48 protein-coding genes (2 of these 48 cut by a window edge) are annotated in these 57,671 nt (G+C 65.8%); 19 read left to right on the top strand and 29 right to left on the bottom strand.

The window, feature by feature from the left end; translation table 11 throughout:
• Both ACOQPH_RS03970 and ACOQPH_RS03965 read right to left on the bottom strand, forming a co-directional pair.
• Window positions 1–2,156 carry the 5' portion of a N,N-dimethylformamidase beta subunit family domain-containing protein gene (locus tag ACOQPH_RS03970; protein ID WP_420623440.1) on the bottom strand. Its footprint begins 121 nt before the window's first position, so 2,156 of the gene's 2,277 nt are visible here — the first part of the coding sequence; it begins with the start codon at window positions 2,154–2,156; its stop codon lies off the left edge, out of view.
• A gap of 45 nt (window positions 2,157–2,201) precedes the next feature.
• Window positions 2,202–2,609, bottom strand: a complete 408-nt coding sequence (locus tag ACOQPH_RS03965) for a rhodanese-like domain-containing protein (protein ID WP_420623439.1) — start codon at window positions 2,607–2,609, stop codon at window positions 2,202–2,204.
• A 165-nt stretch (window positions 2,610–2,774) separates the two neighbouring features.
• On the opposite strand from ACOQPH_RS03965, the gene ACOQPH_RS03960 reads away from it, so the two are divergent.
• Window positions 2,775–5,072 carry a hydantoinase/oxoprolinase N-terminal domain-containing protein gene (locus ACOQPH_RS03960; RefSeq protein ID WP_420623438.1) on the top strand — a complete coding sequence of 766 codons (2,298 nt, stop codon included), beginning with the start codon at window positions 2,775–2,777 and terminating at the stop codon, window positions 5,070–5,072.
• Here ACOQPH_RS03960 and ACOQPH_RS03955 read toward each other — a convergent pair.
• A complete protein-coding gene (locus ACOQPH_RS03955) occupies window positions 5,066–6,586 on the bottom strand; it encodes an amidase (protein WP_420623437.1) in 1,521 nt (506 codons plus the stop codon). The two genes, ACOQPH_RS03960 and ACOQPH_RS03955, sit on opposite strands and share 7 nt — an antisense overlap.
• A gap of 67 nt (window positions 6,587–6,653) precedes the next feature.
• Between ACOQPH_RS03955 and ACOQPH_RS03950 the strand changes: the two genes are divergently transcribed.
• The 8 genes from ACOQPH_RS03950 to ACOQPH_RS03915 all read left to right on the top strand — a co-directional run bounded on the left by ACOQPH_RS03950 (window position 6,654) and on the right by ACOQPH_RS03915 (window position 15,176).
• A complete protein-coding gene (locus ACOQPH_RS03950; protein ID WP_420623436.1) occupies window positions 6,654–8,279 on the top strand; it encodes a flavin-containing monooxygenase in 1,626 nt (541 codons plus the stop codon).
• Window positions 8,280–8,306: 27 nt separating this feature from the next.
• Window positions 8,307–9,458, top strand: a complete 1,152-nt coding sequence (locus ACOQPH_RS03945; RefSeq protein WP_420623435.1) for an acyl-CoA dehydrogenase family protein — start codon at window positions 8,307–8,309, stop codon at window positions 9,456–9,458.
• Between the two features lie 29 nt (window positions 9,459–9,487).
• Entirely contained in the window at window positions 9,488–10,609 is a 1,122-nt protein-coding gene (locus ACOQPH_RS03940; protein WP_420623434.1) for an acyl-CoA dehydrogenase family protein, read from the top strand.
• Window positions 10,610–10,612: 3 nt separating this feature from the next.
• Window positions 10,613–10,840: a type II toxin-antitoxin system HicB family antitoxin gene (locus ACOQPH_RS03935; protein ID WP_420623433.1), complete on the top strand. Its 228-nt coding sequence runs from the start codon at window positions 10,613–10,615 to the stop codon at window positions 10,838–10,840.
• Window positions 10,841–10,924: 84 nt separating this feature from the next.
• On the top strand, window positions 10,925–12,154 hold the full coding sequence (locus ACOQPH_RS03930; protein ID WP_420623432.1) for an ATP-binding protein: 1,230 nt from the start codon (window positions 10,925–10,927) through the stop codon (window positions 12,152–12,154).
• A 140-nt stretch (window positions 12,155–12,294) separates the two neighbouring features.
• Window positions 12,295–13,125, top strand: a complete 831-nt coding sequence (locus ACOQPH_RS03925) for an enoyl-CoA hydratase-related protein (RefSeq protein WP_420623431.1) — start codon at window positions 12,295–12,297, stop codon at window positions 13,123–13,125.
• The gene (locus tag ACOQPH_RS03920; RefSeq protein ID WP_420623430.1) at window positions 13,125–14,345 is read left to right on the top strand and encodes an acyl-CoA dehydrogenase family protein; all 1,221 of its coding nucleotides are present in this window, start codon (window positions 13,125–13,127) and stop codon (window positions 14,343–14,345) included. The genes ACOQPH_RS03925 and ACOQPH_RS03920 overlap by 1 nt, the downstream gene beginning before the upstream one ends.
• Before the next feature lie 12 nt (window positions 14,346–14,357).
• The gene (locus ACOQPH_RS03915; protein ID WP_420623429.1) at window positions 14,358–15,176 is read left to right on the top strand and encodes an acyl-CoA thioesterase; all 819 of its coding nucleotides are present in this window, start codon (window positions 14,358–14,360) and stop codon (window positions 15,174–15,176) included.
• A 137-nt stretch (window positions 15,177–15,313) separates the two neighbouring features.
• On the opposite strand, the gene ACOQPH_RS03910 is transcribed toward ACOQPH_RS03915, so the two are convergent.
• Complete coding sequence (locus ACOQPH_RS03910) at window positions 15,314–15,751, bottom strand: ArsI/CadI family heavy metal resistance metalloenzyme (RefSeq protein ID WP_420623428.1); 438 nt, start codon at window positions 15,749–15,751, stop codon at window positions 15,314–15,316.
• A 144-nt stretch (window positions 15,752–15,895) separates the two neighbouring features.
• Here ACOQPH_RS03910 and ACOQPH_RS03905 point away from each other — a divergent pair, with 144 nt between their 5' ends.
• The 3 genes from ACOQPH_RS03905 (at window position 15,896) to ACOQPH_RS03895 (ending at window position 19,242) form a co-directional block, all read left to right on the top strand.
• On the top strand, window positions 15,896–16,675 hold the full coding sequence (locus ACOQPH_RS03905) for a 2-keto-4-pentenoate hydratase (RefSeq protein ID WP_420623427.1): 780 nt from the start codon (window positions 15,896–15,898) through the stop codon (window positions 16,673–16,675).
• A complete protein-coding gene (locus tag ACOQPH_RS03900) occupies window positions 16,672–17,697 on the top strand; it encodes a D-2-hydroxyacid dehydrogenase (RefSeq protein ID WP_420623426.1) in 1,026 nt (341 codons plus the stop codon). Before ACOQPH_RS03905 ends, ACOQPH_RS03900 begins: the two co-directional genes overlap by 4 nt.
• A gap of 210 nt (window positions 17,698–17,907) precedes the next feature.
• A complete protein-coding gene (locus tag ACOQPH_RS03895; protein ID WP_420623425.1) occupies window positions 17,908–19,242 on the top strand; it encodes a bifunctional o-acetylhomoserine/o-acetylserine sulfhydrylase in 1,335 nt (444 codons plus the stop codon).
• A 45-nt stretch (window positions 19,243–19,287) separates the two neighbouring features.
• Here ACOQPH_RS03895 and ACOQPH_RS03890 read toward each other — a convergent pair whose 3' ends face one another.
• Window positions 19,288–20,496 (bottom strand): CaiB/BaiF CoA transferase family protein, encoded by a 1,209-nt coding sequence (locus ACOQPH_RS03890; protein WP_420623424.1) that lies wholly within the window; start codon window positions 20,494–20,496, stop codon window positions 19,288–19,290.
• Window positions 20,497–20,500: 4 nt separating this feature from the next.
• The gene (locus ACOQPH_RS03885; protein ID WP_420623423.1) at window positions 20,501–22,216 is read right to left on the bottom strand and encodes an N-acyl-D-amino-acid deacylase family protein; all 1,716 of its coding nucleotides are present in this window, start codon (window positions 22,214–22,216) and stop codon (window positions 20,501–20,503) included.
• Between the two features lie 198 nt (window positions 22,217–22,414).
• On the opposite strand from ACOQPH_RS03885, the gene ACOQPH_RS03880 reads away from it, so the two are divergent.
• Window positions 22,415–22,753: a type II toxin-antitoxin system Phd/YefM family antitoxin gene (locus ACOQPH_RS03880; RefSeq protein WP_420623422.1), complete on the top strand. Its 339-nt coding sequence runs from the start codon at window positions 22,415–22,417 to the stop codon at window positions 22,751–22,753.
• The gene (locus ACOQPH_RS03875) at window positions 22,753–23,199 is read left to right on the top strand and encodes a type II toxin-antitoxin system VapC family toxin (protein ID WP_420623421.1); all 447 of its coding nucleotides are present in this window, start codon (window positions 22,753–22,755) and stop codon (window positions 23,197–23,199) included. Before ACOQPH_RS03880 ends, ACOQPH_RS03875 begins: the two co-directional genes overlap by 1 nt.
• On the opposite strand, the gene ACOQPH_RS03870 is transcribed toward ACOQPH_RS03875, so the two are convergent.
• Both ACOQPH_RS03870 and ACOQPH_RS03865 read right to left on the bottom strand, forming a co-directional pair.
• Complete coding sequence (locus ACOQPH_RS03870) at window positions 23,096–24,127, bottom strand: glycosyltransferase family 2 protein (RefSeq protein WP_420623420.1); 1,032 nt, start codon at window positions 24,125–24,127, stop codon at window positions 23,096–23,098. The two genes, ACOQPH_RS03875 and ACOQPH_RS03870, sit on opposite strands and share 104 nt — an antisense overlap.
• Window positions 24,124–25,512, bottom strand: a complete 1,389-nt coding sequence (locus ACOQPH_RS03865; RefSeq protein ID WP_420623419.1) for a sugar transferase — start codon at window positions 25,510–25,512, stop codon at window positions 24,124–24,126. The genes ACOQPH_RS03870 and ACOQPH_RS03865 overlap by 4 nt, the downstream gene beginning before the upstream one ends.
• Window positions 25,513–25,758: 246 nt before the next feature.
• On the opposite strand from ACOQPH_RS03865, the gene ACOQPH_RS03860 reads away from it, so the two are divergent.
• On the top strand, window positions 25,759–27,351 hold the full coding sequence (locus tag ACOQPH_RS03860) for a hypothetical protein (RefSeq protein ID WP_420623418.1): 1,593 nt from the start codon (window positions 25,759–25,761) through the stop codon (window positions 27,349–27,351).
• Entirely contained in the window at window positions 27,348–30,839 is a 3,492-nt protein-coding gene (locus tag ACOQPH_RS03855; RefSeq protein WP_420623417.1) for a glycosyltransferase family 2 protein, read from the top strand. The genes ACOQPH_RS03860 and ACOQPH_RS03855 overlap by 4 nt, the downstream gene beginning before the upstream one ends.
• Before the next feature lie 11 nt (window positions 30,840–30,850).
• Here the strand turns inward: ACOQPH_RS03855 and galE are convergent, their stop codons facing one another.
• Window positions 30,851–31,858, bottom strand: a complete 1,008-nt coding sequence (gene galE, locus ACOQPH_RS03850; RefSeq protein ID WP_420623416.1) for a UDP-glucose 4-epimerase GalE — start codon at window positions 31,856–31,858, stop codon at window positions 30,851–30,853.
• A gap of 559 nt (window positions 31,859–32,417) precedes the next feature.
• On the opposite strand from galE, the gene ACOQPH_RS03845 reads away from it, so the two are divergent.
• Window positions 32,418–33,344 carry a DUF3048 domain-containing protein gene (locus tag ACOQPH_RS03845; RefSeq protein ID WP_420623415.1) on the top strand — a complete coding sequence of 309 codons (927 nt, stop codon included), beginning with the start codon at window positions 32,418–32,420 and terminating at the stop codon, window positions 33,342–33,344.
• 50 nt (window positions 33,345–33,394) lie between these two features.
• On the opposite strand, the gene rsfS is transcribed toward ACOQPH_RS03845, so the two are convergent.
• Together rsfS and ACOQPH_RS03835 are read right to left on the bottom strand one after the other, a co-directional pair.
• Entirely contained in the window at window positions 33,395–33,814 is a 420-nt protein-coding gene (rsfS, locus tag ACOQPH_RS03840; RefSeq protein ID WP_420623414.1) for a ribosome silencing factor, read from the bottom strand.
• Between the two features lie 2 nt (window positions 33,815–33,816).
• Window positions 33,817–34,410, bottom strand: a complete 594-nt coding sequence (locus ACOQPH_RS03835; RefSeq protein ID WP_420623413.1) for a nicotinate-nicotinamide nucleotide adenylyltransferase — start codon at window positions 34,408–34,410, stop codon at window positions 33,817–33,819.
• A 356-nt stretch (window positions 34,411–34,766) separates the two neighbouring features.
• On the opposite strand from ACOQPH_RS03835, the gene ACOQPH_RS03830 reads away from it, so the two are divergent.
• Both ACOQPH_RS03830 and ACOQPH_RS03825 read left to right on the top strand, forming a co-directional pair.
• Complete coding sequence (locus ACOQPH_RS03830; RefSeq protein ID WP_420623412.1) at window positions 34,767–35,633, top strand: sigma-70 family RNA polymerase sigma factor; 867 nt, start codon at window positions 34,767–34,769, stop codon at window positions 35,631–35,633.
• On the top strand, window positions 35,611–37,029 hold the full coding sequence (locus tag ACOQPH_RS03825; RefSeq protein WP_420623411.1) for a class II 3-deoxy-7-phosphoheptulonate synthase: 1,419 nt from the start codon (window positions 35,611–35,613) through the stop codon (window positions 37,027–37,029). The genes ACOQPH_RS03830 and ACOQPH_RS03825 overlap by 23 nt, the downstream gene beginning before the upstream one ends.
• Before the next feature lie 60 nt (window positions 37,030–37,089).
• On the opposite strand, the gene ACOQPH_RS03820 is transcribed toward ACOQPH_RS03825, so the two are convergent.
• The 18 genes from ACOQPH_RS03820 to clpX form a co-directional block, all read right to left on the bottom strand.
• A complete protein-coding gene (locus ACOQPH_RS03820) occupies window positions 37,090–38,526 on the bottom strand; it encodes a vWA domain-containing protein (RefSeq protein WP_420623410.1) in 1,437 nt (478 codons plus the stop codon).
• A gap of 33 nt (window positions 38,527–38,559) precedes the next feature.
• The gene (locus ACOQPH_RS03815) at window positions 38,560–39,441 is read right to left on the bottom strand and encodes an AAA family ATPase (RefSeq protein ID WP_420623409.1); all 882 of its coding nucleotides are present in this window, start codon (window positions 39,439–39,441) and stop codon (window positions 38,560–38,562) included.
• Between the two features lie 76 nt (window positions 39,442–39,517).
• A complete protein-coding gene (locus ACOQPH_RS03810) occupies window positions 39,518–40,771 on the bottom strand; it encodes a glutamate-5-semialdehyde dehydrogenase (protein ID WP_420624301.1) in 1,254 nt (417 codons plus the stop codon).
• A gap of 145 nt (window positions 40,772–40,916) precedes the next feature.
• Window positions 40,917–42,011 carry a glutamate 5-kinase gene (proB, locus tag ACOQPH_RS03805; protein WP_420623408.1) on the bottom strand — a complete coding sequence of 365 codons (1,095 nt, stop codon included), beginning with the start codon at window positions 42,009–42,011 and terminating at the stop codon, window positions 40,917–40,919.
• A gap of 61 nt (window positions 42,012–42,072) precedes the next feature.
• A complete protein-coding gene (gene obgE, locus ACOQPH_RS03800) occupies window positions 42,073–43,332 on the bottom strand; it encodes a GTPase ObgE (RefSeq protein WP_420623407.1) in 1,260 nt (419 codons plus the stop codon).
• Window positions 43,333–43,419: 87 nt separating this feature from the next.
• Window positions 43,420–43,671, bottom strand: coding sequence for a 50S ribosomal protein L27 (rpmA, locus tag ACOQPH_RS03795; RefSeq protein WP_420623406.1), 252 nt, complete (start codon window positions 43,669–43,671; stop codon window positions 43,420–43,422).
• Window positions 43,672–43,674: 3 nt separating this feature from the next.
• Entirely contained in the window at window positions 43,675–43,986 is a 312-nt protein-coding gene (gene rplU / locus ACOQPH_RS03790; RefSeq protein ID WP_420623405.1) for a 50S ribosomal protein L21, read from the bottom strand.
• Between the two features lie 58 nt (window positions 43,987–44,044).
• Entirely contained in the window at window positions 44,045–45,964 is a 1,920-nt protein-coding gene (locus tag ACOQPH_RS03785; protein ID WP_420623404.1) for an Rne/Rng family ribonuclease, read from the bottom strand.
• Window positions 45,957–46,748: a TIGR03936 family radical SAM-associated protein gene (locus ACOQPH_RS03780; RefSeq protein WP_420623403.1), complete on the bottom strand. Its 792-nt coding sequence runs from the start codon at window positions 46,746–46,748 to the stop codon at window positions 45,957–45,959. The genes ACOQPH_RS03785 and ACOQPH_RS03780 overlap by 8 nt, the downstream gene beginning before the upstream one ends.
• Before the next feature lie 67 nt (window positions 46,749–46,815).
• On the bottom strand, window positions 46,816–48,864 hold the full coding sequence (locus ACOQPH_RS03775; protein WP_420623402.1) for a radical SAM protein: 2,049 nt from the start codon (window positions 48,862–48,864) through the stop codon (window positions 46,816–46,818).
• A gap of 70 nt (window positions 48,865–48,934) precedes the next feature.
• Complete coding sequence (rodA, locus tag ACOQPH_RS03770; protein ID WP_420623401.1) at window positions 48,935–50,104, bottom strand: rod shape-determining protein RodA; 1,170 nt, start codon at window positions 50,102–50,104, stop codon at window positions 48,935–48,937.
• Window positions 50,101–52,278 (bottom strand): penicillin-binding protein 2, encoded by a 2,178-nt coding sequence (mrdA, locus tag ACOQPH_RS03765; protein ID WP_420623400.1) that lies wholly within the window; start codon window positions 52,276–52,278, stop codon window positions 50,101–50,103. Before mrdA ends, rodA begins: the two co-directional genes overlap by 4 nt.
• The gene (locus tag ACOQPH_RS03760; protein WP_420623399.1) at window positions 52,271–52,804 is read right to left on the bottom strand and encodes a hypothetical protein; all 534 of its coding nucleotides are present in this window, start codon (window positions 52,802–52,804) and stop codon (window positions 52,271–52,273) included. The genes mrdA and ACOQPH_RS03760 overlap by 8 nt, the downstream gene beginning before the upstream one ends.
• 16 nt (window positions 52,805–52,820) lie before the next feature.
• Entirely contained in the window at window positions 52,821–53,690 is an 870-nt protein-coding gene (gene mreC, locus ACOQPH_RS03755) for a rod shape-determining protein MreC (RefSeq protein WP_420623398.1), read from the bottom strand.
• 53 nt (window positions 53,691–53,743) lie between these two features.
• On the bottom strand, window positions 53,744–54,760 hold the full coding sequence (locus tag ACOQPH_RS03750; RefSeq protein ID WP_419554843.1) for a rod shape-determining protein: 1,017 nt from the start codon (window positions 54,758–54,760) through the stop codon (window positions 53,744–53,746).
• A gap of 41 nt (window positions 54,761–54,801) precedes the next feature.
• Complete coding sequence (ndk, locus tag ACOQPH_RS03745) at window positions 54,802–55,248, bottom strand: nucleoside-diphosphate kinase (protein WP_420623397.1); 447 nt, start codon at window positions 55,246–55,248, stop codon at window positions 54,802–54,804.
• 63 nt (window positions 55,249–55,311) lie between these two features.
• The gene (locus ACOQPH_RS03740) at window positions 55,312–56,736 is read right to left on the bottom strand and encodes a bifunctional folylpolyglutamate synthase/dihydrofolate synthase (protein WP_420623396.1); all 1,425 of its coding nucleotides are present in this window, start codon (window positions 56,734–56,736) and stop codon (window positions 55,312–55,314) included.
• Window positions 56,733–57,671, bottom strand: partial view of an ATP-dependent Clp protease ATP-binding subunit ClpX gene (gene clpX, locus ACOQPH_RS03735; protein ID WP_420623395.1) — the 3' portion only. 327 nt of this gene lie beyond the right edge of the window; 939 of the gene's 1,266 nt are visible here — the last part of the coding sequence; the start codon falls outside the window, past its right edge — the gene reads right to left on this strand; its stop codon occupies window positions 56,733–56,735. The genes ACOQPH_RS03740 and clpX overlap by 4 nt, the downstream gene beginning before the upstream one ends.

Here is a 57,671-nt window from a genome sequence, read left to right as displayed (position 1 = left end):
GAACCCACAGAGAACACCGCCCCGCCATTGGGCGTCTCGTAGAACACCATGTCCGCGCGCACATATGGATCGGGCGTGGGAAAGAACACCGAGCCTTCGAACTCTTCTTTGGTCCGCAGCATGTCGGGCCCGAACGTGGTTGCCGAAGCCAGCACCACAGCATGGTCGGGCGATCCGAGGCGGAGGTCGTAGCGGTCGACCTCCTGGCCGGCAGCGCCACCGCCGAGTCCTGACGTGCCGATGCGCTCGCCGGGCACCCCTTCGAGGATCCACACAGCTCGGGAGCTGTCGGCGTGGGGATCTCGGACAAAATAGGTGGCCTTCTCGAAGCCTTGGGCGGCGAACCCGATGCCGCAGATTTCGTTCGGCGCCCGGCCTTGCCGACGCCACAGCCCGCCGTACTCACCACCCCAGGCGTGGTAGCTCTCCCCCGGCCCGGTCTGCCAATTCCGCACCCCGTCCTCTGCCCGGCGTAGCTCGATGGCACCCGGCCAGTCGTCACTGAATGCCACCCGCCAATAGAAGCCATTGCCGCCGAGGTACATGAGCCGGCCGCCTTCGCGCTGCCAGTCCGCGAGCGCGTCCAGCATGGGGGTCGACCAGTACTCGGGGTGGCTGCCGGTGACGAGCACTCGGTACGGCACGATGGCTGCGAGACCTTCGAAGTGCAGATCCTCGTCGGTGACGATGTCGTGACCGACTTCAAGATGTTCGAGGAAGGCGTTGATGTCGGTGTCGGGCGTGAAGTTCCAGCCGTCGGCCCCTGGGCGGAGATTCAGCACCGGCCGCCGGCGCGAGTTGAACATCACGCCGCTTCGATCAGGGTGCTTCTCGTAGTGGCTGCGTCCCAGTTCGGGATGGTCGCGGATGTACGCATGCTCAGGCCGCAGGCGTGTCTTGGTCGGGATGAAATCGGCGCCCTCGAACAGCATCCGGTGGTTGGCGTAGGCCATGTAGGTGGCCGTGGGCATGAGCAGTGCCACATCGGCGGTCGGGGCGCCTGCGGCGGGCCGGACGAAGAACGGCACCCGGTCCTCTCCGGCGGCACCGCTCACTCGGAATGCGTAGATGCCGCTCGGCAGATCGTCGGGCAACGCTGCGGTGACCGTGGTCTCCCACCCGGCGTCGTACAGGTCATCGTGGTGGAAATGGATTGCGTCGAAATGCGCCGGGTTGTCGATCCAGCGGTGTGCCGAGCCGTCCCATGCCGGTCCCGTGATGGCCCGCGTCGGCAGCTGGTGCAGCACGACTGGCCCACAGTTCGGGTTGCTCGCGGGAACTCGACGCCCTGCCATGTCGGAGGCCAGATCCCACGATGCCGAGAAATCACCGGACCGCAGGTTCGGCCGTGCGATGCGGCCGTCGAACCGTTCGCCTCCGGGGCCCGCGCCCAGCCACAATTCGACCGGAGCCAGTACACCTGCGCCGACTGGCGCCCCCGGCGTGGCTGAGACTCGGACCGCGTGCCGAACACGGTCGTCGCCCCCCGAAGCGTCGAGTTCGGCTTCCAGTTCCACAAACGTCATGTCACTCAGCCGGCTTGCCTCGACGGCATCGCTCCCTGGCGATTCGGAGCGCGCCGTGACCAGGGCCGCGCTTAGCGTTCCAGTCTCGACATCGAGCTCGACATCGAGCAGGTACCACCGGTTGCAGGTCAACGGAAGCTCGTCAACCGTCACTCGCGTCTCGGTGCCAGCCGCCGAGGTCGATGCGACGGCGCGCCCGTCCACGAGGTCGAGCCGCAATGCCTCGAACTCCGATGAGTCCCTCGGCGCGTCAGACGAGCGCGCGGTCAGCGTCACGATGCGCGCCGGCCGATCGAGCAGGGTTGGCATCACCCAGACCCGTAGTCCAAGGCGCTTCGCGCTCGGCACCCCATCCACAGATGCGACCCCATGCGAGCCAGGGGTGAGCGGCTGCTCGTCGAGCTCAACCGGCCAGTTGTCGATCGCATCGACGGGACGTTCTTCAAAACCTGGGCCGTAGCGGGTCGGATCACCACAGACGATCCTGGTGACATCGACCACAGCAGGGCCTGGCCGGTGAGTCGATGCCAACAGGTGGATGCTCTCGCCGGCGCGCAATGTCCATGGTTCGCAATAGCCGACGATCTGCTTGGACGGACCGGCGGCGTCGGACGCGGTGGACTCAGTCACAGCGACGCGCTGAGACTGTTCGTCGGGCTCAGACGGGTGCCGAGATCAGCGCTGCGACCTGAACGTGTCGTAGTCGGTCACCGGCATGCCGTCGGCACGCCAGCCGCCGAAGCCGGTCATCACATGGCTGACCCGGGGAACGCCCATGTCGCCCATCGTGTCAGCGGACAGGGCCGAGCGGGCGCCTCCGGCGCAGCACAGGATGAACTCGCGATCCTCGGTGAAGACCTCTTTGGTGTAGGGCGAATCGGGCGAGACCCAGAACTCGAGCATGCCTCGGGGCGTGTGCATCGAGCCCGGAATGGCGCCATCACGCTGCAGTTCGCGCACGTCACGGATGTCCACGATCAGCGCTCCCTGCTCGGTGACCCGTCGGTGCGCCTCCTCCGGCGAGATGTTGTCGATACGGGTCTTGGCCTCCGCGACCATCTCGTTGACTGACTTGACGCCCATCGGTTCCTCCTTGCGGCGCTGCATTCGGGTTCAGCCGGCGGCCATCGTTGCACCGCAGCGAAAGCAACGGGCGCCGTGCATGCAGTCTCACCGACGCGGGCGCCCGAGTCCACTCGACCGGGCGGTCAGCACTCCCGAAGGGTTCGCGCTGGCACACTTGCGGCGGTGACAGAGCCGCTCCGAACGCCGCCAGGCCGCTTCTGTATGGGCGTTGACACCGGCGGCACGTTTACCGACGCGGTCGTCTATGACCACAACACGGATCGGGTGGTCGCGGCAGCCAAGACGCCGACCAGCCATGAGGACTTGTACGGCTGCGTCGTGGCGGCGATGACGAATGTGCTCGCCAGCAGCCACGTCAGCGCAAGCGACATCGGACTTGTGGCGGTCTCGACGACGCTGGCGACCAACGCATTGGTCGAGGGCGCTGGACGACCTGCCGGCCTGGTGGCCATCGGGTTCGAGCCCGAAGCGCTGACTCGCGTCGGACTGCGCCCCGGCACTGCAACCGGCACGAGCGAGGATCTGAATTCACGAGCAGACACCTCTCCCGCCGAGGGCGGGCGCGATCGGCCGACCAGCGACCTCGCGACAGCTCCAGTCGTGATCGTGGGAGGCGGGCACAGCGCCCACGGTGACGAGCGCGACCCGCTCGACCTCGGCGAGCTCACACGAGCCATCGACCGAATCGACGCTTCTGTCGAGGCATATGCCGTCGCAGCTCAGTTCAGCGTCCGCAATGCCGCACACGAACTCTCCGCACGGGACGCGATCCGCGAACGCACTGGCAAACCTGTGACCTGCAGTCACGAGCTGTCGCCGCGGCTGGGCGGTCCGCGACGAGCGGTCACGACCCTCCTCAACGCGCAACTCATCTCGGTGACTGCCCGCTTCACCGAAGCAATCCGTGCCGCCATGGGATCACTCGGGCTCGACGCACGGCTGATGATCGTTCGGGGCGATGGCTCGCTCGTCTCGGCCGAGTTCGTGGCACAGCGGCCGATCGAGACGGTGTTGTCGGGGCCTGCGGCCAGCGTGATCGGTGCCCGCCACCTCGCCGCATCGTCTGCGACGGATGCAGATGCACTCGACGCGGGCTGCCTTGTCGTCGACATCGGCGGCACGACGACTGACATCGCAGCGATCCGCAACGGCGCGGTCGTCCCTGCTGACGGCGGCACTGCAACGGTCGGCGGTCACGCCACGATGGTCACGGCACTCCCGACGATGACCGTGGGCCTTGGCGGCGACAGCGAGATCAGCATTCCTCCCGACGGAGTCCTCGGCGAACTGGCCGTTGGTCCTCGCAGAGTGGTGCCGCTGTGTGTGGCAGCGCGACGGCACCCCGACGCGGTGCTGCCGATACTGCAACGTCAGCTTGAGTCCAAACGTCCCCTTGCAGAGTTCGGGGAGGTGCTGTTGCGGGCCGCGATCCCTGCGTCGACTGAGCACCTCGACGGTCTCGAGAACGAGGTGCTGCAGCTCGTCGATAGCGCCGGCGGCGCGCTGCCCTTGGAGAACCTGAAACGGTCGGCCCGCTGGCGCAGTGCCGTGGGAAGGCTTGAGCGCCGCGGCATGGTGCGACGCGCTGCATTGACGCCGACTGACGCCTGCGTCGTTCTCGGGTTGGTCGATGCCGAATCGGTGGGCGATGCGGCCGCGGCCCACGCAGGAGCAGAGCTGTTCAGCCGCCAGCGCGACCGCTACGGCGTCAACGTCGGTACCGGCGCCGCCGACCTGTCCCGCCGCGTGATGCGCTCCGCGCTGCGAGGCGCCGCTGAAGCGCTGCTCAGCGTCGCGCTCGGTGCGGACGGCATTGCCCCTGGCGAAACCAGGCGACCGCTTGCGCAAGCAGCTCTCGACCGCCGGCATCGCGACCTCGGGCGAACTACCGCCAGCGAAACCGGCAGCACTCACGGTGATCGCTCAGCCAACCCGCTGTGGGGCTTGCTCGAGCCCAGCGAGCAGCCGGGCGTGCCGGTCGCAGGCGATGTGGCATCGATTCCGGCTGATCCAACACCGCTCGCCCACCTCGGCGCAGGTGTCGCATCGCCAATCGTTGCCATCGGAGCCCCCGCCCCCACCTATGCCCCGCTTGTTGCGGCACTGCTCGGCACCACTGCTGTGGTTCCAGCGCATGCCGAAGTGGCCAATGCAGTCGGTGCAGCTGTGGCCCGGGTCCGCATCACGAAACAGATCACCGTGACCGCGCCCCGTCGCGGCAGCTACCGGGCACATTGGGGCGACGATCCGCCGGTGTGGCACAACCTCGACGAAGCCCGCGAGTGGGCGACGACCCAAGCAACCGAAGCCGCCCAAGCCGAAGCCGCCGCAGCCGGCGCCCACAACGCCGAGGTCACCGTCAACTGGACCACCCGCACGGCCCCCAGCAACGGTCGTGAGCTGTTCGTCGAAGCCACCCTCACGGTCACCGCCGCCGGTCGCCCCGGCAGTAACTATTGAGCCAGCGAAGAAGCGTGCACCAGCCGTCCCTCGGTTCGGCAAGCGGTCTGCACCGTGCCAAGCCAATCCACATCGGGTACCGGCCGAGCGGTAACCGGATCGTCGGCGAACACGGCTTCGATCGCCGCGGCCATCCCGAGCAACTGCCGGTCGCTGTAGCTCGGACCCACAAGCTGCAGTCCGAACGGCGTGCCCTGGCCGTCGAGTCCGCAGGGCAAGGCTGTGGTGGGATGGCCGACCACGGTGAGCGCCGCCGACAGTCCCAGCCATGCCATGTAGTTGCGAACAGGTCGCCCGTCGATCTCAGCGGGATACAGCTGGTGCCAGTCAAAAGGCGGCACGCTCACGCCGGGGCAGATCAGCACGTCAAGGGTGTCGAACAACGCGTCAGTGGCCCGGTACAGCTCTACCTGCCGCCTCCGCGCCTTTGCGATGTCCAGCACCGTCGTACGCAAGGCTTCGTCGTAAGTGGCGCGGATGTTGGGGTTGAAGCCGCCGTCGGGCCCGGCGGCGTCGGGATCGAAACGGTGGATGCTGCGGTGGTAGTTGGTGGCGAAGATGTCCGACCGGAGCTGCCAGTCCACTTCGAGCGCATCGCTGAGGTCGAGGGCGGCCTCTGACACCGAGCCGACGATGCCGCTCAGCCGCTCGACACGGTCGGCGAACACGGAACGGACAGCCTGAGAGACCAGCAGGCCACCCAAGTCGGCGCTGACGCCCACACGCAGCGATGCCACATCGACCACAGAGAGGTCTGCGAACTCCCCAGCGTTCAACGGGAACGCCATGGGATCACGGCGTGCCGCACGGTCGCGGCCCGCCACCACCGACAGCAACAACGCCACATCAGCGACGGTGCGGGCCATCGGACCCTGCACGCTGTAGTTGGTACGCCCAATCGTGCGCTCGTCGTGTGCAACCGTGCCAGGCGTGGAGCGATGAGCGGCCACACCGCAGTACGAGGCCGGGATGCGCAGGCTGCCGCCATGGTCAGATCCGGTAGCCAACGGCGCCATCCCGCACGACAGCGCGACAGCGGAACCGCCCGAGCTGCCCCCACAGGTCCGTGAGGGATCGAACGGATTGCCGGTGGCGCCGAAGAGCCGGTTCACGGTGTTCGCGCCGATGCTGAGCTCAGGCGTGTTCGTCTTGCCGATGATGACGGCGTCGGCGGCCCGGACCCGCGCCACGATGCCGTCGTCGGCGATTGGCACATTGTCTGCGAAAGGCACAGCGCCAAAGGTCGTGGTCAAACCTGCGGTGGCCTGGATGTCCTTGATCGCCACCGGCAGGCCCGCCAGCGGCCCCAATTCGTCGCCGCGGGCGCGGGCGTCGTCGATTGCACGAGCCGTTGCTCGCGCTGCGTCGTCATCGCGGTTGACGAGCGCATTCACCGCCTCGTTGGTCGCATCGGCCCGTGCAAGACACGACTCCAGCAGTTCGACGGCCGACAGCTCGGCGGTTGCCATCAACTGCCGTGCCTGGGTCGCGGTGAGATCGCAGGGTTCACCCATCCCCCGGAGCGTGCCACAGCGGCCCGCCGCCGGCTGCTCTCAGCTGCCCTCGGTAGTCTGACCGGCCATGAGCAGCGGGGACGGGGCCAGCTCGAACGGCCACAGGTCGTACGTCAACGAAGTGGTTGTCGTGGGTGCCGGGTTCGCCGGCATGTACATGCTCCACAAGCTGCGCGGGCTCGGTTTCGACACCGTCGTGCTCGAACGGGCCGACGGCGTGGGCGGCACGTGGTACTGGAACCGCTACCCCGGCGCTCGCTGCGACGTCGAGTCAATGCAGTACTCGTACTCGTTCGACCCCGAGCTTGAACAGGACTGGGAGTGGACCGAGCGCTACTCGTCCCAGCCGGAGATCCTGCGCTACGCCAACCATGTCGCGGACCGCTACGACCTACGCCGCGACATCCGCTTCGAGACCACCGTCGAACGCGTCGACTGGGACGACAAGGCCCGCCACTGGAGGCTGCAGACCGACCGCGGCGAGTACCGGACGCGTTTCGTGGTCATGGCGACCGGCTGTCTTTCGACGGCGAACACGCCCCGATTTGATGGGATCGATTCGTTCGAGGGCGACACGTATCACACGGGCCGCTGGCCGCATGAGGGCGTGGACTTAGCAGGCAAGTCGGTTGCAGTGATCGGCACGGGCTCGTCCGCAGTGCAGGCGATCCCGGTGATCGCACAGGAGTGCGAGGAGCTGACGGTGTTCCAGCGAACGCCGAATTACTCCATCCCAGCTCGCAACGAGCCGCTTGACCCCGAAGAACAAGGCCAGTGGAAGGCGAACTACTCCGATCTGCGCGCCAAGGCGCTCAAGGAGATGCCGGCCTTCCTCACCCGCCTACCCCGCTCGGATGATCTCGCCAAAGACGCAGATCCTGACGAGTTCGTCGAACGGCTTGAGCGCCACTGGGAGGTGGGCGGCTTCACGTTCTATGGGGCCTACGGCGACACCGCACTCGATCCCGAATCGAACCAGCGCATCGCTGAATTCGTGCGCGCCAAGATCGCCGACGCCGTCCACGATCCCGAAGTCGCGGCGAAGCTCACTCCGCACAACACCATCGCCTGCAAGCGACCGTGCCTGGACACGAGCTACTTCGAGACCTACAACCTGCCCCAAGTACGTCTAGTAGACGTATCGGAGTCGCCGATCGAGCGCATCTCCCCCGCCGGCATTGTCGTCGACGGACAGGAGTACGCCGCCGACGCCATCGTGTTCGCGACCGGCTTCGACGCCATGACCGGGACACTGCTGCGCATGAACGTCACTGGGCGCGGCGGCATCCGGCTGGCCGAACATTGGGATGCCGGTCCTCGCACCTACCTCGGGCTCGGCGTGGCCGGCTTTCCGAACCTGTTCACCGTGTCGGGTCCGGGCAGCCCCTCGGTGCTGACCAACATGATCGCGTCGATCGAACAGCACGTGAACTGGATTGCGGAATGCCTCGGCCACCTGCGCGAGTACGGCATCAAGACCATCGAGGCGCAGCCGGAAGCCGAGGCGAAATGGGTCGACCACGTCAACGCTGTCGCCGACATGACGCTGTACCCGACGTGTAACTCGTGGTATCTGGGATCCAATATCCCGGGCAAGAAACGGGTGTTCATGCCCCTCGTCGGCTTCCCGCCCTACGTTGAGATCTGCGATGCTGCGGCGGCCGACGGTTACCAGGGCTTCGCCTTGGCCTAGACGGCCGTCCACCACACAAGGCTCCAGATGCGATTCACTCCGACGGAACTGACCGGCCCCGAACTCAGCCTCCAGGCTGAGGTGCGCGAGTTCCTGGCAGCCGAACTGCCGCCGGGCTCCCACGAACCCTGCCTGGGAATGGCTGCGGACCACGACCGCGAGTTCTCGGCCAAGATGGCCGCCCGGGGCTGGGTGGGCATGGCGTTGCCGTCACGCTGGGGCGGCTCGGACCGCACCGCCGTGCAGCGCTTCATCGTGGTGGAGGAGATGCTGCGGTGGGGCGCGCCGGTGGGGCATCACTGGGTGGGCGACCGCCAGACCGGCAACGTGATCCTGAAGTTCGGCACCGACGAGCAGCGTGAGCGATTCCTGCCGCCGATCTGCCGGGGAGAGCTGGGCTTCTCCATCGGCATGAGCGAGCCTGACAGCGGCTCGGATCTGGCGTCGGTGTCGACCCGGGCCGAGCGCGCCGACGACGGCTGGATCGTGAACGGCACGAAGATCTGGACGTCCAATGCGCACATGAACGACTGGTTCATCTGCCTGTTGCGGACCTCACCGATGGAGGACGGCAACAAGCACGCTGGGCTTTCGCAGTTCCTGATCGACCTGCGCTCGCCGGGCCTCGAGATCAGCCCGATCCCATTCCTCGACGGGAGTCACCACTTCAACGAGGTCACCTTCCACGACGTGTATGTGCCCGACATCAATGTCGTCGGCGATCCCGGAATGGGCTGGCATCAGAACACCACCGAGATGGCCTACGAGCGCGGCGGCCCCGACCGCTGGCTGTCGCCGTTCTCGACGGTGGAGCAGCTGCTGCGCGAAACGGCAGGCACGCCGATGGAAGACACGGTGTCGGATCTGTTCGGTGAGCTGGCGGCCCGCTGGTGGAGCATCCGGAACCTGTCGCTGTCGGTGGCGCGGCTGATCGACGAGGGCGAGGCCCCGTCGGTGGAGTCCGCGCTGGTGAAGGAGATGGGCACGCGCTACGAGCAGGAGGTCGTCGAGAAGCTCGTGCAGCTCATCGACGAGGAGTACTCGCCCGAATCGGAGTCGCTGTTCGAGCGAATGCTGGCTCAATGCGTAGTGACCTTCCCCGGCAACACGATTCGGGGCGGCACGATCGAAATCCTGCGCTCAGTCGCCTCCAAGGGCCTCCAAGGGCTGCCGACATGACGGCAGCCCGATCGACACAGCCTGCCGGCATGACGGCGCGTGCTCCAGGTGAGCCGGTCGTGGTCGACGAGTTGGTCACCGAGACCGCACACCGGCTCTTCAACGAACTGTGCACACATGAGGCAGTACAGGCTGCCGAGGACAGCGGCGGCGCACCCGACATCTGGGAGGCATTCCGCGAGACCGGCTTCGACCTCATCGCGGTCCCCGAAGAGTCAGGCGGGTCGGGTGGCACGCTCGCTGAGGCCATGGAGGTGCTGCGTCTGGTCGGCTACCACTCGGCGCCGATTCCAGCCGCTGAGAACGGCATCCTCGGAGGCTGGCTGCTGGCCGAGGCCGGCCTCGAGCGCCCCGACGGTCTGGTCACGGTCGTCCCGCCTCGGCCAGCCGAGGGTGGCTGGTCGGGCGGTGGCGCGTGCTCGGTGAATCTCAACGGCGACGGCACTGCAGTGCTGACCGGCGAAGCCCATCGGGTGCCGTGGGCGCGCAGCGCAGAGGTGATCGTCTGCGTCTGTGCCTGCGATGGGCAGGCAACCGTGGTCGCGGTGCCGGCATCGGAGTGCGAGATCACGCCGCTGCCGAACATGGCCGGCGAGCCCCGCGACACGGTGCGCTTCGATGGTGTGACCGCACGAGCGGCACCTGCGCCCGACGGCGCCGACGCTGGGGCGTTGGCGCAACGCGGCGCCTTGTCCCGGGTGGCACTGATGGCCGGCGCTATCGAGAAGATGTGTCAGCTCACCGTCAGCTACACCAACGAGCGAGTCCAATTCGGTCGCCCCGTGGCGCGATTCCAGGCCGTGCAGCAGCACCTGGTCTGGGCCGCGCAAGATGCAGCGCTGGTCCGCATGGCCGCCGAAGTGGCTGCCCGGGAGGCCACCCGCGGTGACGCGCCGTTCGAGATCGCCGCAGCGAAGCTCGTCGCCAACCAGGCGGCTGCTCGGGCGACGAAGGCCTGCCACCAGGCCCACGGCGCCATGGGCATGACCCAGGAGTACCCACTGCACCACTTCAGCCGCCGCCTGTGGAGCTGGCGCAAGGAATACGGCTCCGACGCCCACTGGTCGGCCGTGCTCGGCAACATGGCCACCAGCATCGGCGCCGACGGCCTCTACCCCCTCATCACCTCCGGCACCGCAGCCCTCTCCTGAAGCATGAATGAGACGCCGCAAGTCCCTGGGATCATCTTTCAGGTCAGCGAAGATGACGTTGACGGCGGGTACTCGGCCAGCGCCCTCGACTTCGGCATCCACACCCAAGCAGAATCCGTCGAGGAATTGTGCGTCAACGTTTGCGAAGCCGTCGAGTGCTACTTCGGCGAAGCAACCGCACACCCTCGCATCATCGGGCCGCCGGAGACGTTAACCTGCTCCGATCTGTGAAATTTAGGGAACTGATGACGCGGAATATCGGGAATGAGTAGCGCGAAATAGCGGGAATCGAGACTTGCGGCCTAGACTGGTGCCATGAGCCAGTACGTGCTCAGGACAGCGGATGCCCTCATCACCGACTATCTGGCCGAGCTGCCTGCGGTGCTGGTCATCGGACCACGCGCTTGTGGCAAGACGACGACGGCGCGTCGCTACGCCCGCACCGTCGTGCGCTTGGACTCTGACGAGGCCGCCGCATTCCGTGCGAACCCAGACGCTGCGCTGCGGGAGCGAGACGAGCCGGTGCTGCTCGATGAGTGGCAGATGGTGCCCGACGTGCTCGGTGCTGTGAAGCGTGCCGTGGACACCGATCGCCGCCCTGGTCGGTTCCTCATCACCGGCTCGTTTCGCTCCGATCGCGACGATCGTTTCTGGCCGGGAACAGGCCGTGTGGTCGTGCTGCGTATGTACCCGCTGAGCGTGGCCGAGCAGCGGCAACAAACACAGAGCACCTTCATCGACCGGGTGGTAGCGGGCGAGCCACTGTCAGCAGGTGACCGAGCGCCGATGGACCTGCGGGATTATGTGGAGCTTGCGGTGTGTGGTGGCTTTCCCGAGCCGGCTCTCGAGCTTGGCCCCCGCACCGGGCGTGCGTGGCTCGAGAGCTACGCCGACCAGATTGCTTTGCGTGACGCCCGCATCTACAGCGAAGCGCCTGACGCAGCCCGCCTGCAGCGGTACCTGCAGGCGTATGCGGAGAATTCGGCAGGAACACCGAGCCACAAGACGCTGTACGACGCAGCGGGCATCAGCCGCAAGACCGCTGTTGCCTACGACCGGCTGCTAGCCGACCTGATGGTGACCGACGATCTGTCGGCGTGGTCAACGAATCGCTTGAAGCGCATGAGCCGGGCGCCGAAGCGCTACGTGATCGACTCAGGGCTCCTTGCCGGCATCCTGCGCGTAGGCATCGACGATGTGCTCGCGTCCGGCGACCTGATCGGCCGCTTCATCGACACTTTCGTTGTCGCTCAGCTGCGTGCAGAAGCTGCTGCCTCGACCACGCGCTACCGCCTGATGCATCTGCGCAGCGGCGACGGGCGCCGCGAAGTCGACATGGTGGCAGAGCTCGGAGGCGGCCGAATCATTGGCGTCGAGATCAAGTCGGCCGCGGCGGTGAGCCGTTCCGACGCCCGGCACCTCCAATGGCTGCGCGACTCGATGGACGAGCGCTTCGTCGCGGGCATCGTGTTCCACACCGGGCGCGACACCTTCGACCTCGCCGACCGCATCACCGCAGTGCCGATCTCAGCCCTGTGGGCCTGAGATTCCAAGCTGCCGACGCTGACGACTTGACGACCCTTCGGGAATCTGCGCAAGGCGACGTCCCACGACGGCTGGCATGGCAGTGATGGAGCATCCGGTGACCTGAGCGCTCCGCGGGCGGCGCATCTACGCTCGCCGTCATGAACGGACTTGACACCGCTGACAGCGCATTCGACGAATTCGGCCAGTACGGGGACATCTCGGTCAAGCTGAGCGACGACCACGTGGCGGTCGTGGAGATCCACCGGCCACCGCACAACTTCTTCGATCTGGAGCTGATCGACGGGTTGGTCGCCGCCTTCGGTGACCTCGACGCAGAGGACGGTTGCCGAGCCAGCGTGCTGTGCGCCGAGGGCAAGAACTTTTGCGCTGGCGCCCAATTCGGTTCCGGGGGGCGCGGAGGCGAGATCACAGCAACGAACGCTGACGGCAGCCCGCGGCACCTCTACGACGCTGCCTTCGACCTCTTCTCGAAGCGCAAGCCAGTGGTCGGGGCCGTCCAGGGCGCTGCAGTCGGCGGCGGACTCGGCGTGGCGTGCTTCCCGGACTTCCGCGTCGCCGCGCCCGAGGCCCGCTTCACTGCCAACTTCGCCCGGCTGGGCTTCCATCACGGATTCGGGCTGACCGTCACCTTGCCAATGCTGGTCGGCCACCAGCGAGCAATGGAGCTGCTCTACACGGGCAGGCGAGTCAAGGGTGACGAAGCTGTCGAGATCGGTCTGGCGGACAAGCTGGTGCCGCTGGAGGGACTGCGCTCGGCTGCGTACGACTTGGCCTGCGAGATCGCAGGGTCTGCTCCGCTAGCCGTCGAGTCCATCCGGAACACGATGCGGGGCCACCTGGCGGACGCCATCAAGGCTGCGACCGACAACGAGAAGGCCGAGCAGGATCGGCTGCGGACCACCAACGACTGGCGCGAGGGCGTCAGCGCCATGAACGAGCGCCGCACGCCGAACTTCACCCGCAGCTGATGGCGAATCCCTCGTCGAAGCCAGCCAGCGCTCTGGTCGCCGACGACATTCGAGCGGCACTCGACGGCCTGCTTGAACGCCGCACCGACCAGACTCGGCCGACCTCGATGGGGGCAGGCAGCGACGACCTCGACAACGGTCGGGCCTACCTGGCCGCAACCGTGGAGGGCGGCTGGCACGTACCGACCTGGCCGGCCATCCACGGCGGCCGGGATGTGTCCCCGGCCGAGAACCAGCTCATCGGCTCCGTACTGCGCGAGTACGTGGTGCCCGACCTGTACCCGTTCGCAATCGGGCTCGGCATGGTTGGCCCCGCCCTGCTGGCGCACGGGACCGCCGAGCAGCAGGATCGCTGGCTGCGACCGATCGCGTCAGGAGCCGAAATCTGGTGCCAGATGTTTTCCGAGCCCGAAGCTGGCTCGGACCTCGCCAACGTGGCCCTGAGCGCTGAGCGAGACGGCGATGTGTGGCGTCTGGGCGGCCAGAAGACGTGGACCAGCCGTGCGATGTGGGCCGAATGGGGAATCTGCTTGGCCCGCACCGACCCCGCACAGCCCAAGCACAAGGGCCTGACGATGTTCGTGGTGGCCATGGACGCGCCCGGAGTCGAGGTACGGCCGCTGCGCCAGATGAACAATGACGCGCACTTCAGCGAGGTGTTCGTGAACGACGCTGTCGTGGCTGACGAGTGGCGCGTCGGCGATGTGGGCGAAGGCTGGCGGGTTGCCATGACGATCCTGGGGCACGAACGGGCCGGAGCCGGCAGCAGGGGAGGCGGTGACGGTGCGAAGCGGGGAACCCGTGTCCCGCCGTGGATCGCCGACCTCGTCAAACTTGAGGCGTTGGGCGGCGATGTCCGGCGAGCCGAGGCAGTTTCCGTCTACGCCGCAGACATGGCGTCGCGCTGGACGGTGCAGCGGGCGGCCGACGAGGCTCGGTCAGGCGGCAGTCCCGGGCCGGCCGGCAGCGGCGCGAAGCTGCGAACGGTTTCGTCGTACAAGCGACGCGCCTATCTGGCGAATCGCGCCGCTGGCGCTGCGGGCATGCTCGAAGACGGTCACGGCTACATCGAGACGGTGACGGCACCGTCGATGTCGATCCGGGGCGGCACCGACGAGATCCAACGCAACATCCTGGGCGAGCGGGTGCTCGGCTTGCCGGGCGAGCCGCGCCTCGACCGCGATGTGCCATGGCGCGATTCCCGAAAGGGAATGCTGTAGACACGCGCTTGCATGGGCACTCTTCCCACCACCTACGGCGAGGTGATGTTCCTCGAAGAACACGGTCCCGATACCTACGTCGGGGTGAGTCCGGAGTACATGTGGGGCCGCATCTATGGCGGCCAGGTCATTGCTCAAGGCCTGTGGGCGGCATTCCAGACGGTAGACGAGACGTTCGTGCCGCATTCGGTCCACGCGTACTTCATCCGCGGCGGCACGCTCGACGAGCCGGTCCGCTACGAAGTCGACCGGCTACGCAACGGGCGATCGTTTTGCACACGTGCCGTCGTCGCCCGGCAAAGCGGTGGCGCAATCCTGAACCTGTCGTGCTCGTTCCACGTTGCCGAGCAGGATGCCCAAGTACAGACGGCGCGAATCCCGCTAGCACCCGATCCGGAGGATTGCCGCAACACCGACGAGGAACGGTGGCCCTGGATCATGGAGCGCCGACCGCTGGTCAGCTATCCCGGGGCCGGCCAATCGATGGGCTGGGTACGCATCGTCGACCCCATCAACGACGATCCCCGCCTGCACATCTGCGGCCTGGCGTTCACGTCCGACGCGATCCAGTTCAACGCCGCTCGATCGCTGCACCCGTTGCAGGTGACCCGCGAGCGGTACCAGGAGACGTTCATGGGTGCATCGCTGGACCACGCCATGTGGTTCCACCGCCCCATGCGGGCCGACGAATGGCATCTGTACCAATTCGACTGCCACGGCCTCACGGGCGCCCGCGGGATGACGGTCGGGAACCTCTTCTCCCCCGATGGCCGCCACATCGCGACCATCGCCCAGGAAGTGCTCTTGCGCGAGCGCCGTCCGCAGTCCTAGCAGGAGCGCGGATAGGCAATCCCTCGGTTGTCGAACCTGCTGTTTTCCGCTCTCGTTCGCTGCGCTCACGGGCCGCTCGGGCCACGGCTTCGCTGCCTATCGGCTCAGCCTCCCCGCAGGAGCAGCCGGAGTTGAACTCAGCTGGGGCAGCGGCAGGGGGCAGCGCCTGAACTGGAAGCGACCGGGTTGGCAACCACCACGTTGTCGCGGACCTCGTTGTCGCCGGTTTTGACGTACCACTCCCATTCGACACCGGCCGGATCGGTGACCCAGGTCTCGACCTTGTCGGCGTAGCAGCACATGGTCTCGTCGACGCCGGTCGTCTCTAGGCCGGCCGTGGTGAGGCGCCGTTGCGCTGCAAACACCTCATCGTCCGACGTGGTCTCGACGCCGAGATGGTTGATCGTGCCGCCGTCGCCCGGCGACTCGAACAGCACCAGCTTCAGCGGCGGTTCGTCGATAGCGAAGTTGGCGTACCCGTCGCGCCGCTTCGCAGGTTCCGCGCCGAACAAGCGCGAGTAGAAGTCGACTGCTTCGTCGATGTCGTCCACGTTGAGCGCCAGTTGCAATCTCATGGGTTCACACTACGGCGAGCGCCATGCATCGCGAAGGACGATCCCGGACATCTGTAGGTGCGTGCCAAGACCGGGCAGCGGAACCTGATCTCCCGCTCGTGTTCGCTGTACTCACGAGCCGCCCGGCCTCTAAGGTGCGCCGCTGTGACCCCGCCAAGGCAGCTCAACCCCGGACAGCTCGCCGCAGCCGACGCGCTCTCGGGCTTCTACGCGAACGGCGGTGACGTGCCGACTGGGGTATTTGCCGATCTGGGCTTCGAGGACGGGCTTGGGATCCAGTGCGAGATGCAGCGACGAGCGGTCGCGAATGGCGCTACGCAAGCAGGCTGGAAGGTGGGTCTCACGTCGGATCGCGCACGCACTGCCGTAGGTATCGATGACCGCCCATTTGGGCACGTCAATCGCGTGCTCGAATCGCCAGGCTCGATCCCGTCGGCAGAGATCAACAAGGTGAGCATCGAGCCCGAGATGTGTTTCGTGATCGGCGAGCGCATCGCCGGTGACAATGTCGATCCGGCCTCGGTGCCCGCCCGCATCTCACAGGCCTGCGCCGGCTACGAGGTGAACGAAGCGCGGGTCGCCGTCGGCGGGAACCTGGCCATGCTCGTCGCCGACAACCTGACGAACTGGGCCATCGTGCAGGGTTCCGGCGTGGCCGCCCCGGCCGCCGTAGATCTCGACCGCTGCGTGGTGACGGTCTCGTGCGATGGCGAAGAGCGCTTCAGCTGCACGGCCGCGGACGAGGTCGACAACCCCTACCTGTCGATCGCCCGGCTCGCCGCCACACTGCACCGGCACGGCATGGCCCTCGAGGCGGGTCAGAGCGTCATCACCGGTGCCTACGCCCGCTTCCGGGTTGAATCTGGTCAGACCTGGACGGCTCACTACAGCGGCATCGGAGCCGTGGAGGCGACCATCTCATGAGTTCTGCAATACCCGGACCGACGATTCTGGAAGTGCCCGACGGGCCGCTCAACGTGCTCGTCACCAAGACGCTGACGCTGCCCGACGTCAGCGAAGCTGACGAAGCCGCAATCCGTGCCGCGGCCGGGCCAGGTGCCGTGGTGAACATCGCGGACCGGCCACGAGACGGCGTTCCCTTGGCGGCAGACGCACAGGTGATCCTCGGCATCGTGCCCGAGTGGCTGTTCGATGCAGCGCCGAACCTGCGCTGGATCCATGCAACGGCATCAGGCGTCGATATGTTCATGTACCCGACGTTCCTCGCCAGTGACGTCGTGCTCACTGGCGAGAAGGGCTTGGTCGGCAGCCACCTCGCAGACCACGCTTTCGGCCTGCTGCTGGCGCTGGTCAGGCGCATCGCAACGGCCACCAAACTCGGTCCCGAGGGATGGGACAACGACCACCGAGAGCGGATGCGCTACAGCGAACTCGAGCTCGAGGGCCTGACCATGGGCATTCTGGGGTTCGGCGGCACTGGCAGGCACCTCGCCCGCCGAGCCGTGGCGTTCGGCATGAAGGTGCAGGTGATGGACCTGTACCCGGTTTCGCCCAGCGACGGCGTGGACAGCGTCGGCGGCCCCGAAGCGCTCGCCGACATCGTCGCCACCAGTGACGTGCTGGCAGTGGGCTTGCCCCTCACCGACGCGACCCGGGCGATGTTCGACGACGAGATGTTCGCACTGATGCCCGATGGGGCGATCCTGCTCAACGTGACCCGCGGCGAGATCATCGACGGACCGGCGCTGGAACGTGCGCTGGCCGAGGGCCGCATCGGCGGGGCGGCTCTCGATGTCGCACCCACCGAGCCGTTGCCCGCCGACAGCCCGCTGTGGGGCTTCGACAACTGTGTCATGACACCCCATACCGCTGGAGCGAGCCAACACCGCGCACGGCGCAACCTGAAGCGGTTCTGCCGCAATCTGGTGGCATTGCGGGAAGGTCGCCCGCTGGAGGGCGTCGTCGACAAGCAGACGGGGTTCTGAGCCGGCGCACTCATTGCACAGCCGTCCTGCTCGCTGTGCATCGAACGACGGCTCAGACCACCCAAGAACCTGGCACCAATATTTCGACACCGATCTGTCATGCAAAATCCGACTGGACAGGTCGGGATTCACCGGTACAGTGCTGCCGCTCGGCACCGAGGCCGAGAAAGGCATGGCCCGCCTCATGGGGCGTAAGAAATGGAGGTCGCCATGAGCGACTCAATCGAAACCCAGAACGAGCTATGGGGTTTCGAAACCCGAATGATTCACGCGGGCCAAGCGCCTGACAGCGCCACCAACGCCCGCGCCGTACCGATCTACCAGACCACCTCGTACACCTTCGAGAGCTCCGAGCACGCCCAAAAGCTGTTCGGGCTGGCCGAGATCGGGAACATCTACACGCGGATCATGAACCCCACCCAGCACGTGCTGGAGGAGCGGGTGAGTGCGCTTGAGGGCGGAATCCGCACGGCAGTCGGCTTGCCCGGCGCGCTGGCAGTGTCCTCCGGCCAGGCCGCGGAGACGCTGGCGATCCTCAACCTGGCAGAGTCGGGCGATCACATCGTGGCCAGCCCGTCGCTGTATGGGGGCACGTACAACCTGTTGCACTACACGCTGCCCAAGATGGGCATCGAGACCACGTTCGTGGACGATCCTGACGATCTCGACTCGTGGCGTGCTGCGGTGCGTGACAACACGCGGGCCTTCTACGGCGAGACCATCGGCAACCCGAAGAACGACATATTGGACTTCGAAGGCGTGTCCGAGGTTGCCCATTCGGTCGGCGTTCCGCTGGTCGTCGACAACACGGTGCCCTCGCCGTACCTGTGCCAGCCACTGGCACATGGAGCGGACATCGTGGTGCATTCGGCCACGAAGTTCATCGGCGGGCACGGCACGTCGATCGGCGGGCTGATCGTCGACGGCGGCACGTTCGACTTCGGGGCCTCGGGACGGCACGCGATGTTCACCGAGCCCGATCCCAGCTACCACGGTCTGGCCTACTGGCCGGCACTCGGTGCAGGTTCGTTCATCCTGAAGGCACGTGTGCAGCTGCTCCGTGACATCGGCGCCGCTGTCTCGCCCATGAACGCTTTCCTGTTCCTGCAGGGGATCGAGACATTGTCGCTGCGCATGGAGCGGCATGTCGCGAACGCCGAGGCGGTCGCCCAGTACCTCGAGTCCCATCCGCGGGTCGAGTGGGTCCTCTACGCCGGACTGCCCTCCAGCCCCTACAACGACCGGGCACGCAAGTACCTGCCGAGGGGGGCCGGCTCAGTGCTGGCATTCGGGATCGAAGGCGGCACCAAGGCCGGCCAGAAGTTCGTGGAGAGCCTGCGGCTGCACAGCCACGTCGCCAACATCGGCGACGTGCGCAGCCTGGCGATCCATCCGGCCAGCACGACGCACAGCCAGCTGACGCCCGAAGAGCAGTCCAACACCGGCGTCGAGCCGAACCTCGTTCGACTCTCGGTCGGCATCGAGACCATCGATGACATCATCGCCGACCTCGACACCGGCTTCGAAGCTGCCGCCGGCATCTGAGGGCGGGAACATACCGCGGTCGGCGCTCACTGCCGACCGACGGGACTAACGAACGGCGCCAGCCTCTCTCAGGGCTGCGATCTCATCGGATCCCAGACCGAACTGGGCCAGGATCTCATCCGTGTGCTCGCCCTTGATCGGGCTATGTCGGCGAATATCGCCAGGCACGCCGTCAATCTGGGTGGCATTGCGCACGATGCGAATGTCGCCAGCAGTTGGGTGATGCACCGCCGCGGCCATGCCGAGGTGCTGAACCTGCGGGTCTGCGAATGCCTCGGCAACGGTGTTGACGCGCCCGCACGGGATGCCCACGGCGTTCAGCCGCTCGACCCACTCGTCGCACGTGACCGCGGCGAGCCGCTCGCCGATGATGGCGTTCAGCTCGGTGCGGTTGGCCGAGCGTGACTTGGTCGACGAGAAGCGTTCGTCGTCGGGCAGATCCGGTCGGCCGATCTCCGCGCAGAACGCCTGCCACAGGCGGCCTCCGGGGGCGGCGATATTGATATGCCCGTCGGCTGCGGAGTAGGTCCCCATCGGGATCATTGTGGGATGGTCGTTGCCAGCCTGTGGCGGGTCCTCCCCCGCCACGGTCCAGCGAGCGGCTTGGAAGTCGAGCATGCCAATCATCGACTCGAGCAACGATGTGTGCACCCAGCGGCCGAGGCCGGTCCGGGATCGTTCGATCAGCGCCACCAGCACGCCGATGGCCAGTTGCAACCCGGCGGTCACGTCGCTGATTGCCACACCGGCTCGCACTGGGCCGTGCCCCGGCAAGCCAGTGACCGCCATCATCCCGCCGAGGCCCTGAGCAATCTGGTCGACGCCGCCGCGCGTTGCGTAGGGGCCCTCTTGGCCGAAACCGGAGATCGAGCCCATGACGAGTGCCGGGTTCAGTGAGTGCAAGGTCTCCCAATCGAAACCCAGCCGGTACTTGACCGTCGGTCGCAAGTTCTCGATCAGCACATCAGCAGATTGCACGAATCGGTGCAGCAGGTCGCGGCCTGACGGGTGCTTGAGATCGATTACCACAGACCGTTTGTTGCGATGAATATTGAGATGGTCGGGCGAATGCTCGCGGCTCTCCTCGAAACTGCTGCCAGGTGCGTCGACCCGGATCACGTCGGCGCCCCAGTCCGCGAGCTGACGCACGGCGGTGGGACCTGCCCGAGCAATGGTCAGGTCGAGCACGACGAAGCCGACAAGCGGGAGGGACTGCTCGCCGGCCGCAGGGCCAGGTGCTGATGCCTGGCTCACAGCCTCAACTGTTCGCAGGGTCTGCTTGGGCACCACGCACGAGCCGGCCGGGACGGGCACCGGTGAACTCGCCGTCGGTCGACACCTCGGCTCCTGCCACGAACGTGTGCCGGTACCCCGTCGACCGCTGGATCAGGCGCTTGCCGCCGCTCGGCAGGTCGTACACCAGATGGGGCCGTTCCAAAACGAGCGCGTCGAAGTCGACGATATTGAGATCGGCGCGGCACCCCGACGCCAGCAAGCCGCGGTCGGCCAGCCCATAAGCCAGCGCGTTGGCCCGGGTCTGCTTGTGCACCAGGTACTCCAAGGGCAGCCCCTCGCCACGGGTGCGATCCCGAGCCCAGTGGGTCAGCAGGTACGTGGGATAGGACGCGTCGCAGATCGTGCCGACATGCGCTCCCGCATCGCCGATCCCGCAGATCGTGTAGGGGTCCGCCAGCATCTCGCGGATCACTTCGAGGCTTCCGCCGGTGTAGTTCTCGAAGGGGTACAGCAATAGGGCGTCGCCGTCGCCGTCGGACAACAGATCCAGAGCCAGCTCCCATGGACTCATGCCAAGATGCGCCGCGCGGGCGGCTACCGAAGCACGTGGGTCAGGTTCATAGTCGGGCACCTCGCCGAGCTCGAAGGCGCGTGTGAGGGCGTAATCCATCCACTTGCTGAATCCGTCGACCGGCCGCTCCGAGACGAGCGCGCGCCGCAGGGCCTCGTTGTTGCGCATGCGAGCTGCTCGCTCGGGCGTCGGCAGGTGGGCAATCTCTCGATAGGCCGGGTGGTTTCCGAAGGGATTCACCGACACATCCAGTCCGAGCAGCACGCTGATCGGCCGGCAGCCCACCTGTCCGTTGGCGGCGATGCCGTCGGCGTTGGCAGCATGGATGTCCGCCAGCGTCTCGCGCCACAACTCGGGCGAATTGTCCACCTGCAACAACAGGACCGACAGCGGGCGTCCCGAGAGCTCCGCCGCAGCCCGCAGCGTCGCGAACTCGCCGGGTCCGAAGTCGGAGTTCACCTGCAGCACCCCAGCATCCGCGTGTCGCATCGCACGGGCGACGGCCGCCAGTTCGGGATCGCCCGCCGATAGCGACGGCGTCAGGCGACCGTCTGCAGCCTTGTGCTTGGTGGTGCGGCTGGTGGTGAAACCGAGCGCTCCCGCCTCCAAGGCCTCGGTGACGAGCGTGGTGATCCGGTCCAGCTCATCAGCGGTCGGCACTTCGGCATGGTCGGCACCTCGATCTCCCATCACGAAGAACCGCAGCGCCCCATGCGGCAGCTGGCTGCCGATGTCCATGACCCGAGGTGTCCCTTCGAGAGCGTCGAGGTACTCCGGATAGCTGGTCCAGCAGAAGTCGATGCCGTCGGCGAGGACGGTTCCAGGAATGTCCTCGACACCTTCCATCAGGTTGATGAGGTAGTCCTCGGTGCCCGGCCGGACCGGGGCAAACCCGACGCCACAATTTCCAAAGATCGCTGTGGTCACACCGTGCCATGACGACGGCGTCATCTCTGGATCCCAGGTGGCCTGGCCGTCGTAGTGCGTGTGAATGTCCACCCAGCCCGGGAGCACCAGTTGCCCGTCGGCATCGATCTCGCGTTGACCCCGGGCGGCCACCTCGCCCACCTCGACGATCGTGCCCCCGTCGATGGCCACGTCCGCCGTTCGCGGTGGGCCGCCGCTCCCGTCCACCACAGTCCCGTTACGGATCACGACCTCAGCCATGGGAGTGAGCGTAGTGAGCGACGCGCGTTCGGAACTGAAGCCACCCTCCGGTGGGTCGATCAGATCCAGGCTTTGATGGACGCGATCAACCGCCAGATTGATGCAACCACATGTGACCGAGAAAAATGACCAGTAACTGACTAGTCAACTCGCTAGCATGCATCCAGACGCGATGGGAGCCGGACGAGGAGCAGACTCGTGGCATCAGATCCAGCGCCTCCGGTCTCGGAGGAACACCACCCGGGCACGGTCAGTCCCCTGCGGACGATCGCCGCCGCGGACTTTAAGGCCAGGTGCCTGAAGATCCTCGACGATGTACGCGACTCGGGAGATCACATCACCATCACTAAGCACGGTCATCCGGTAGCGAAGCTCGTTCCTGTCCAGCCCGTCGGGCGGAGAACATCGATTATCGGGGCGTGCAAAGGGTCGATCGCCTATGACCCCGATGAGACCTTCGAGGGATCCACAATCGCCGAGATGGACGCCTGGCAGGCGAATCTCGACGACTCACACGCAATGGTCACCGAGGGCTGATGCTCCTGCTCGACACGAACGCGTTCTTGTGGGCACTCAAGGACGATCATCGACTCAGCAGTACGACGCGCAGGCTCATTGACGAGGCATGGGCGATCGAAGCCGTCGCGGTCTCAATGGTGACGTTCTGGGAAGTCGCCCTGCTCGTCGATCGGCAGCGCCTCACGTTGTCCGCTGCGCCAGAAGCGTGGCGCCAAGAACGAATAGCCGAGGGCCTCATTGAGCTACCTCTCCATGGCGAAGAGGCACTCCGAGCGGTCCGGCTCGGCAACGAGGGTTTCCATCGAGATCCTGCCGACCGCTTTATCGTCGCCACTGCGCTCGTGGGTGGCCACACACTCGTCACGTCCGATCAGCAGATTCTCTCGTGGCCAGGTTCTCTTCCGCGGATCGATTCCCGCGGTGAAAGCCCACGAGAAACCCCGCTCCCCAGGACAGGTGCATGACGGCGAACGCTGCGGCCCCGCGAAGGCGATCTGCGAGCGCGGGAAGGCGGGGGCCAAGGCGTGCTGCGGCCAGCGCACAGGCGCTCAGGTATGCGCCGGGCAGAATCCCCCCACGCAAACGTCCCCGCACCAGTTCGAGCGCTGAGAGCACGAGGCCGACTACGAGCGCCGGCGCCGCAAGCTGCCGCGGCTGCGTCGAGCGCGGGTGGCGACCGATCACCACGCGCTTCCAGATGCCGTAGTCGTAGTACTGGCGTGCCAGTCCCGCCCAGCTGGTTCGGGGCTGGTAATCCACGACCAGGCTGGGGTCGAGCCACACCACATGCCCCTGTTCGCGCAGGCGCCAGTTCAGCTCGTAGTCCTGGTTTCGTTCCAACGACTCATCGAAACCGCCCACGGACCCAAGCACGGCAGGGTCGAACACACCCAGGTACACGGTGTCGGCTGGCCCCTCGTGACTGCCGTGCCGGAATGCGGCCGGGCCCCCTCCGAACCGCGAGGACACGGTTGCCGCGATGACCCGACTCAAACCACGCTGCCCGACCGGCCGCTGCACACCGCCGACATTCGCTGCGCCGGTGCGCGCCAAGGTCACAACCGCCCGCTCCACGTAGTCAGGGGGCAGCCTGGCCTGGGCGTCAACCCGCACGATGACGTCGCCGGCAGCAGCGCCGATCGCGAGGTTGAGACCCGACGACGTCGTGCCAGCACGGTTCTCGACAATCTGCAGCGGCCACTTGCAACTGGCCTCTGAGGCAACACGATCGGTCCCGTCACTGCTCGGCGCCACGGCCACGATGACTTCCAGCGGCCCGCCAAAGGTCTGCGCGCTCACCGCATCGAGACACTCGGGCAGATCGGACGCACAGTTGCGCGCCGGAATCACCACAGAGACGTGCCGCCCGTTGTCCGTCTGTGCGCCGCTCACCGGGCGTTGCGGCGAGCCATGACGACGAGGCTCTTCGCCATGATCTCCCAGTCGAGTACCGGCGACCAGTTGACGACGTACTGCAGGTCGTGACCGAGCTTGTAGCCCGGATCGGTTTGGTAATGGCCCTGCGTCTGTGCGAGCCCCGTGATACCGGGCGGCACATCGTGACGTCGGCCGTAACCGGCAATCTCGCGTTCCAGCCGGGCAACGAATTGGGGCCGCTCGGGTCGGGGCCCCACCAGCGACATCGTGCCGACCAGCACGTTCCACAGCTGCGGCAGCTCGTCGAGCCGGGTGCGGCGCAACCAACCCATACCTCTCATGACCCGTGGGTCGTTCGAGGTAGCGAGCACAGGCCCATTGCTCTCCGCGTCACGCGTCATAGTGCGGAACTTGAGCAGTACGAACGGCGCTCCTCCACGGCCCACTCGCTCCTGCCGATACAGCACACCTCGACCACCACCGATTCTCACGTACAAGGCGACTGCTGCGGTGAGCGGCAGAGTGAATGGGGCGAGGAGCAGCAGGTACGCGAGATCGAGCAGTCGCTTGAAGCGCAGGCGGCACATCGGCAATGCATGCTCCCGCAGCGCCACAAACGGCATGCCCCCGATCTGTCGGCTGCGCTGTAGTCCCAGCAGCGTGTCAGCTGGTGTGATGCGGCGAAAGACACTGATGTTGCGCAGTTCCAGTTCATCGAGCGGCGCGGGATAGATGGCGTCGAGAGGCTGTCCGGACAACAGCAGCAGTTCGGTGGCAAGCAGGCGATCTGCTTCGGGGAGGATCAGGGTGGGGTCGGTCAGGCTGCCGACGACCACGGCGTCGGCCTCAGCGTCGGCAAGATGCTCGCGAGCTGAGTCGATATCGGCCGGGGTGCCCATCAGCAGCATCCGAGGCTTGCCGGTGCGCAGCTGACGGACGCGCCGGGCCCCCCAGCGATTGAACGAGATCAGCACGGCACCGGCTACCGCCAACACCACCAGGTTTCCCCGTGGCATGAGGTAGCGACCCGTCAACAAGGTGACCGTGGCGTCGCCGCCCACCGCCATGAACGTCAGCAGCATGGCTCGCGGAAGCCAGGGCCGATGCCCGAGCCGTTGCTCGAACTCGTACAGACCGCCGAAGTAGTAGACGGTCATGTGCAGGGCGGTGGCGACGGCAAAGCCGATCAGGTAGTGGGTCCGCGGATAGGTCGGCCAGTCCAGGCCGAATCGCACAACGGTGATGGCCACCATCAGGCCGAACAGCGTCACCGCATCGACGACGTAGAGGAACCGGAATCCCTGACGGCTCGATCGATGCCATTCCGGCGGGGCAGCCAGCGTCATCTCGTGTGCATGATTGGCCGCGACGCGTGGCTGGGTGCGGGACTGGACCTTCACGCGAAACAACCCATCGCTCGCTCTACCGTCGTGCACCCTGTCGGCCGGCGAAGGTGCAGTCCGCAAACTATCGCTCCCGCCGACTTCAACAGTCTCGGAAATGGGGCCGATGGGCATACGCCTCCCGTTGGCCAATGCGACAGCAAGGCTACGCTGCGCTCCCTCGACCGCTCGCGGTGCGTCACAGTCTGCGGTCCTCTCGGTCGCGTTCTCCTGGCCCAACCAATGCGGATGGAGAGGCCAACGATGACGACATCCCAACGGCGCGTGACACGCCTTCTCTCTGGTTGGACTGTGGTGGCCGTCATCTGCGTCGGGGTGTTCGCTGTGTGGGCGCCCGATCTCGATCTGCCGCTCGGCAACAGCGACGATGGTCGCATCTTCGGCCGTGCAGGACTCCAAGCACGGAACTACTGGGAGTTGGGACCGGTGGAGTCCCGGTTCGGCGCGGTGATGGATCCATACATCCGCGCCGAATTCGAAATCCCACCTCGCACGGATCCGCCCCCCGCCTCAGTCACCTATGCGCATCACCCACCGCTGCGACTGTTCATCACGATCGCCTCCATCGGAGTCTTCGGCGACAATCTTCCAGCCCTGCGTATCACCGACTTCCTGATAGGCGCAGCGACGGTCGCTCTCATGGCCGCTTTGCTGCGCGTGGTCGGAATGAGTTGGGGACCGACGTTGCTCGCGGTGTTGGTCATGTCGAGCACGGGATTTTTCTACGTCTTTGCACGTCACGGCATCAGCTTCTCGCTGCTCTTGGCCCTGACCGCCACGGTCGCGAAATTGCGTCAGATCGAGCGACCGCCGCGGTGGGCGTTAGCCGGAGCCGCCGCGCTCGCGGCGTTCACTGCGTTGCACTCGTGGATTGCCATCGCCTCGCTCGGCCTTCTGGTGCCTTGGCTGTTTATCGGAACCATCCAGCGACGGCGACAGGGCGAGAACCCAGGCTCGACCCCACCTCGCAGCCTCGGTCAGTTGGCGCGCCTCGGTTGGTCGCCCTCACTTGTCGCTATCTTCGCCGGCGCGGTCGCAGGTGGGTTGCTGACGGCAGCGTGGTTGCTCAACGCCACCGACATCTCCGAACTCAGCGAACGGATCGCGTTCCGCACCGGAACCGATGTCTCGACAGCGATCGAGCAGAGAAACTTCAGCTTCGGGGAGTTCCTGTCACGCCAGTGGCGTTTCGCGAGCCACGAACTCATGACCTCGTGGTGGCTGAGGCTGCTGTTGCTACCAGCGCTCGTGGCTGCGTTCGTCGACCGTCGCACCCGTGGCCCGGCGCTCGTCACCCTTGCTGTCGCAGCTTCGCTGACATTTGTCTTCCAGCAGGGCGCTTGGATCCATCGTCTCTGGAATTTCCCTTGGCTTGCTCCGACTGTCATCGGAGTGGCTGCGCTTGCCGACTGGGTCCGGCGTGCCCTGAAGGGCCCAGCCGCAAAGCTGCGCTGGCCGCTCGGCCTTGCCGCTGCAGTGGTCCCGGCGATCACCCTGGCCTTCGTCGTAACAGGACCGACAAGGGACTTCTACCTGACCGGTCCGGCCGACGCCGGAGCGGTTCTGGAGCGAGCTACGGCGACTGCGCCTGAAGTCGCTGAGGCGCAACTCATTTGGATCACGTCGGGCCTGTCGACAGCCCGGTGGGCCTCCTACTATCTTGATTTGCCCGTGTGGTCGCTGGATGAGAGCAAGCTCGACGACGTCGTCGCATCGGACTTAGTGCTCCTCCGCAATGACCGCATTCCCGAATTCATACCTGAGGCTGCACTAGCTAATGCGCTGGCGATTGGCGAGTCCTACACGCTGATCACTGCTGAGGAGTTGGTCGAATGAGCCAGCCCACACCTCCTGCCGATATCCGGGGCAACGACTGGCGTTCGCTTCCCGCGGCTCCAGCGGAGCACTTCGTGCCAGAGCGCTCGGTCAGCGTTGTGATTACCTACTTCGAGGCACCCGAGGCTCTCGAACTGACTCTTGCTGCCCTCGAGAGGCAGACGTACCCGCGTGACCTCTTCGAGGTAGTAGTCGTCGACGACGGTTCACGAGTATCGCTGGAGACACCGTCACATTGCCCGTTCAAAATCCGAGTCGTGCACCAAGAGGATCTGGGTTTCGGCCTCGCACGGGCCCGGAACACCGGCGTCAGAGCCGCTTCCAACGACATCATCGCGTTCTTGGACTGCGACATGATGCCCGAAGCCGGCTGGCTGGCTGAGCACGCCCGCTGGCATCACGCCGCAAGCGACGTCCTGACGCTCGGTTTTCGGGCCCATGTCGACGTTGCAGGCATCGACGCAGACGCCGTCAGGAATCGAATCGGGTCGCTGTCCGACCTGTTCGAAGGCCGCGCAGTCGACAGACCGGAATGGATCGAGTTCCACATGGTGCGTACCAATGAGCTCACCTCCGACGCCGACGATCTTTTTCGTGTCGTAACTGGTGGGAATCTTGGTGTTTCCCGATCATTCTTCGAACTTGTGGGCGGCTACGACGAATCGTTCACCCAGTGGGGTTGCGAGGACACTGAATTCGGATACCGAGCCTTTACACGCGGCGGCGTACTCGTCCCGGCGCGCAGCGCGATGTGCTGGCATCAAGGGCCGGGGGCGGCGCCGAGCAGCAACGAGAAGGCCAGCCTCGAGCTCCAACGGGCCAAGATCTCTCAGCTCATCGCGCACCACGGCTTCAGGCAGGCGAAGCCGGGCCGAAGCTTCTCGGTGCCGCAGTACGTGGTGACCGTGACTCCCGGCAGCGCTGATCCCGAGACACTGCTCGACACGGTCGAGCGCATTCTGGGCAGCACCCTGCACGACCTTGTTGTCTGGATCAACGAGTCTCCGCACAGCCGCGCCGGCAACGACCCGGAGTATGAGCGCCTCCGGCGGCTCCTTGGCGGAGATGCGCGCGTGCAGTTCGGGCCTGATGGCGCGGCAGCCGAGGAACTGCCGGCAGCGGCGTTCCATATCACGGTGCCTGCAGGCGCAGAATTGGCCAAGGACGACCTGGCGCGGCTGAGTCGAACGCTCAAATCAACCGCGCAGACCTCGCTGGACTTGGCGGATGGCAACAGGATCTCGCTCACTCGAGCTCGCCTTGTGCATCGGGTCGTGCGCACGGGAAAGCCGCTGGAGCACGTTGTGGCGGATGCCTCGTGCGAGGCACCGAAGAATCAACCGAAGAGCCAGCCGCCTCCGCCTGAGGGTGCCGAGCGGCCTGCGCGACCAGCGCGGAAGTCTGTGCCGACGCTGCCTCGACGGGAAGAGCGGAAGGCAGCAAAGGCGGCAGATTCCGCTGCGCGGGCTGATCGTCGCCGGACACATGCCGTGAGGCAGGCCGCACGGCCTCCCGCTGCTGAACGAATCCAGAAGATTCGCGACATGTCCCGACGCTTCTCGCGGCAAGCGGCCCAGATTCGGAGTCGTGAAGAAGCGACACACTTCGTCCGCGCCGTCGGAGCCTGGGTCGGGGCGGCACTTGCGTGGCGATTGCGTTGGATCGCCTGGAAGCACCGGCGAGCCGCACGATGGCTGATGTGGAAGACCCTGCGCGCCCAAAGCTGGGCCAAGCGCGCCTCCAGACGAACCATGTGGAAGACCCTGCGCGCCCAAAGCTGGGCCAAGCGCGCCTCCAGACGAACCATGTGGAAGACCCTGCGCGCCCAAAGCTGGGCCAAGCGCGCCTCCAGACGAACCATGTGGAAGACCCTGCGCGCCCAAAGCTGGGCCAAGCGCGCCTCCAGACGAACCATGTGGAAGACCCTGCGCGCCCAAAGCTGGGCCAAGCGCGCCTCCAGACGAACCATGTGGAAGACCCTGCGCGCCCAAAGCTGGGCCAAGCGCGCCTCCAGACGAACCATGTGGAAGACCCGCCGGGCCCACAGGTGGACACGCCAATCCCTTGGTCCGTCAACCTTGGGAATCCAACCAGCGACCTATCGCCTCGGACCCCATCTTGTGGCGCGCGGAACAACGGCGAGCGAGATCTTCGAGGCTTCGAGTCGGGTCGATGACGAACTTGGACACGCGACACGGGCCGTACTGATCGACGACACCTCTGGCGCGCCTTTCGAGACTGACGGCGCTTCAGTTCGCATCATCAAGGTTGCCGACCTCGATCCCACTGCACGGGTGCCCGCTTTCGACGCCGAGCAGGTGAATCCTAAGAATTGGTCTTTGGAGTGCCGTCGTATGCCGGCGGCCCTTGGTCCTGTTGCGCTCCTGCCCGAAGAATTGGAAATCCGCAAGACGACAAATCCGGACAAGATCTTGGCCTGCCGCCGATTTCACCATGTGGTCGACATCGGGCTTTATCACGAGAGCACTCCACGGCGAGCCGCGTCGCTTGCCGCGCTCGCTGCAAGCGGCGTCGTAGTTCACGTCATCGACGAGGATCCGAATCTCCGAACACTGCTCGGGCCCGATCTCTACACGTTGATGAGGGACCCCAAGATCCCAATGTCAAGCGAACAGGAGAGGGAATCGCTCAGTGTGGCCATGCGACGCGAGGCGTTGCGGAACCATTCGCTTCGAGTTCGAGCCCGCCAAGTGTTCGCTGTCGCTGACCTCGAGGCACCCGCGCCGCCTCTGGTCTCAGTTCTGCTGGCGACCTGCCGTCCAGCGCTGGTCGAATCTGCCATCAAGAGTGTGGCGATACAGAGTTACCCACACATCGAATTGGTGTTGGCCCTGCATGGCGATGGCTTCGACCATGCTGAGATTGATGGCCTTCAACGGCGACTGCCCATCGCCAGCAAGGTCGTTCCAGTGCCCGCTTCCGCACCGCTCGGCGCCGTGCTGAATGCGGCCGTAGAGGCTTCGTCGGGCACCTTGCTCACCAAATTCGACGACGATGACTTCTACGGTTCCGAACATGTGTGGGATCTCGTGCTCGCCCACGAATACTCACGGGCATGCCTCGTCGGGAAGGCGGCCGAGTACGTCTATCTGGAACGCAGCAACCGCACGATCCACCGCTTTCGAGGCGGCGCCGAACGGCTTAGCTCCGAACTCAGCTTGGCCGGCGGCGCGATGATCATCTCCCGTAACGACCTCGACTCCATCCTTGGCTGGCAGGAAATCCCGTCTGGGGTCGACAAGGCCTTGATCGAAGATGTCGTTGCCAGCGGACGTCGCCTCTACCGCACTCATGGCAAGGGCTATGTGTTGGTGCGGCACGGCGATGCGCACACGTGGGGAGTCAACGACGCGTACTTCGAAGAACAAGCCCATGAAGTCCGCGAAGGGTGCGACCTCGCCTTCGCCGGGTTCTTCCCTGAGCCGCGTGACCCACTGCTGGCCGGAGACGAATCGCCGCGAGACTGACCTCGCGCCCCTTACGACAGCCCTTGCGCGTGTCTGCAGAGGAATCGCCAATGGTCCGCCAGCATGAGCCTGAGGTCCCGCTGGGCACTCCATCCGAGCTCTGCGGCAGCTCGACTGCAGTCCGCCCAAGACTCTGCAAGATCGCCGGGCCGGCGCGCCACAACGTCGAACGGAATCTCCCGCTGAGTGATCTCCGACGCCGCCCGAACGACCTCGTTTACCGACGTACCGACGCCAGTTCCGAGGTTGAACACCCGGCTGCTGTGGTTACCGAGGTCGGCATTGAGGGCGGCGACATGGCCCTCGGCGAGGTCCATGACGTGCACATAGTCGCGGATGGGAGTGCCATCGGGGGTGTCGTAGTCGTCGCCGTAGATCTCCAGTCTGGAACGTGTGCCCAGAGCTACTTGCATGACGACTGGCACCAGGTTTTGTGCTTCGCCGAGCGGATTCTCACCAATAAGCCCGGAGGGATGTGCCCCGACAGGATTGAAGTACCGCAGGAGCACTGTCCGCACTTGCGAGACGGCTGCGGCGTCAGCGAGGATGCGCTCGCAGATGAGTTTCGTGGCGCCGTAAGGACTCTCGGGAACCACCGGCATTTCTTCGGTGATGGGCAATTCCTCAGCTGAGCCGTACACAACTGCGGAGGAGCTGAATACGAAGCGTGAAACTCCACGCTCTGTCGCCAGCTCAATGAGCGTCAGTGTCGAGTCGAGGTTCTTCCTGTAATACCGCAGCGGTTCCGAAACCGACTCGGGAACGCTCTTCAGTGCCGCGAAGTGAATGATGGAATCGATGTCATAGGCATCAAAGATCCGCCGAACCGTCAAGCGATCAGCGGCATCTCCATCGACGAATTCGAGCCGCCTCCCGGTCAACCTGCGGAGCGCCACTACGACACCGCGTTGGGCATTCGAGAAGTCGTCGAGAATCACCGCGTCCCTGCCAGCGGCGTGCAGCGCTGCGACGGTATGGCTGCCTACGTAGCCGGCGCCGCCGGTCACCAGTGTCGTCATCGGGCGACGATGTCGATCGCATGGCGTGACGCCCGAACAGTTTGTACGGACAACGACGGTTTCCTCGGGCTGGATCGCATCATGGAGGCGTTCGTACGCGTCGTCGACATCGTCGTCACGCCCGCGCTTCGAACTCGCATTCTACTGGGGCGGCCGGAGCTAGCCCAGCGAGGCTATACCTCTCGCCCTCGGTAGCGGGGCCCTCGGTAGCGGTTTCTGGATGGTTCACATGACACCGAGCGCACAATGCCACCCGGTATTGTGTGCGACTGGCTAGGTGACCGCGGTGGCTCGGCTGCACATGTCAAGGAGCAGGACTTTGGAGCGTCTCCGCGAACTATTCGCCGAACGCCCTATGGGCGCGGCTCGGCGGTGCCACCCGGCAGGAGTTTGGCTGCCTTGGATGCTGCCGCTGCTCATCCTCACTGCATGCCAGAGCGTGACTGTTCCCGCGACAATTGCCACCGAACCTGCGACATCGCAACCACCAGCCACGGTCCAGACCCAGTCCACCGTTGTTGTTGCGTCCAGCCCGGTTCCGACAACTACGACGACGTCCGTGGTTCCCACTCAATCCGAGGCCACCACGACCACAAGTCCCCTCTACACCGCCCCGTTCACCGGATTGCCGACGGCGAACGAGATCGTGCGGCCGGCCGCCGTCGTGAAGATCGACAACCACCCCCGTGCCCTGCCTCAGTGGGGCATCAACCAAGCCGATGTCGTCTATGAGGAAATCGTCGAAGCTCGCCTCACGCGGTTCGCGGCGATCTTTCATTCCAACGATGCTGATCTGGTTGGCCCCGTTCGGTCGGCTCGCACGGGTGATTTCGCTCTGCTGTCGAATCTCAACCGACCCATCTTCGTGAACTCGGGCGCCAATGCGTACACCTCGCGAGCACTTCGGAGCGTCGACGCTGTCAATATCACTGACGGCGGATCGCTTGCCAGGGGAGTCTTCGAGCGCTCTCCTGCCAAGAGGGCACCGCACAATCTGATTACCGACACGGCCCGGATTTACGCTGCGGGCACCGCCGAGGGCAGGACGCCACCGACGTACCTCCGCTTCCGCGCCGAAGGTGACGCGCTGCAGCGAGCCACCGCGGTCAGCGGCGTCGATGTCGACTTCGGGCAGATCGAAGCGTCGTACCGATGGGACACAGCGCTGGGAGGATGGGCTCGCACCCAGAATGGCAAGGAGCACACGGACTTCGACGGCGTGTGGGTCGCGCCTGAGAACGTCATCGTGCAATTCGTGCGGTATCGCCAGAGCCCGGCGAATCCGGCGACACCTGAGCCCGTGCTGACCGGCACCGGCGAGGCGTGGATATTCAGCGATGGCCAGGTGGTGCAGGGCACTTGGGAGCGGCTGTCCGAGCTCGACGTCACGGTGTTCCGTTCCGACAACGCCCTCATCGTGGCGCTCACACCCGGACGCACCTGGATCGCGCTTGCCCGAGCGGGCTCCGCCGAAATGGTTCCCTGATCTGCGTTCTCTGATCGGCCTGATCGCAGCTACGACGCGGTGCCAGCGGCTCAGGCGAAGTCGTGACGAGGCACATGCGACCACAGTCGCTCAAGGTCGTAGTACTCCCGGGTCGGTTCGTGAAAAACGTGTGCCACGAACTCGCCAAAATCGAGCAGGACCCACTGGGCCTCGTCCAGCCCCTCAGTACGGATCGGACCTTCGCCACCAGCGGCCTTGACGTGTTGTTCCATCAGCTCGGCTATGCGCCGCACCCGGCGCACATTGGGCGCGCTCGCAATGACGAACCAATCGGTGATGGCCAGCACGTCACCCACATCGAGCACCACGATGCGCTCGGTCGACATCTCGGACGCTCCATCCACGGCAGCCCGGACAAGCGGCGGGACAGTCGGGGCGGCGCTGCTTGGGACCGGCCCGACGGCGTGGACCCCAGTAGAAGCCGGGGACGCCTGCGGAACCGATGCCACGTTCACGGAGAATAGAGGCTGTGCCGGGTGATGTAACTCATTACGGCGGGCGGCACGAGCCGGGTGACCTCGGGCGTCGCCTCCGATCGAGTGCGATGGACGAGCAGATCGCGCACCAATGTGGCCGACGCCTCGACGGGATCCATGAACACCGTCTCGGTGCGCCAGCCCTCGACATGAGCGGGTGGCTCGCTCCGCGGCTGCACCACCGCGAGCCTCACGCGCTCAGATAGCTCCGAGACTCGGTGCCAGGTCGGCAAGCCGCTCGCAGCGGCGGGGCCCACGATGAGCACGGTCTCAATACCGAGACGCTCGAGCGCGATCACGGTGTCGATCGTGTAGGTCGGGCCGCCGCGCTCAATCTCGAGCGCACTCACCTCGATGCCGGCGAGACCGCCGAAGGCCAGCTGCGCCATGGCCAATCGGTGGTTCGCCGACGTCACCGAGCGCTCAGCGGACTTCTGCCACGGATTGTTCGCTACCACCACATGCACGATGTCGGTGCCCAACTGGTCCCGTGCGCAGATCGCGGCGGCGACGTGTCCGACATGGGGCGGGTCGAAGGTGCCCCCGAAGATCCCTTGTCGCGGCGGCACCGCCGCAGTGTAGAGTCACGCTCCACATCACATAGGTTGCGTGCACCGAGGCACCGTTGCGTCATTGAGCAGGCCTCGCGTGTCGCTTGTTGCGCGCGCTGTGCGCCATGTGTTACGTTTGAACGTCCGCCCATAGCAGAGTTCTGCACGGCCCGGGTTCTCGGGCCTCGCATCGCATGCGGGCGTACAACCAAGAACGGCGCCGCCACCGCGGCGGTGTCATGCCTGAGTCCGGGCTGAGTTGGCCTGCCGAGGGCAAAACATACCCGGTGCCCCCCACCGGGTCGCATGCACTAGGCGGCATGCAAATCGAAGACGAAGAAACCGGCTGCCCCCTGCCGGTTGGAGCGTGTGTCATGGATTCAGTTGGCCAGTACCTGAACGAGATCGGTGCGGTTGCACTTCTCACTGCAGAGGACGAGCGCATGCTCTCCCAGCAAATCGAAGCGGGACGAGATGCGCGGACGCGCCTTGACAGCGACGAGGAACTGTCCGTGGCCGAGCGGCGCGACCTGCGCAAGGCCGTGCAGACCGCCGCTGCCGCGCGTGACCGATTCATCCGGGCGAACCTTCGCTTGGTCGTGTCCATCGCGCGCCGCTATCCGCTGCCTCCGACGCTGGAACTGCTCGACCTGATCCAGGAGGGCAACCTCGGCCTCGAGCACGCAGTCGAGAAGTTCGACTGGCGGCGTGGCTTCAAGTTCTCCACCTACGCGACGTTCTGGATCCGCCAGTCGATTGGACGGGCGCTCGATCAGAAGGGCAGCCTCATCCGGCTGCCGTCCGATCGTTCCGCCACACTGCGAGCTGCGCTGCGCCACAACGGAGGCGACAGCGACTCACTCGACGACGAGAACGCGTGGCTGCAGCGGATCAGCACACCGACGTCGCTCGACAAGACGGTCGGCGACGACGGCGACAGCGCGCTCATCGACCTCATCGGCGACGATGCGCCAGGACCCGAGCACTTCGCCATCGAATCGGATCGCCGCGGCATGGTGATGTCCATGCTCGGCCGGCTGGACAAGCGCGCCCGCTATGCGGTGGCCCGCCGCAACGGGATCATCGACGGTGAGCAGCGCAGCTACCGCGAGATCGGCGAGGAGCTCGGCGTAACTGCCGAAGCGGCACGCCGTCTCGTCAAGCGCGCCGTCGATGAGCTGCAGAGCCTCGCCGCTGACGGCGAGTTTGTAGACATCGATGCCGACGCCGACGCTGTCTGACGACGCAGTCTCACCTTCCGGCGCGCCTAGCCCCGACGGATCGCCTGAGCACGCACCGGGGTGGCATTCCGGCTCGTGGACCGGGCGGCCGGCAGGCCAGCAGCCCGAGTGGCCTGATCCTGCAGCGCTCTCCGAATCACTGGCCGAGCTGAGGCGCCGGCCTCCGCTGGTATTCGCCGGCGAGGCAAGGCGACTCACCGAGCATCTTGCACGGGTGAGCACGGGCAACGCTTTTGTGCTGCAGGCCGGCGATTGTGCGGAGTCCTTCGAGCTCTCGACTGCTGACCAGATTCGCGACCGTCTCAAGGTCATCTTGCAGATGGCCGTCGTGATGCAGTACTCCGCTGGCTTGCCGATCGTGAAGGTGGGTCGGATCGCTGGTCAGTTCGCCAAGCCGCGCAGCAAGCCCACCGAGACCCGCGACGGCGTCACACTGCCGATTTTCCGGGGCCACATCGTCAACGACATCGCGTTCGACTCCCAGTCCCGGACGCCGGATCCTTCGCGCTTGCTGCAGGCGTACAACACCTCTGCGGCAACCCTCAACTTGCTGCGTGCATTCACCCGGGGCGGCTACGCCGACCTGCGACAGGTGCACACGTGGAACCAGGAATTCGTGGCATCGAGTCCAGCGGGTCAACGCTACGAAACACTGGCCAACGGCATCGATGCCGCGTTGCGATTCATGAACGCGTGCGGTCTGGACACCGATGACAGCGCCATGAGGCAAGTGGAGCTGTACACCAGCCACGAGGCGCTGCTGCTCGGGTACGAAGAGGCACTGACCCGCACTGACAGCATCACCGGCGACTGGTACGACTGCTCGGCGCACATGCTGTGGATCGGCGAGCGCACCCGGGAACCCGACGGTGCCCATGTCGAGTTCCTGCGGGGCGTGCACAATCCGATCGGGACGAAGCTGGGACCGACCGCGACACCCGACGAAGCGCTCGCGCTGTGCGAGGCGCTGAACCCGAAACAGATACCAGGGCGGCTCACACTGATCAGCCGCGTGGGCGCCGGCAACGTCTCGGCGTCCTTCGGGCCGATCCTGCGGGCGGTCACACAGGCTGGGCACCCGGTGGTGTGGCAGTGCGATCCGATGCACGGCAACACCTACACAACCGATGAAGGGGTCAAGACCCGCCACTTCGACGCAATCTTGGCCGAGATTCAGGAGTACTTCGCAGTCCACGCCGCGGTAGGGACGTGGCCGGGCGGTGTGCACCTGGAGATCACCGGAGACGCAGTCACCGAGTGCATCGGCGGCGGCGACGACCTCGCCAAGCACCAGCTGGGCGACCGCTACGAGACGATGTGCGACCCCCGACTGAACGCTCGCCAATCACTCGACCTGGCCTTCATCGCAGCCGAGTTGCTCGCCGAAGTGATCTAACACGCCGCCCTCGCGCACAGCGGAGGCTGGCGAGGCCGAGTTGTCCTAGGCCAAGTTGTCCTAGGCCAAGTTGTCGACGAAGCCTTCAAGCTGGCGCAGGTTGCGGCACTCGAAGACGCCGTCGGTGTAGGTCGAGTACTCAGTGATGACCGAGTCCCCCGTGTCCCAATACGAGCGCGGCTCGGGATTCAGCCAGAACACCGAACGTGCCCGTTTCTGGCACTCCTTCAGCACCCACGCGTTCGTCGAGTGGTAGTTGTTGCGGGCGTCGCCCAGGAACACCATCGTGGACTTCGCGTTGACGTCCTTGCCGAAGTTCTCCCAGAACACGCCGAAGGCATGGCCGTAATCGGAATGGCCGTCGACCCATACGACATCGGCCTCGGTGTTCACCCGGTGCACCGCGTTGGTGATGTCTTCCTCGTTCCGGAACATGTGGGTGACCTCGTCGATGCCGTCGATGAAGACGAACGAGCGCACCTTGGAGAACTGGTTCTGCAGCGCATACACCAGATGCAGGGTGAAGCGGGCGAACGCCGCGACGGAGCCCGAGATGTCGGCAACCACGATGAGTTCAGGCTTGTTCGGACGTGGATGACGGAAGCGGGGCTCCGCAGGCACGCCGCCATAGCTAAGTGAACGTCGCACAGTGGCCCGAAAGTCGAGCGGACCACGGCGCTTGTGCTTGCGCTTGCGCGCCAGGCGCGCTGCCAGCTTGCGCGTAAGCGGTTGGATGGCTTTGCGGATGCTCGCCATCTCCTCACGGCTTGCGTGCATGAAGTCGACATCTTCGGGCAGTGGCTTGCGCAGGGTCTTGGCCATCGCTTCGACGCCCCTGTCGGCAACGAGGCGGCGCCGGATCTCGGCTTCGATCTCCCGCTTCAGCTGCTCAATACGGTTCTCGAATTCCTCGCGTTCGAGCCGTTCCGCCAGCGGGGTCATCTCGCCCTCATATCGCTGGGAGGATTCCTCGATCAGCCTGTCGAGCATCCCGTCGAGGTCGAGGTTGCGCAGCGTGCGGTACAGGTAGTAGGTGCCGCCGACGGGCCGGCCCGGCTCCATACCCGCGAACTGCGTCACTGCCGCTCGGGCCATGGCCGCCATCATCGCCTCGTCGGCGTTCAGCAGCGCCCGGAAGAGCATCTCGGCGATCTCCTCGGGGGACATGTCCTGCCCACCCCCGCGGCCACCCATGCCCTGCATCTGCTGGGACATCCACTCTTCGAGATTGTCCGGATCGAATTCGCCGTTGCCGTCTTCATCGCCGACGCTGTATTCAGGGCCCCGCAACGAGAAATAGACCTCGAACACTGTCTCGAATGCCCGCCAGTGCTGCTCGTTCTTCACCAGCGTGGCTGCGAGCGCGTACTTGAATGCGTCGCGATCCTCGATGGGAATGTGCTTGACGGCCTCCATGGCATCGAGGTTCTCGGTCAGCGACACCGGCAGCCCAGCGCTGCGCAACTCCCCGACGAAGCCACTGAGCAGGTCCAGCATTTCCGACTCCCGTCCCTGGCAAGCCCTGGTGGGCTAGGCCTCGACCGTCAGCTCTTTGGCTGCCTTCTCGATGTCGGACTGATACTTGAGCAGGATGTGAAGCGTCTGCTTGGCCTGCTCGACACCAATGTTCTCGATGCCCAACAGCACGAGCGTGCGAGCCCAGTCCAGCGTCTCGGACACCGACGGCGCTTTCTTGAGCTCAAGCTGGCGGATCGACCGGACCACTCGCGCGATCTGTTCGGCCAAGTTCTCGGTGATGTCAGCGACCTTGGTGACGACAATCTGCTTCTCCCGTTCGAGGTCGGGGTAGTCGATGTGCAGGAACAGGCAGCGGCGCTTCAGGGCCTCGGAGAGTTCACGGGTGTTGTTGGAAGTCAGGAAGACGAGCGGTATCTGGGTGGCCACGATGGTGCCCAGCTCTGGGATCGAGACTTGGTAGTCCGAGAGGATCTCCAGCAGCAGCGCCTCGGTCTCGATCTCGACCCGGTCGACCTCGTCGATCAGCAGGACGACCTTGTCCTTGGCGCTGATGGCTTCGAGTAAGGGACGCGTGAGCAAGAACTCGTCCTGGAAGATGTCGTCCTGCAGCTCCACCCAGTCCTCGTGCTCGGCGTCGGTGCCGCGGTCTGCCTGGATGCGCAGGAGCTGCTTCTTGTAATTCCACTCGTACAGCGCCTTGGCCTCGTCGAGTCCCTCATAGCACTGCAGACGGATCAACCGAGCACCGGTCATGGCAGCGACCGACTTTGCAAGCTCGGTCTTGCCCGTGCCGGCCGGTCCCTCCACCAGGACCGGCTTGCCGAGCCGCTCGGCCAGGTACACGACGCTCGCGATGCCGTCGTCGGCCAGGTATTGAACTTTCGCCAATCCTTCGCGGACACCCGACAGGTCTCCGAACACTGTTTCGCTCATGTTGGGTGTCTCCGGAGTCAAATTGGGCAGCGGGCAGGTCTGACAGTGTGGCAGCCGCGGCGGCCTGTCGGCACGGTCAGCCCCGAGTGTGGCCCCGACCGGTCACTACGAACTTCGTGGTTGTGAGCTGTTCAAGGCCCATTGGGCCACGCGCGTGCAACTTCTGGGTGCTGATGCCGATCTCAGCCCCGAAGCCGAATTCCTCTCCGTCCACGAAGCGAGTCGAGGCGTTCACGAGCACCGCAGCGGCGTCGACGCGGCGTGTGAATTCCTGCGCAGCCGAGAGGTCACCGGTCACGATGGCTTCGCTGTGCCCCGAGCCGTAACGGTTGATGTGGTCGATCGCAGCTTCGAGGTCATCGACGACCGCGACGCTCATCTTGAGCGCCAGGAACTCCGTCGCGAAGTCTTCGGGGCTGGCTGGCCCGATCTGCGATGAGATGGCCCGCGAGGCAGGATCTCCCACCAGTTCGACGCCGTCCAGATCGTCGACGATGCGGGGCAAGAAGGTCTCGGCCACGTCTCGATGGACGAGGAGCGACTCTGCGGCGTTGCACACCGAGGGCCGGCTGAGCTTGGCGTTGGAGACGATGTCTGCTGCCATTTCGAGGTCGGCCCGGGCATCGACATACACGTGGCAGTTGCCGTCGCCATCGATGACGTAGGGCACGGTGGCGTTGGCGAGCACCGACGAGATGAGCGCTGGACCACCCCGCGGGATCAAGCAGTCGATGCAGGAGCGCAGCTGCATGAACTCGGTGGCTGCGCTATGTCTCGTGTCGGTGACGAGCACCAGCGCATCGGCGGGCAGGCCAGCGGGGACGATGCCCTCGCGCAGCGCCTCGGCGATCGCAATGTTGGAGTTCAACGCTGCCGACGAGCCGCGCAGGAACGCCGTATTGGCGGACTTCAGGCACAGTCCGAACGCGTCGGAGGTGACATTGGGTCGGCTCTCGTAGATGATGGCCACGACGCCAAGCGGCACCCGTACCCGTTCGATGGCGAGCCCGTTGGGCCGTACCCATCCGTCGACCACCTGACCGACTGGGTCGGCGAGGGCCGCCACGTTACGAAGGCCCGCAGCCATGGCCCCGATACGGACCGGATCGAGTCGCAGCCGGTCGACGAGCGTCGCCGAGGTGCCAGCAGCCTCGGCGTTGGCCACGTCGTCACCGTTGGCAGCCAGAACGTTGTCGGTTGCCTCTTCGAGAAAGTCAGCTGCGGACAGCAAGGCCTCGTCTCGCACGGCGCCAGGCGCCTGCGCCAACACGGTCGCAGCGGCCTTGGCTCGCAGGCCCAAAGCGGCCATGATGCTGGCGTTTCCGGTCATCTCCGGTGCAGTTCGCGCGGTGGCGTCAGGCACCTGAGCAGACTAGTGGGCGGCCCCCAAATTGATGTGGAGAGCTCCTGTGCAGCGTGCTGCTCGCCCGTTGCGTTCGCCTCGCCCGCTCGCCAGCAGACCGCCCGCTGCGACATCAGCCGAGAACGACGAGGTCGTCGCGGTGAACGACGAGCGGATGCAGGCCCTCGGGCAACTGATCGCTGCGGAGTCCGGCTGTGGCACGCAACCCGTCGGCATCCACAGCCGCGAGGCCCTTGGCGAAGATCTGGCCACCGGAGTCGACGATTTCGACGGCTTCGCCAGCGGCGAATGCACCGTCGAGGCCGACCACGCCAGCCGCTAGCAGCGACTTGCCGCCGGCCATCACGGCTTGGCGGGCGCCGTCGTCGACCGTCACTGAGCCCCGGGCCGCTACCGCGAATCCGATCCACAACTTGCGTGCGGAGACGCGAGCATCGCGGGCGGGCACCGTGGTGCCGACGCCTGGGCGGCCGGCGGCAGCGTCGGCGACGACATCGGGCCGGCGGGCCGCAGCGATAACGGTCCGCACACCGCTCCAAGAGGCCATGCGGGCTGCTGCAAGCTTCGAGGCCATGCCGCCGCTGCCGACGGCGTTGGCCGATCCGGCTGCCGCAGCCAGCGAGGGGCTCACCTCGAGGACTTCAGCAATGAGCGAAGCGTCTGGATCGACGCTTGGGTCCGCAGTCAGCACACCGGGCGTATCGGTCAGCAGGATCAATGCGTCGGCGCGCACCAGGTTCGCTACGAGCGCCGCAATCCTGTCGTTGTCGCCGTAGCGGATGGCGTCATCGGCGATCGCATCGTTCTCGTTGACGACCGGCACGACTCCGAGGTCCAGCAGATGGCCCAAGGTGGCCCGTGCGTGCAAGTACTGGTCGCGATCACGGAAGTCGTGAGGCGCGATCAGTACCTGGCCCACGACCATGCCACGCTCGGCGAAGAGCTCCCGGTACGAGGCCATCAGGTCGATCTGCCCGACGGCGGACAGCGCTTGCAGTCGCTCGGGTTCCGACGGGCGTTCGACGCCGAGCCTCTGCACACCTGCCGTTATGGCCCCAGATGTCACCACGATGACCTCATGACCGGCCTCACGCACCGAGGCAACTTCATCGGCCAGCTTCGACACCGCATCGAGATCGACACGGCCGTCCGATGTCGTGATCGACGAGGTCCCGATCTTGGTGACGAGTCGCAATGTGGGTGACATCGACATCAATCCTGCCTCGCCGCAGCCTCGATCACCCAGAACTCATTCACGGCCAGCGGGCTCACGTGTCGGGCTCATAGGTGAACTCGAAGTCGCCGATGCGTACGAGGTCGCCGGACCGTGCGCCACTGCGGCCCAAGGCCCGGGACACACCCAGCTTCTCCAATCGCCGCTGAGCCCATGCGAGCGCCGCCGGATCCGTCAGGTCCGACAGGGCCACTGCCCGGCGAGCCTGTCGGCCTTCGATTTCGAAGATCCCGTCTGCGAGGTGCAGAACAGTGATGCCGGCGGATTCGGGGCGGTGCACCACGTACTGCGTGGGGGCTTCGTCGGCCTCCCTGGCTTGAGAGACCAGATCACGCAACTGGCCGAGCACGGAGGCCACGCCTTCACCTGTCACGGCGCTGACGCGCGGGCCGTCCCAATCGAGGTGGGCGACATCTGCTTTCGTTCCCACGATCAACCGTCGGCGGGCTGCGAGAACGGCGTCATAGCGCTCAAGTTCCGCGATGAGTACTTCGATCTGCTCGCGGGGATCGCGGTCGGTCACTTCGGCTAGGTCAGCCATCATCAGCAGCACTCGGGCTCGCTCGACGTGGCGCAGGAATTGGTGACCGAGGCCCTTGCCCTCGGCAGCGCCCTCGATCAGCCCAGGCACATCTGCGATCACCATCTCGAAGCTGTCGGGATCCAGACCACCCCTGCCGTCGCCGAGTCGGACGACACCGAGGCTGGGCGTCAGGGTCGTGAAGGGGTAGGAGGCGACCTTCGGCCGTGCTGCAGACACCGCACTGATGAAGGTGCTCTTGCCTGCATTCGGGAATCCCACAAGCGCCACGTCGGCCATCAGCTTCAGCTCCAGGCCGAGCCAACGCTCCTCGCCCGGTTCTGCCTGTTCCGCAAATTGAGGCGCCCGCAACCGGTTCGAGGCGAAGCGGGTGTTGCCCCGGCCACCGCGGCCACCCTGAGCAGCCAGCCAGCGGTCGCCGGCATTCACGAGATCGGCCAGCACCGTTCCGTCACGATCCCGCACGATCGTGCCCTCTGGCACACGCACGATCTCGTCGACTCCCTTGCGGCCGTGCCGCTTGCGGCCCTGACCGTGGGCACCATTGGTCGCCCGCCGGAACGGGAAATCCCGGAACGCCAGCAGCGACGCCACGTTGCGGTCTGCTACCACCCACACATCGCCGCCGTGGCCGCCGTCGCCGCCATCGGGACCGCCATGCGGCACATGCGACTCGCGCCGGAACGAAACGCAACCCGCCCCGCCGTCGCCGCCTTTCGCGTGCAGCTGACACTCATCGACAAAGTCGCTCATCAGCTTTCGCCTGTCTCAGGCAATTCCGGCTGGATCCTCTCAGCGCCCACGCGGACGCCTCGAAGTTCGGGTGATGACCTACGAGAGCTACGACGTGACGACGTCGACCAGCCGGCGGCCCCGCCGATAGCCGAAGCGGACGACGCCGGGAGCCGTCGCGAACAGCGTGTCATCCTTGCCGCGACCCACGTTCTGCCCCGGATGGAACTTGGTGCCTCGCTGGCGCACGATGATGCCGCCAGCGTCGATGGTCTGTCCCGAGTACACCTTCACCCCGAGACGCTTCGCGACAGAGTCGCGCCCGTTGCGAGTGGAGCCTCCGCCCTTGGTCTTCGACATGATTCAGTCCCTTGCGATCGCGGTGATCTCGACTGTGCTGTAGCGCTGCCGGTGGCCCCACCTGCGCCGGTTGGTGGTGGCGTTCTTGTAGGTGAAGCCGTCGATCTTCGGGCCCTTGGTCTCGCCTACCACGCGGCCCCGCACAGAGGCACCGACGAGCTCGGCGGGCGTCGCCAGCACCATGCCGTCATCGACCACGAGGACTGGCGTAAACGTGACCTCTTCGCCGGCCGGCACCTCGAGCAGCTCGACATCAAGCCGTTGGCCGGCCTCGACGCGGCGCTGCTTGCCGCCGGTGGCGATGACTGCATACATCGACTGGGAAGGATACCGATGGGGCTAGCCGATCGGCGCATGAATTTCGCTCTTCGAATTAGGAGAAGAGCGATTCGCGCAACTGGATGCCCCTCCCCTCGCACACGTCGCAGGGATCTGACATCGACTCGAGCAGTCCCTCTCCTGTGCGCATCCGAGTCATCTGCACGATGCCCATGTCGGAGATTGGCTCAGTCGCGGTTCGGGTCTTGTCGCGAGCCAGTGCCTCATTCAGCGTGGACATCAGCTGTTCGCGCTGGCGCTTGTCATCCATGTCAACGAAGTCCACGATGATGATCCCGCCGATGTCGCGCAGCCGCAGTTGCTTGGCGATCTCGGTAGCGGCTTCGAGATTGTTCCGGAACAACGTCTCGTTGAGGCTTGACCTGCCGACATTGCGCCCCGTATTGACGTCGATCACGGTCAGCGCCTCGGTGTGCTCAATGATCAGCGATCCTCCCGACGGCAGCCAGACCTTGCGGTCGGTGGCCTTGCGCACCTGCTCGGCTACATGAACTCGCTCGAAGAGCGGCAACCGTTCAGCGACGGGGTCGTAATAGCGGATGCGATCCATCAAGGGCGCGGCGACCGCCTCCATGTAGCCCTTGACCTGTTCGAACAGCACCGGATCGTCGATCACCACTTCGCGGAAATCGGCAGTGAACTGTTCCCGGATGATGCGAACCGCCAATTCCGGCTCGCGGAACAGCAGCGCCGGCGCCTCGGAACGCTTCGCCAACTCCGAGATCTGGGTCCATTGGCGTGTGAGACGCTCGATGTCCCGCCGGATCTCGGCCGGAGTGACATTCTCAGCCGCAGTCCGCAGGATCACGCCAAATCCCTCGGGGATTTCCTTGGCCAGCAGACCACGCAGCCTCCGCCGTTCGCGGGTTGGCAGGCGACGAGAGATGCCTGTGACGCTGCTGCCAGGAATGAGGACCACGAAGCGACCGGGCAGCGACACTTCGGTCGTGAGACGCGCGCCCTTGTGGCCGATCGGGTTCTTGATGACCTGGCACATGATCGTCTGCCCGTTGCGGATCAACTCGCTGATCGCAGGACCGTCGACCGTGCGGCCTCGGCGCCCGCCGGTGCGCTTGCGCTCGGGGCTGGCATCTTCATCGCTGTCGTCGTAGGCGACGGTGAGGTCGCCACGGTAGAGAACGGCTTGCTTAGGCGTTCCGATGTCGACGAATGCAGCTTCCATGCCCGGAAGTACCCGGCGCACCCGGCCCTGGTAGAGGTTTCCGTAGATCTCGGAAATGTCATCGGAAGGACGGCTCACGTAGTACTCGATGAGCGACCGGCCTTCGAGCACCGAAATGTGAGTGGCGCCTTCGGCCACATGTACGCACATCCGGTAGCGGCCGAGCGGCTTGCCGTTGCGGTACTGGCCCCGACGCTCGGAGAGCTGCTCGTCGTCGAGCTCGACGGGGCTCTGATCGGCCAGGATCGCCTCGACGGGAGCGTGGGAGCCGTTGCGGTTGTCGGTGGTTGGCGTGCCGGCCTGGTTGGATCGAACACGCCCGCCGCGTCCACGGCCACCCCGCCGGCGTCGGCGCCGCCCGGTGGTGCCTTCGCTCTCGCCAGCCTGAGGTGAGGGTCGAGTGTCGCCGATCTGGGGTTTGCGAGCAGGCGGCGGAACCCCTGGCGGGGCTGGCTTCGCGAACTCGGATTCCGCTTCTTTCGATACTGCGTCGGCCTTGGGCCCAGCCTTGGCCTTGGGCCCAGCCTTGGCCTTGGGCTTGTCGGGAGCCGGAGTCGCCCGCCTGCGTCTGGTCGGCGGCCCTGATGCTGCTTCAGGCGGTGCTGGAGCAGCAGCCTCCGGTTCGGGTGCGTCCGGCTTGTCGCCGCTTGAGGGCGCGACGAGCCGACGCTTGCGAACAGCGGGTGCGGTATCTGCCGATTCGCTCGACGTCTCGCTCTGCGGGTTGTTCGTTGTGTTGTTGGTGGTGTCGTTCAGTGTTGATTCACTCACTGAGGGCTTCCTTGTGTCTCTGGGCGCACTGGGCAGGCACGGCCGGTTCGGCTCGTCCTGCGGCGCCACACGTCCATTGATGTGTTCTACGGGCAATGCCCATCTCGTGTGCCGGCGCGAGCGCTGGCACCAATTCGCTGGGGCGCACGACCCTGGGTGTCGCCGACAGCTCGGCAGACAGCACCGCTCCCCGCCCCGAGGAAGCCTCGACGCGAAGCGCGGCAACGCCTGGTCGTATGTCTGAGCTCAGGGTCTTGCCCTTGTGCACTCGTTCGGTCACCACGGTCTCGGAAGCCAGGAACTCCTCGACCGCTTTGGTTGCCGTAACGGCTTCGAGCCCGGCGATCTCGAATTGCCAGCCGCACGAACGGACCGCCGCTTGCAGCGAGGGTCCGCTGCCGTCGGTCAGCACGACGGCCGACACGCTCATGCCGACCGGGAGCGCTTCGGTCAGCGCTCTCGCCAAGGTGCAGTAGCTCGCCGTCGCTACCTCGGACTCGTCCTCGCACGAGTCATGAGGACCTGAGCGGCAAACGATCACCGGACCGTTGGGGCCGTCGCGCACCGCGTCAGCGGCAAGCGGCAGTTCCAAGAATTCGGCGTCGGACTCGTAGCCGGTCGGCAACGCCAAGCCGAAGCTCAACTTCATGCGAGGCGAGAAGCCCTGGCTATAGGTGACCGGAATGCCGACCTTGCGCACGGCGCGCTCGGTCACGCGGGCCACATCCCGGTGTCCAATGAACCGGATCTTGCCGACTTTGCGGAAGCGAACGCGCAGCTTCAATGTCGTCTCCCACCCATGCGGGTGGGAGCGGCACTGCGGCTCGGCATCGGAGCAATGAGGCCGCGCATCACGCGCCGCCTCCCGCCGATGCACCTGCGCCCGCCAGCAAGCGGGGGCGCAGCTCGACCGGCACCATATGGCCGGTCGCGAGATCCTGTCCCGTCCCCTGACTGCCGCCATTGGGGGCGACAGGGGACGCAACCATGTGCTCGATCCCATATTCAGTACAGGCCCCGCAGTCGTAACACGGGGTCCAGCGGCAGTCAGGCAGGCCATGGCCCTCGAGGGCGTCCTGCCAGTCTTGCCAGAGAAAGTCGCGGTGTAAGCCGGCACCGATGTGGTCCCAGGGCAGCACTTCGTCTTCGCCTCGATGGCGATACACGTACCAGTCGAGACTGAGGCCGCACGCTGCCATCGCCTCTTCCCAAAGATCAAGGTCGAAACGCTCGCTCCACTCCTGAAATGTGCCGCCCTTGCGCCACACGTATTCGATTGCCGCGCCCACACGCCGGTCGCCTCGACTGGCGATCCCCTCGGCTGCCGAGGCCGCCGGGTCGTGCCACTTGAGCTGGACACGCCGGTTGCGACCCAGCGCCGCTCGCACCAGCCGTACCTTGCGGGCCAGCTCGTCGGGCGGGTTCTGCCCGAACCACTGGAACGGTGTGTGGGGCTTCGGCACGAAGCCCCCCAATGACACCGTCACCGAGGCACGTTTGTTGTACTCCTGCCCGATGCGCGCGCACGCATCGGCGAGGTGAGCGATCGCCTCGGTGTCAGGGTCCATCTCCGAAGGCAGACCCGTGAGGAAGTACAGCTTCATGCGGTGCCAGCCCTGGCTGTAGGCAGAGCGCACGGCGCCGTACAGGTCTTCTTCAGTGATGAGCTTGTTGATGATCTGGCGCAACCGCCACGAACCCGCTTCGGGGGCAAAGGTGAGCCCCGTGCGGCGTGCTCGCGACACCTGAGCCGCCACGTCGACGGTGAAGGCATCGACTCGCAAGCTCGGCAACGAGACGCTGATGCGGCTTGGGTCTAAACCGTTGCCGTCGGCTGCGCCATCTGTGCCCATCGCGTCGGCTGTGCCGACTGTGCCCATCGCGCCGGCTACGCCGGCCGAGACCGTGTCCCGGACCAGCTCGGCGATGCCGCTGTAGTCCGCCGTGGACAGCGACATCAGGCTGACCTCGTCGTATCCGCTGCGTTCGAGGCCTGCCGTCACCATCTCTCGGACCTGCGCGGCGGGGCGTTCGCGCACTGGGCGGGTGATCATGCCCGCCTGGCAGAAACGGCACCCCCGGGTGCAGCCCCTGAACACCTCCACCGACAGCCGATCATGGACGACTTCGGTGACCGGCACCAGCTGACGGCGGGGATAGGGCCACTCGCCGAGGTCCGCAACGGTGCGCTTGGCAACGAGCGGCGGCACGTCGGGGTACTTGGGCGTGACCTCGACGAGCGCTGGGCCGTCATAGGCGACGTCGTACATCGCCGGCACGTACACACCCTCGATGCCTGCGAGGTCCCGCAGGATCGTGGTGCGAGTGCCAGGACGCTTGCCGGTTCGCTTCCAGGCACCGACCGCCTCGGTGATCTCGCCGACGACTTCCTCACCTTCGCCGACGACGAAGAAGTCCACAAAATCCGACAGCGGCTCGGGGTTGAATGCGCAATGACCACCAGCGCCGATCAGCGGGTCGGCGTCGCTGCGCCGATCCGCCCTCACCTCCAGCCCCGCCAGATCTATGCAGTTGAGCACGTTGGTGTACACGAGCTCGGCAGAGAGGTTGAAGGCGATGATGTCGAAGGAGGCTGCGGCTCGATGCGTATCGACCGAGAACAGTGGGAGCCCAGCGGCTCGCATCTCGGCCTCAAGGTCGATCCACGGTGCATACGTGCGCTCGGCGCTGGAGTCCGGACGTTCGTTCAGCAGCTCGTAGAGGATCTGAAGGCCTTGGTTCGGCAGGCCGATCTCGTAGGTATCGGGATAGGCCAGAAGCCACGAAGTGAGATGGGGGCCGACCGCCGGTCGCTGCATCCCGTCCTCGCAGCCGATGTACCGAGCCGGCTTGGAGACACGTGGCAGCAGGGGCTCGAGCCGGGGCCACAGCGTTGTCATTGCAACTCCAACGTTACCGGCCCCTGTGGATAATGAAGCGTTTCAGCGCGCCGTGGTTGCTGGTACGCCCTTAGAGGGCGTAGCGGCGCGATCCGACGCTGATGACGATGCCCACGGCGGCGAAGGCCGTGATGGTGCCCGAACCGCCATGGCTCATGAGCGGCAAGGGGATGCCCGTAATCGGCATGATGCCGATCGTCATGCCGATGTTCTGGAACACCTGGAACAGCAACATGGAGAGGACGCCGACGACAAGTAATCGTCCGAAGGGGTCGCTGGCGACGCGGGCTATCTGCCAGATGCGCACCGACATGTACGCATAGAGCGCGAGCAGGAGCGAGCCGCCGACGAGGCCGAATTCCTCCCCCAGCGCCGTGAAGATGAAGTCGTTGTGCTGTTCGGGTACCAGGGAGAGGTTCGTCTGCGTGCCCTGCTTCCAGCCCTGACCCCAGATACCGCCCGCACCGATGGCGATCTGGCTCTGCCGCAGGTTGTAGGAGGCCTCCAAGGGCTCGAAGTCTTGATCCAGGAAAGCCGTCAGGCGGTTTCGCTGCGTCTCATTCAGCAGCCGAGGCCCCTGGAGAGCGTCGATGCTGAACACCAGCACGAGAGCCAGGACGCCGGCCAGCGTGATGACGACGATGTGCCGCAGCTGCGCACCCGCGACGAGCAGCATGCCCATCGCAATAGCCACGAAGACCAGCATCGTGCCGAGGTCGGGCTGCAGGTAGATCAGGCCCATCGGCACCACCAGCAACAGCCCGGCGTTGAACAGCGTGTCGAAACGCAGGTACCCCTCGTGGCTGGCAACGAATGCGGCCAGCGACACGATCACGATGAGCTTGGCGAACTCCGAGGGTTGCACCTGGAATCCGAACGCCGGCAATTCGAACCAGGATCGCGCGTTGCGAATCTCCGGGCCCCAGCGCAGGAGTGCCCCCAGCGCGATCAAGACTGCGAGGTACGCAGGCGTGGCGTAGAAGCGCAGCGCCCGGTAATCGACAACGGCGGCGACGACCATGACCACAATGCCGATCCCCACGAAGATCGCTTGACGGCGCGCCACGGTCCATGGATCGCTACCTTCGAAGGAGAGGCTTCGCCACGTCGAGGCGTAGTTCATGGCGATTCCCAGGCACGCGATCGCAACCGCAGACAGCGCCAACGTGTAGTCGGCGAACCAGGCCGGAGATCGCAATTCACGCCGGGTTTGTGTGCGATTCAGCAGACGCCCGATCACGACGCCACCTCCACCCTGCGGCGGGGCAGATCGCCCAGGAGCGCTCCGTCGATCTGGTCCACATCGGGGATGCCGTCGCCGTCCGCGTCAGAGGGCGTGTTGGCCCGTGGCAGCTGGATGCCCCACGGGCAGCCTTCAGGCACATAGCCCAGGAACGCCGGATCGCTTCGCAGCGCCTCTGGCACTTCAGGGCACTCGGGCTGGGGCGGCACGAACGCAATCTGCGGCTCGGGCCAGCGCTGCTCGTAGGCCCGCACCGCCTCAATGATGCGCCGAGCCACTGGCGCTGCCGCCTCGCCGCCGTATCCAGCCTCCTCCATGACGACAACGACGGCATAGCGAGGGTCATGCGTGGGTGCCCACGCGACGAACACCGCAGTGTCCTCCTTCTTGCGTCGCAGCACTGCGTTCAGACCCTGCGCCTGCGCCGTGCCGGTCTTGCCCGACACCCGGTAACCCTCGTGGTCGTAGCCCTCGAACGCCCTGGCGGCAGTGCCTCGCAACCGGGAGTTGGTGACGTTGCTCAACCCTTCCCGCACCACCGAGCTGCCGTCGGGGAAGTCCACGACGTCGAGCACCCTCGGCTCGAACGTGAGCACCGCCTCGCCGAATGTCTCAGCCTCCCGCGACACGACCGCCTCGACAATGTTCGGCGAGAAGCGGGTTCCGCCATTGGCCAAAGTGGCGTAGGCATTGACGAGCTGCATCGGCGTCACCGCCACCAGCCCCTGGCCGATCCCGGTGTTGATGTTGTCACCCGGGAACCAGCGCGACGGCTCGTTGTAGGGGTTATAGGCCTCGGGGCTCAGCTCGAACAGGGTTTTCTTCACGTCACCGTCCGGCACCCGGCCCGTCTTCTCGAATGGCAGCTGCACGCCAGTCGGCGCGCCCAACCCGAGCGATCGGGCCATGTCCTGGATAGCCCACTGCTCGGGACCGTCGATCCAATACAGGTCATCGGAGACCTTGTAGAAGTAGGCGTCGCTCGACCGAGTCAGCGCTCCGGACAGGTCCAGGGTCCCCAGCGCGGCCCGGTCCGAGTTGAAGAAGGTGCAGCGGCCGGTACAGCCCCGCTCGTCGGGAATCTTGTAGTACCCGATGTCGTGGTACGAGGCTCGCGGCGAGATGAGACCCGCTTCGAGCCCGGCAAGCGCCGTCACGGGCTTGAACACCGAACCGGGCGAGTAGGTGCCCTGAACTGCAAGGTTGTTGAGCGCTCCCGGCGAATAAGGGTTCTCGAAGACCGAGCGGTACTCGGCCACGGTCAACCCCTCCACCATCCAGTTGGGGTCGTAGGTCGGGTGCGACACCATTGCGAGCACGTCGCCGTTGCGCACGTCTATGACCACGGCTGCTCCCGTGAGTGCCGGGTAGAAGAAGCCCGAGTCCTCGCTCACCGTCTTGCGGGCTCCGATCAGTCCCTGTCGCAAGTACGACTCCGCCGCAGCCTGCAACTCGACGTCGATTGACAGCACGATGTCATGACCCGGCTCCGGCGGGACATCGGCCAAGATCCGCTGCACGCGGTCGCGCCGGTCCACCTCGAGCTTGGTGCGGCCCGGCTCGCCATGGAGCTCCGCCTCGAATAGACCCTCAATACCTGCCCGGCCGACTCGCTCGTAGGGCAGGTAGCCGTCGTCGATCAGCTCCCTGTGCTGGCGTTCCGACATCGCTCCGACGTAGCCCACGATGTGCGCCGCGATCTCGTTCTGCGGGTACACGCGCACCCAGTCCCATTTGGCCTCGACGCCGGGAATGGACCGCTCGGCCACCCGCAGCAGGCCGTCCTCGTCGAGGCCCGTCGCCACCACTTTGGGGGCGAGCGGGTGCGTGCGCTGGTCGGCAAGGCCCTGGCTGAGCTGGGCGACCGGCACATCGAGCAGGTCGGCCAGTTCGGTCAGCACCGCCTCGGTCTGAGGCTCCGTGTAACTCGAATGGTCGATCGTTACGACACCGGTGCGGATGTTGTCGGCCAGGACCACACCGTGACGGTCGAGGATGCGTCCGCGCGTCGGCGGGGTGATGATGATGCGGACTTGGTTCGACTCCGCAGCTACGGCGAATTGTTCCGACTCGAGCACCTGCAGGTACCACAAGCGAGTGAACAGCGCTCCGAACAGGCCCACCATCACGATGCCCAGGAAGGCCATTCGCCGACGGACGCGCTCATCCACTGTGAGACCTCGTTTCCCGTTCGGCGGTAATGCGCGGGCGGATGATGAGCGCCCAGCGAACCACGCGTTCGAGCAGCCAATTGGTCAGCAGCGACGCGACACCGGTGACGACGGCGATGCGAACAAGCGGAGCCTCCGTCACATAGACGAGATCCATCAGCCAGCCTGCGCTGGCGAACAGGCCGATCCCGCCCGCCGCCAGCACCGACGCCAAAGATGCACGTGCGAACCAGCGCGCCGAGGGGATCTGCTCCGTCACGGTGCCTGACAAGTAACCAACCAACGTCAAGACCAGCAGGGACATGCCGAAAGGCGTGTGAAGGATGAGATCGGAGGCCAGTCCACAACCTGCGCCGAAGGACGCCCCGGTGCTGCGACCGCCGACCATCCCCCCTGCGACGGCGAGCAGCACCAGCGGATCGACAATGACGCCGGCCGGGGTGATGTGCGCCAGCAAGCCGACGTGCGCCATGACAGCAGCAACCAGCACCAGCGCCGATCGGGCCAGCGGCCCGGCACCTGCCATCACTGCCGGTCCCCTCTCACGATGCCCCGTCCGTATTGACGGGGGTGACCGGGGTGTCTGATGGCTCGCGATCGACAATCACCGGCTCGGGGACATCGGGCTCGTAGAGCAGCACCTGCACCCATCGCAGCCGCGTCAGATCTGCGGCAGGGTGGACGGTGACTCGCTGCGCTCCCCGGACTGCGTCGGGCTCGACATCGGTGACCGTGCCCACAAGCAGCCCGGCGGGAAACGTGCTTCCCTCAAAGCCGCTGGTCACCACGGTCTCGCCTGGGATGACGACCGTCTCAAGCTCGATGTAGCTCACCTCCAGGTCGCGACCCGGGCCTCGTCCCGAGGCCAATCCGTCGTCTCCGGATCGGACGATGCGCACGCCGGCGTCGAAGTTGGGATCTGTCAGCAGCTCTACCCGCGAACGAGTGGTGCTGGCCTGCACGACGCGCCCGACCAAACCGTCGCCGCTCTCGACCGGCATTCCCTCGCGTATGCCGTCCCGGCGTCCTTTCGCCAGCTCGATCGTGCGTTCGAAATTCGACACCGGTGCATCAATGACTCTCGCTGTGACCCGAGGGATTGCTCGGGCGGTGTCACGGGCGCCCACCAGAGCGAGCAGTTCCTGCCGGTCCCGTTCCAGCTCGCCGACGCGCAGCACCGATGCCTGCGCTTGCGCCAGCTCGCCGCGCAGCTCTGCGTTCTCGGCCTCTAAGTCGTCGAAGCTGACGACCCCGCGCCAAGCGTTGCGAAACGGCCCGACCACCCAGTCTCCGAAGGTTCGCACCGGTCCCAGCAGGTCCAGCGCTGCGCCGCGCGCGGTGTCCAGCACGCCGCCAGAGCCACGTGCGTCGAGCGTCAACAGTGCAATGGCCGTCACAACGAGCAGGGCCAAGCGGAGCCAGGTGCGTCTCCGAATGCCGGCGCGGCGGGCCACGGCCGGGGGCGTCAGCGCCCCTCGGTGGACGAGTACAGCACTCCGTGGAGGACGTCGAATTCTTCGAGCGTCTGGCCGGAGCCACGCACGACGGCGAACAGCGGGTCCTCCGCGATGTGAACTGCAACGCCTGTTTCCGAGCGCAGTCGATCCGGCAGACCGCGCAGCATCGCTCCGCCGCCGGCAAGTGTGATGCCGTAGTCCATGACGTCGGCTGCCAACTCCGGCGCGGTGTCGTCGAGCGTCGCCTTCACCGAGTCGACGATTGCGCTGACGGGTCCCGCAATTGCTTCGCGGATCTCGACGCTGTCGACGCTGACCGATTCGGGAAGCCCACTCACCATGTCGCGGCCACGGACCTCGGCGTAGATCTCCTGCTGCAGCGGCCACGCAGAGCCCAGCGCTAGCTTGACTTCCTCTGCGGTGCGCTCGCCAACGATGAGGCCATGCTCCTTCTTGACGTGAGCAACGATGGACGCGTCGATCATGTTGCCGCCGACGCGGGCAGAACGAGCCGTCACGATCCCGCCGAGCGAGATCACGGCGACTTCAGTGGTGCCGCCGCCGATGTCGACGATCATGCTCCCCTGCGCCGTCTGAACCGGCAGCCCAGCGCCGATCGCCGCTGCCATCGGCTCCTCGATGATGTACGCCCGGCGTGCACCTGCATACTCGGCGGCTTCCAGTACTGCGCGCTGCTCCACTCCGGTGATTCCCGACGGCACGCAGATCACCATGCGCGGCTTGGGCCAGCGCGTCTGGGTGACCTCGTTGATGAAATGCCGGAGCATCTTCTCGCAAATGTCGAAGTCGGCAATCACGCCGTCTTTGAGCGGACTGATCGCTGTGATGTTCCCTGGCGTTCGACCGATCATCCGCTTGGCCTCTTGGCCGACGGCCAGCGAATTGCCCGTCATCGAATCGACGGCCACTACCGAGGGCTCGTTGAGCACGATTCCCCGGCCGCGAACGAACACGGTCGTGTTCGCAGTACCGAGATCGACCGCGATGTCCTTGCCGCCGAACATGTGTCCGCGCCGGCGGGGTCGGGACGGCCCGTTCGCCGCCATCAGCTGCCGACCTTGTTGTTCGACGGGACGACGGACGGAAAGAACAGGGCGATCTCTCGCTGGGCGGAGGCTTCGCTGTCGGAACCATGCACGAGGTTCTCGGTGGGAGACAGGCCGTAGTCGCCCCGGATGGTGCCGGGTGCGGCAGCGGCGGGATTGGTGGCACCCATCAGGGTGCGCACGACGGCGAAGACGTCGCCGCCTGCGTCGGCAGGGCCTTCCAGCACCATGACGATCGATGGCGAGCGCGTGATGAAGTCCAGCAGTGGCGCGCAGAACGGCTTGCCAGCGTGTTCGGAGTAGTGCCGCTTGGCAGTATCGCGTTCGATTGTCCGGTGCTCCAAGGCCGCGATGGTGAGCCCCTTGCGCTCGAACCTGCCCAGGATCTCGCCGACGAGGCCGCGCTCGACAGCGTCAGGCTTGCAGATCACCAGCGTTTGCCGCATCGCTGTCTCCCTCAGCCTGCTGCCTCGCACCGACGCGTTGCGCGATGGGCTGCGCGCCAGAGACTAATGCGGGTGACTCCCCAGCAGTCGCCGGGCTTCGGCAGCGATGTACAGCGAGCCGCTCACCAACACGATCCCATCGGGACCGGCCCGGTCGCGGGCGTGCTGCAGCGCATCGGTGACGCTCGCAGCCGCGATGATGTCGAGCGGCCGGTCACGGCCGGCCGCTGCGTTCTCTACAGCAGCGGAAACCTCGCTCGGCGGGATCGCACGCGGCCATGACGCCGCAGTTGCAACAACCGCATCGAATGGCTCAAGATCGAGCGCTTCGCAGAACTCGCCGGGATCGTGTGGTCTGTTGGCACCGATCACGAGCACATTCGAGCCGTCCGTGCCTGCCTGCGAAGCGACTTGCGGCTCTCCCGCCAGCGTCGAGCCCATGGACAACGTTTCCGCCAGCGTTTCTCGCAGCGCAGCGGCACCAGCGGGATTGTGGGCCCCGTCGATGACCACCGTCGGCTGACGATTCACGATCTCAAAGCGCGCCGGCAGGGTGATGTCCCCGAGCGCGGCAGTGATCACATCGTCGTCGAGGCTCCGGCCGAAGAATGCCTCAACCGAGCTGATGGCCGTGGCGACGTTGATCGCCTGGTGAGCACCGTGGAGTGGCACGAAGTGATCGGCGTGCTCCCCAAACGGTGTGCGGACAGTCACGAGCTGACCGCCGACGGCGGGTTGGCGGTCGGCGACATCCCAGTCGACGCCGCGGCGCCACAGCTCAGCGCCGATCCCTGCCGCCGTGACGGCCACAATCTCGACGAGCTCAGGGGCCGTCTCGCCGCAGACGACGATCGCCCCTGCGGAGATGATCCCGGCCTTCTCCGAGGCAACGTTCGCCAATGTGGGCCCGATGATCTCGAGGTGGTCGGCGCCGACGTTGGTGATGACTGCCACTGCAGCGTCCACCACGTTGGTGGCATCCCAGCGGCCGCCCATGCCGACTTCGATCACGTTGACGTGCGCAGTGGAGGCGAACCAGTTGTACGCGGCGGCAGCCATCACCTCGAAGTAGTTCGGCCGCTCGCCGCAGCGCTCGGTCACCATCGACTCGAAGACGGCGACCTCGCTGATCGCCGTTGCGAACGACTCGTCGTCGAGCGGCTCGTTGGCCACGGTGATCCTGTCGTTGACGCGCTCGATGTGGGGTGACGTGTAGCTGCCCGCGGCAAGCCCGCACGCCCCGAGCAGCGCAACTGATAGCCGCGCCGTGCTGCCTTTGCCGTTCGTGCCGGTGATGTGGATGGCCGGCACGCTGTCCTGCGGGTCGCCCAAGACACCCATGAGTGTCCACATGCGATCCAGCGTGGGTGCCGTCGCCTCGGGGCTGCCGAGCAGCCGTTCGAGGTCGATATGGGAATCCAGCCAGTCGAGTGCGGCCTCGTAGTCGCGCAGCGGCCCGGCTGCCGCTCCGGTCGGCGCAGGGCTCAAGATGCGCGGCGTGTGACGGTCGAACGGGGCACCAGCGTGGGATTCACCTTGTCGAGGACCACGCTCCGGTCGACGATGCAGCGGGCCACGTCATCGCGGCTCGGCAAGTCGTACATCAACCCCAGCAAGACTTCCTCGAGGATCGCCCGGAGCCCCCGCGCGCCCGTGTTGCGGAGCATCGCCTGATCCACGATGGCTTCGAGAGCATCCTCAGTGAATTCGAGTTCGACGTCGTCAAGCTCGAACATCCGGCGGTACTGGCGCACCAGCGAATTCTTCGGCTCGGTGAGGATCCGGCGCAATGCGTCGGGACCCAGCGCGTCGACGACGCCGACGACGGGGAGCCGGCCGATAAATTCGGGAATCAGGCCGAAGTGGCGCAGATCTTCGGGCAGCACATCGGGCAGCACGTCGAGCGCTGAGCTGCCGGCAGCGTTGCGCAGCGTCGCTCCGAATCCGATGCCCCGCTCCCCCACACGGTCAGCAATGATGCGCTCGAGGCCGTCGAACGCGCCCCCGCAGATGAACAGCACGTTGCTGGTGTCGATCTGCAAGAACTCCTGGTGAGGGTGCTTGCGGCCGCCCTGCGGAGGCACCGAGGCCACGGTGCCCTCGACAATCTTCAGCAAGGCCTGCTGGACGCCCTCGCCTGAGACGTCGCGGGTGATCGAGGCGTTCTCGGCTTTGCGGGCGATCTTGTCGATCTCGTCGATGTAGACGATGCCGGTCTCGGCGCGCTTCACGTCGAAGTCGGCCGATTGGAGCAGCTTGAGCAGGATGTTCTCGACGTCTTCTCCCACGTAGCCGGCCTCGGTCAGCGCCGTGGCATCAGCAATGGCGAACGGCACATTGAGCATGCGCGCCAAGGTCTGCGCCATCATCGTCTTGCCGCAGCCCGTGGGGCCAATCAGCAGGATGTTCGACTTGGCAATCTC

Origin of the sequence: Candidatus Poriferisodalis sp. (assembly GCF_965221945.1) — a bacterium.
Taxonomy (GTDB): domain Bacteria; phylum Actinomycetota; class Acidimicrobiia; order Acidimicrobiales; family Poriferisodalaceae; genus Poriferisodalis.
This window is presented reverse-complemented; position numbering and strand designations above follow the sequence as displayed.

What these genes read in the sequence shown, in the direction of transcription:
- ACOQPH_RS03965 (WP_420623439.1), bottom strand. Translation starts at nt 2,609, where the DNA reads ATGGGCGTCAAGTCAGTCAACGAGATGGTCGCGGAGGCCAAGACCCGT.
- ACOQPH_RS03955 (WP_420623437.1), bottom strand. Translation starts at nt 6,586, where the DNA reads ATGGGTGAACCCTGCGATCTCACCGCGACCCAGGCACGGCAGTTGATG.
- ACOQPH_RS03950 (WP_420623436.1), top strand. Translation starts at nt 6,654, where the DNA reads ATGAGCAGCGGGGACGGGGCCAGCTCGAACGGCCACAGGTCGTACGTC.
- ACOQPH_RS03945 (WP_420623435.1), top strand. Translation starts at nt 8,307, where the DNA reads ATGCGATTCACTCCGACGGAACTGACCGGCCCCGAACTCAGCCTCCAG.
- ACOQPH_RS03940 (WP_420623434.1), top strand. Translation starts at nt 9,488, where the DNA reads ATGACGGCGCGTGCTCCAGGTGAGCCGGTCGTGGTCGACGAGTTGGTC.
- ACOQPH_RS03935 (WP_420623433.1), top strand. Translation starts at nt 10,613, where the DNA reads ATGAATGAGACGCCGCAAGTCCCTGGGATCATCTTTCAGGTCAGCGAA.
- ACOQPH_RS03930 (WP_420623432.1), top strand. Translation starts at nt 10,925, where the DNA reads ATGAGCCAGTACGTGCTCAGGACAGCGGATGCCCTCATCACCGACTAT.
- ACOQPH_RS03925 (WP_420623431.1), top strand. Translation starts at nt 12,295, where the DNA reads ATGAACGGACTTGACACCGCTGACAGCGCATTCGACGAATTCGGCCAG.
- ACOQPH_RS03920 (WP_420623430.1), top strand. Translation starts at nt 13,125, where the DNA reads ATGGCGAATCCCTCGTCGAAGCCAGCCAGCGCTCTGGTCGCCGACGAC.
- ACOQPH_RS03915 (WP_420623429.1), top strand. Translation starts at nt 14,358, where the DNA reads ATGGGCACTCTTCCCACCACCTACGGCGAGGTGATGTTCCTCGAAGAA.
- ACOQPH_RS03910 (WP_420623428.1), bottom strand. Translation starts at nt 15,751, where the DNA reads ATGAGATTGCAACTGGCGCTCAACGTGGACGACATCGACGAAGCAGTC.
- ACOQPH_RS03900 (WP_420623426.1), top strand. Translation starts at nt 16,672, where the DNA reads ATGAGTTCTGCAATACCCGGACCGACGATTCTGGAAGTGCCCGACGGG.
- ACOQPH_RS03895 (WP_420623425.1), top strand. Translation starts at nt 17,908, where the DNA reads ATGAGCGACTCAATCGAAACCCAGAACGAGCTATGGGGTTTCGAAACC.
- ACOQPH_RS03885 (WP_420623423.1), bottom strand. Translation starts at nt 22,216, where the DNA reads ATGGCTGAGGTCGTGATCCGTAACGGGACTGTGGTGGACGGGAGCGGC.
- ACOQPH_RS03875 (WP_420623421.1), top strand. Translation starts at nt 22,753, where the DNA reads ATGCTCCTGCTCGACACGAACGCGTTCTTGTGGGCACTCAAGGACGAT.
- ACOQPH_RS03860 (WP_420623418.1), top strand. Translation starts at nt 25,759, where the DNA reads ATGACGACATCCCAACGGCGCGTGACACGCCTTCTCTCTGGTTGGACT.
- ACOQPH_RS03855 (WP_420623417.1), top strand. Translation starts at nt 27,348, where the DNA reads ATGAGCCAGCCCACACCTCCTGCCGATATCCGGGGCAACGACTGGCGT.
- galE (WP_420623416.1), bottom strand. Translation starts at nt 31,858, where the DNA reads ATGACGACACTGGTGACCGGCGGCGCCGGCTACGTAGGCAGCCATACC.
- ACOQPH_RS03830 (WP_420623412.1), top strand. Translation starts at nt 34,767, where the DNA reads ATGGATTCAGTTGGCCAGTACCTGAACGAGATCGGTGCGGTTGCACTT.
- ACOQPH_RS03825 (WP_420623411.1), top strand. Translation starts at nt 35,611, where the DNA reads ATGCCGACGCCGACGCTGTCTGACGACGCAGTCTCACCTTCCGGCGCG.
- ACOQPH_RS03820 (WP_420623410.1), bottom strand. Translation starts at nt 38,526, where the DNA reads ATGCTGGACCTGCTCAGTGGCTTCGTCGGGGAGTTGCGCAGCGCTGGG.
- ACOQPH_RS03815 (WP_420623409.1), bottom strand. Translation starts at nt 39,441, where the DNA reads ATGAGCGAAACAGTGTTCGGAGACCTGTCGGGTGTCCGCGAAGGATTG.
- ACOQPH_RS03810 (WP_420624301.1), bottom strand. Translation starts at nt 40,771, where the DNA reads ATGACCGGAAACGCCAGCATCATGGCCGCTTTGGGCCTGCGAGCCAAG.
- proB (WP_420623408.1), bottom strand. Translation starts at nt 42,011, where the DNA reads ATGTCACCCACATTGCGACTCGTCACCAAGATCGGGACCTCGTCGATC.
- obgE (WP_420623407.1), bottom strand. Translation starts at nt 43,332, where the DNA reads ATGAGCGACTTTGTCGATGAGTGTCAGCTGCACGCGAAAGGCGGCGAC.
- rpmA (WP_420623406.1), bottom strand. Translation starts at nt 43,671, where the DNA reads ATGTCGAAGACCAAGGGCGGAGGCTCCACTCGCAACGGGCGCGACTCT.
- rplU (WP_420623405.1), bottom strand. Translation starts at nt 43,986, where the DNA reads ATGTATGCAGTCATCGCCACCGGCGGCAAGCAGCGCCGCGTCGAGGCC.
- ACOQPH_RS03775 (WP_420623402.1), bottom strand. Translation starts at nt 48,864, where the DNA reads ATGACAACGCTGTGGCCCCGGCTCGAGCCCCTGCTGCCACGTGTCTCC.
- ACOQPH_RS03760 (WP_420623399.1), bottom strand. Translation starts at nt 52,804, where the DNA reads ATGGCAGGTGCCGGGCCGCTGGCCCGATCGGCGCTGGTGCTGGTTGCT.
- ACOQPH_RS03750 (WP_419554843.1), bottom strand. Translation starts at nt 54,760, where the DNA reads ATGTTCGGCGGCAAGGACATCGCGGTCGATCTCGGTACTGCGAACACG.
- ndk (WP_420623397.1), bottom strand. Translation starts at nt 55,248, where the DNA reads ATGCGGCAAACGCTGGTGATCTGCAAGCCTGACGCTGTCGAGCGCGGC.